This is a genomic window from Catonella massiliensis (assembly GCF_016651435.1).
GTDB classification, from domain to species: Bacteria; Bacillota; Clostridia; order Lachnospirales; family Lachnospiraceae; genus Catonella; species Catonella massiliensis.
Genome location: NZ_JAEPRJ010000001.1, coordinates 403,700 through 461,370, shown reverse-complemented (window position 1 = coordinate 461,370; position 57,671 = coordinate 403,700). Strand labels below are relative to the sequence as shown.

Genomic DNA, 57,671 nt, shown 5'->3' with positions numbered 1-57,671 from the left:
TACATCAAGAGGAGTATAGCCATCTGCTACATTAATAAGGATGCAGGAGGTAAGCTTGTCAGGATCCCCGTTATTATTGGTAACCATCCCGGTTTCCTCTGCTGATTTAAGCAGTGCCTTCACTGAATCTATGCTAAGATATACTGCGGTATCAAGATAAGTACCTGTTTTTTTAAGCTTGCCCTTTACAGTACAAACCTTTCCATAGAAGGTAAGGGTATCTCCTGCAAATGCGTTGAGATCGTTACCTACAAGCATTTCAAATTTACCAAGCTTGCCGTCATAAGACTCTTTAACCCAAGGCTTGATGGTAAAGTCAGTCACCGGATCAAATCCTATAATCTGAAGCTTTGCCGAGCAGCATCCGGCCTTCGCAGACGCAAGGAAATACTGCTCTGATATCTCCTTTATGCCATCCATATCCTTAATCTTATCTAGGATACTTCTATCCATATAGAAATATCCGGGATTGCCCTGTAGTATCATATTGGAGAAGTTTGTCTTGGTTGTAGCTGCATACGGAACCACCATAACATCTGCTCCAAGCCTTGACCTAAGTGACATAAGCCCTTCCTTAAGTCCTGTGATTGCAAGCGAACCTCCTGTAACCGAAAAACATAACAAGGCAGAAAGCAAGACTAATATAATCGTCCTGCCCGGTCTTCTTGCTATGTTTTTATATGAAATACTATTAAACACTGACATTTTTACCTCTTATTTTTCACTCTTAGCTTCCTTTTTGCTAATCAATATGTTTACTAACTCTACTGCAAGTAAAGCTACGCAAACTCCGATAACTGCAGGACGCATTGTTGTTCTACACATCATATTAGGCATAATGCAGATTCTTATTATGACCTGAGGAAAAAGCATCGCCATAACCGTAACAGGTATCATAGCCGCGGATACAGCTGCCCTTTCTCCTGCATTTTTAACTAAGAATAACAACAGTGACATTACTGCAAGCGTAATTCCTGTAGCAAACACTGCCTCTCCTGCCCAGTGGCAAGGCATAATCATTGCTCCTTTTTCCGTGCTTATCGGACAGGAATGAAATACATATTTCACTCCAAATGCAAGCACAAGGCTAAGTGCAAGCAATACTACAGACAACAGCATGGAAATTTTGTTTTTCCCGCTCATAAAAACCCCTTCCGTTACATGATAATGATTTGTACTATCGGTTGTATATTGTAACCTAAGGGGATTAATTCGTCAAGTAAAATTGAGAATTATAATCAATTATCATAACTAAATTTATTTGTGGCCCTTGTAAATATACCAGTAATTTGCTCATTTGTTTGAATAATAGTTATCTAAGCCAGTCTGTGACGCTGTTCCATGCCTCTTTTCTTTCAAGCCCAAGCTTCCAGAATGCAATTCCTGCTACCTTATCCTTTTCAACCAGTTTCAGTTTTGCCTCAAGCGACTTCTCTTCTTCAAGCCAGATTCTCATCCTGTCCTTCCCATCCTTCCACTCGGCATAGTACTGTCCTTTTTCCTTGTCCCATTCTTTCTTAGCCTTGTTGCTGTTTACCAGGTTTAGTCCGCCATCCATAGACAAAGCCCTACTGGTGAGTTTTCCTGTATGTGCCTCTCTCCAAAGCCTCGTGTAAAATGGGAGACCTACTATTAGCTTCTTCATAGGTGCACTCCTTACGGTATTTTCTATGCTGTTTTTCACCCAGCTAAGGCTAGATACAGAGCCCGCCTTGGGAGAGCCCGAATAATGCTCATCATACGCCATTACACATAGATAGTCCGAGACAATTCCCTGCTCTTTGATGTTATAAAAAGCATTGAATTCAAGCGGAATATAGTTGTCTACAGAAAGCACCTTTTTCCTGCTTCTCATCTCTATGGATAGCTCTCTTAGGAACTCTATATATCCTGCTGCATACGAGGACTTGATATGCTCAAAGTCAATGTTTATGCCATCCATGTTATATTCTTCAATAAAATATATGATATTTTTAATCAAATTCCCTCTTGTGGTAGTACTCATAAACAGCCTATTGTAGTCAACATCCTTGTTAAAGTCACTGATTAAAGGCCATACATCCACATTTATAGCCTTAAGCTTTGTCACATAGTCCTTAGATGCAAGGCTTGTAACCTCGCCTTCAGAGTCTGCCACCCCAAACCAGGTAGGAGATATTACATTGAGGCCCTCCGCCTTGGCAAGAGCAGTCCCTAAACTCGAGTTTGCTGCAGTGTTTGTAACCTGATGCCAGCCAAGAACTATAGGTTCATCTCTTGTTATGCTCGTATAGCCTGTGTCTTCTTTTTCTCTGTCAAAGCTGTACTTTTTGTGTTCGATATTATCTGTATCAAGATCAGAGGTCTTAATATATCCTGTCACGCCATCCTCGGTAAACACTCTGGTATAGTCATTCCCTGTGCCTTCAAGAAGATATACCTTTTCTCCCTCTTTTAATTCCTTTAGGATAGGCTCTTTTTTGTCCCCTGCTTCTCTAAGTGCGGTGTCACTTTTTACACCTACGTACTCATATTCAGCGTTATTTTCATCAAAGATGACTACTCTTCCCGGATTTTCATAGACCTCCGCCTTCATCTCGTGCCACTTTTCTATAAAATTCAGAGCAACATAGAGATTACCACCGTCTTCTATAAAGCTTGGCACTTCTTCTGTCTCATCTTTACCGTTTACCTGATATTCTTTTTCTCCTGCCGTGTAGACGTATTTTTCAGTAGCAGTCGTATATACTGCCACGTCATCTAAGGCATCATAAAATATCCTTGGCATCATCTTTTCTGCCGCAGAATAAGGCAGATAGGTCTTTCCACCCTTTATGACGGCATTTTCATCTGACTTAATGAGGTCAACTACAAGCCTTGCCTCGCCCTCAGGGAGCTTATAGTAATCTGTTAGTGATACTTCTGTATTGTTTGAGCCGCTAAAATCAAGCTTTTTCCCTAATACAAGGATAACAGCAGATATAATTGCTATTACAACTACCGGAATAATAATCATAATAGGATTTAATTTTTTAATCATTGGTACCTCCAAAAAATAAGTTTCCTAATTATGATACCACTACTATAGAGATTTGTCATTTATTTTTGTACACACAATAAAAACACCGGACTCTCCAGGTAAGAAAGTCCGGAGTCATTCAATAAGCAAACCTTGTGATGTAACTACTCCTTTTTATTCCAGTAAGCAGCAGCTTCTTTCCATTCTTCGTCTTTACCGGCAAGCGTCCTTTCCCGCCTCTCTCTTTCACTTTCAAGTGATTTGTCAATGTGCATATCATACGTGTAGCCTGATAGATTGTTTGTTATCTTCTTTGGGCTTAGCAGCTTTGCGGCTCTTTTATTTACAGGATAATTAACCTTGTGTCTGTCAGACTGCTTTCCTATAGTGAGGTATAGCTTCGCTCCCTCAAATAATTTGATATCGGAAAGTGCACTTTCAAGGATTATTATTTCTTCTTCGCAAAGTGCCAGATAAACCAAAGACTTTTCCTTAGACTTGTTAAAGTCCATTATCTTTTTTTCAGATACTACAGTATAATTGCGTCCGTCAGCCAAAGACAGTCTGACATCCGCATAATCTCCTACCTTTAGGAGTTCAGGCAACAGGATATCTGAGTATTCACATATAAACTCATTTTCTCCCAACTCCGTTTTCCTGCCTACAGGCAAAGCAAGCTCATTTCCTGTCTCAGACATTTCGTTATGAGCAGCTTCTTTTAGTTCCATTTCACTCTCTGAAACCACGGTCTCGTCCACCGTTTCTTTCTCAGGTAAAATATTAACCTCTGCCTGTTCTACATTAATGTTCTTATCTGATGGCCTGTTTAACAGCATAAATGCCGATATTGCAGTTACTATGGCCACAAGCAATATAAATATAAATACCACCAGCTTCTTTCTTCTGCCAACTCTTTCAAAATCATCATCAGATAATAGTTTTGCTTCTTCCTTACTAATAAACATAAATCCTCCTCTTATTATATCCTCTCTCTTCCTATTCCCTTGCATCCGGGCTTTATCTTAAGCCCGTTAAGAAACTTCTTTGTCTCTTTAAGACTTGCCTCATCCGATAAATTATCAATTATAAGCCAATCCTTTTCTCCAATATCCTCTCTATGTGAGGTTAAGAACGCCACCGACTTGCTTCCCTTAATAAGGTTGTTTTGTATGACGATTATTTTTTCATCACAGCTGTAGAACAATAGAGAAAACTCATCTACTCTTCCAAAGTCAATGACAATGTTGTCAAAGCCTTTTTTTAGAATATAAGCCACATCTTCCTCCGCCACTGAGTTAAAAATCCTGATGTTTTTTAAGTCTGTCAGGCAGTTAAGATTAGTCTCATCACCGTCTTCATCCCTAATTAAAGACAGGAATGCAACCTTTCTTCCCTTTGCAGCCAACTCCTTTGCCGTAAGCAGGGCAATATGAGTGGTGCCAACTCCACTCTCTGCTCCACAAACAGCTATCATCTTCGAGGCAGTATCCCTAATTATGCCCCTTTGCTGATTCTTTTGCGAGGCAAGTGGTGCTTCTTTACAGATTTTTTTTACAAGCTTTTCAACATCCTTTATATCAGGGCGTTCATCAGGGCTTTCTTTTAGACAAAGGCTTGATAACCTAAGTAATTTGTCTCTGATACTCTTTTTAAACAGACTGTTTTTCTGTCTGTTCTTTTCTGCCAAGTATCTTACTAAAGACCCAAAACCATAGATGTCCGTTGCCCTTCCTAAGACGCCCCCTTTTATGAGCTCGGGAGCTGCAAAGCCACTTGTTGCAAGAGGCGTAAAACCATCATTTCCTTCTGTATAAATTACTGAACCGAAATCTACTACCTTAAGTCCGTTTTTTGTAAGAATTATATTGCCGGGTTTCCAATCGATGTAAAGCACAGATTCTTCCAAAGAGTTAATAAATTGCAGAAAGTCTAAAAGTCCTTTTACTATATATGAAAGTTCCTTCTCATCAAGACAGTTTTGCAAGAATTCTTCTGATGCAAGACCAACTCCTTCAACGTACTCTTCAACCAGATACAGGTTTTCGCCATCTTCCTCAACATCATATAGCTTAGGCATAAAGTCAGAACTATACCTAGACAGAAACTTAGCCTCCGTCTTTAGCTGATTAAAAAATGGATTGGTTTTTGATATTTTTTTGATTACACGATATTCTTTAAGCTTCACATGTGAAGCAAGGAACACGTGCGGATTAGGATTTAGGGAATCCAGAATAGAGAGAATATGGTATTTACCTAACCATAGGTTAATCCATATCAGCTCCTTTCACTTTAGGAAATTTCCAAAACTAACATTAATGTACCCCTATTGTACCTGTTTTCTCCGAAGATTTCAACGGCATTTTCACCAAAATTTCGAAGGTTTTTTCGGCATAATTACCAAAGCTTTGAGTGGTGGCTGAAAGTCAGGGGAAAAAAAGTAAGCCACCACTAAAGATTGACAATATTTCTCTTTTATCCTATACTAATCTTTTAGAAAGTCCTAACAATCAATAGACAGAAAGGTCAGTTTATGAAAATAGAAAAACTTAATGAAAATCAGCTTAAGATAACCTTGGCGCCTGAGGACCTTAGTATAAGGGGACTTGCTCTAAATGAGCTCTCTTACGGTTCTCCAAAGACCAAGGAATTATATAATGAACTTGTTGATCAGGCTCTTACTGAGTTTGGCTTTGAAAGTGAAGATGGTGCGCTGGTTATAGAAGCTATCCCTACTTCCAAAGGAAATCTCGTCATCTTCATCACTAAGAATCAGACTGCGGATGACCTCGATACCAGGTTCTCAAGATTCTCTCCTGATATTCTGGATGAGGTAGAGGAAAATGAGTTTGTACCCCTTACCGATATGCTAAAGTTTTCGGGGCTTAATGATAAGAAGACTAAAGCTTCTGATAGGGGCCTCGGTGAGAAGGTCCCAAAAAAAGACGGAAATGCCAAAATCTTTGTATTCAATACACTTGATGCTGTTACTGAGCTCTGTGTCCACATAAAGGATATATTTATTGGTAAAAGCTCTCTGTTTAAGAGCAATCAAAGCAAGCTGTATTTTCTCATCCTTGAGAAGAATCTTTCAGACAAGGAAACCTTTGGGAAGATATGCAATATTGCGTCTGAGTTCTCTACTCAGGGCAGAAGCAATTATGCAACTACCTCTGTAATAAATGAGCATTGTGAGAAGATAATCGGCTCAGATGCCGTTACCATACTTGCGGCTATTAATTAGATTAGAAGCCATAGGCTGTATCAGGGTCTAGACCGTAGTACTGTCCAAAACTCTTTATTAAATATCGTTGATTAGCAAAAAAAGAACTGTAGCGGATATCGTTACAGTTCTTTTTAGATAAATCACATTAAGCTACAAACTCATTAAGAAGCTCACAAAGCTCATCAGCATCGATTCCGTGAACCTCTGCAGCTTCCTCTAGTGTCTCTCCCAGAGATGATGGGCATCCTACACAGTGCATACCTGCGTTTAGAAGTACCGGAATAAGGTTCTCATCTACCTTAAGAATATCAGCTATTATCATATCCTTTGTTATTTTCTGTTCTGCCATAGTTTTACCTCTTTCAAACCTGATTTTACTGTAAAATGTGTCTACACAGTACCAAACACACTTACCATTATAAGCTACGAAACCTCCTTAGTCAAGAAGTGGTTATGGTGTTTCTGCCGTACCATCCGAGTTCTCTGTTGCACCTTCTGTCTGTCCGTTGTCGGTATTATTATCTTCAGCACTGCCCGTGTTGTCGGAGTCCTCATTTGAAGGATTATCTTCGTTTACCGTTCCTTCTTCAGGATTTTCCCCTTCATCTATAGTAGTTTCATCCTGTTTCTTGGTATCTGTATTAGTATTTTTCTTCTCTTCTTCGGCCTTTTTCTCTTCCTCAAGCTTCTTTTCTTCCTCTTCCTTAGCCTTTTCTTCCTCTTCCTGCTCTTCTTTAGTCTCTTCTTCTGTCTCCTTGTTATCTTCTTTTGTAGGAGCTACAGTTATCTTATAGTCGTCAAGCTTTGCCAAAGGAAGTCCATTATTAATGCTATCCATATAGGTTTTCCATATGCCAAGAGGTGTAGCAGTATAGCTTAGTCCCGCAAGGCTTCTTGGTATGTCATAGCCCACCCATACACTGGTGGTGTAGTACTTGGTAAAGCCAACGAACCACAAGTCCTTACTATCGTTAGTCGTTCCTGTCTTACCTGCACAAGGCATGGTGGCAAGCTTTCCACCTACACCTGTTCCCTTGGTCATAACTGCTTCCATACAGGTTATCATCATCTTGCAGGCATTTTCATCATAAATGTACTTGCTTGTTCCCTTTTGATAGAAACCGTCAGCAACTATATCATTGCCTGAAGAATCAGTCATTTTCATTATGCAGGTTGGCTCCCTGAACTCTCCTCCATTTTCAATGGCTGCGTAGGCAGATGCCATTTCTACGGCATTCACACCCTTGGTGAAGCCTCCAAGTGCAGCTGATGGATAGTAATCAGTGTCGGATATGGCAGAAAATCCCATATCAAGGAGCTTCCCTATACCTATAGCAGGGGAAATCTCTGTAAAGAGCTTCCAGGCAACTGTGTTCTTAGACTTGGCAAGCGCATCGAGGATAGTCATATTGCCACTAAAAACTCCGTCTGCATTTACAGGGCCTCCCTCTATCTTCTCATCCTTTACCATGCTTTCCGGTGTATAGCCTTGTTCAAATGCAGGGGTATATACAATGAGAGGCTTGATTGTACTTCCCGGCTGTCTAAAGCTCTGATATGCCCTGTTTAGAGTACTTCCCTTTAGTTTCTGGCTTCTTCCGCCAACTATAGCAACTACTCTTCCACTGCTGTTATCTATGGTTACTGCTGCTCCCTGTAAGCTGTAGATGCCTGACTTACTCTTTTCACTTGAGACGCTAAGTCCATTATCAACTGTATCCTGAAGGAGCTTTTGCTTCTCAGGGTCAATGGAGGTATATATCCTGTAGCCTCCAGAATACAGCCTTGTCTGGCAGCTTGAATATACTTCACTGTAGTTCTCATTATAAGCTTTTCTATCTTCATCTGAATTAAATGAGTATCTGAAATTAAAGCCTTCAGACTTCATTAGTGCCTTAACCGCTCTGTCAAGCGCAAAGGTAAGGGCGTAGCTGCTCTTTTCTACTTTAGGCGCCTTTAACTTAATTTCCTCAGACTTAGCCTTAGAAGCCTCTGCCTCGCTAATCTTGCCATCAAGTACCATTTGGTCAAGAATGCGGTCCCTTCTTGCAAGCGTTCCCTCGATATTTTCATAAGGGTTATACCTTGTCGGACTGTTAGGAATGCTTAAGAGGAAGGTAATCTGCGAAAGAGACAGAGAATTCACTCCCTTTCCAAAGTAGCCAAGAGCCGCAGACTGTATTCCATAGTATCCGTTTGCAAAGTATATGTTGTTTAGGTAGAACTCCATTATTTCTTTCTTTGTATACTTCTTTTCAAGCTCTATAGCAATGAAGACCTCCCTTGCCTTTCTCTGCCAGCTCTCTTCAAAGGATAGGAAAATATTTCTTGCAAGCTGCTGGGTAATGGTGCTTCCGCCCTGGGTGATTACACCCTTATTCTTGATATAAGCAAGGCCTGCCCTGATTATGGCTTTCAGGTCATAGCCTTTATGCTTAAAAAAGTTCTTATCCTCGATGCTGGTTATGGCATCCACAGCCACCTGCGGGATGTCACTGTACTTTATGTAATATACGTCTTTTTCGCCCTTTAGCTTGGACATTATATTGCCGTTTGCATCATAGACTATACTGGTTTCATTTTGCCTAAAGGTCTCCATAGTACTCTTTGACACTATCTTCTTAGCATCACTCTCCATAGCAATGAGCTTCTTCCCATATTTCATATATATAAGAACTCCGCCTATTACAACTATGGCAAGCAAGAGGGCTATGATAATCTTAATCACTATTCCTATAGCTCTTTCAACAGGGTTTTTCTGTCTTTTTTGTTTTTTTACTTTTTTAGCCAAATCTCAGTCCTCCTTATCAGTTCATTGTAGCACAAGCTATTTAAAAATAAAATTATTAATCCTTAAGATTTACTAATCTATGATTATACCACATATTTTTGTCAAAATTTTGCCCTTGAAAATATTTTTACCTGTACTATACTAAGAAGCCGAGTGTTATAACCTTCCCACTCATATAAAAACTAAAGGAGAATAAAATAATGGAAGAATTAAAAGCAATGCGCGTTCAGGGTATGTCACGTACCCTCGTTATCACCCAGGCGGCTATAATAGCTGCTCTCTACACTGTACTTACCATATTTGCTGCAAGTCTTAACCTTGCTAGTGGAGCAATTCAGGTAAGATTCTCAGAAGTACTCACCATCCTCCCTTTCTTTAGCTTTGCAGGCGTGCCGGGTGTGACCATTGGCTGTCTTGTGTCAAACATCGTCATAGGTAGCGATATCTTTGACATCATCTTCGGAACCCTTGCTACCTTCATAGGAGCAGTCGGAACCTGGTACATAGGAATTCTCTTTAAGAAGACCGGGAAAAACTTCCTCAAATTCCTTTCCCCGCTTCCTCCAATCATAGCAAATACGATAATAGTGCCTTTCGTACTTGCCTATGCTTATCATGTACCGGATGGCATACCTTTCCTTATGCTTACTGTAGGCGCAGGCGAGGTGATTTCCTGTGGAATACTTGGTTTGATTGTGCTTACAGCCCTTTTCCCTATAAGAGATAAGGTTTTTAGAGTATAGAACATGTTGTACTGATTTCATTCGTGTGATTTCTAAAAACTGACTGAATATATAGTTAAAGAAATTTAGATAACTGTTTGATGCTTACTTGTAAAGACTTTATTGTTTTATCCTAAATACAAGGCTGCCACATTAAGATAAGTTTACATAATATGTAGTAAATTTTATCTCTAGTGTGACAGCCTTTTTTTACAAGTTTTTTATTTCATTTTCTCTGCAAACACAGCAGCGCCAATGGCACCTGCGTACATTGCAGCCTCGTGAGTTTCTACCTTTCTACCAAGCTTATTTGATAGAGATTCTAAGATATAAGGACAGCCACAAAGCCCTCCTGTCAGAAAGACCTTGAAGTCCTCAGGTACATTTCTGCACTGTGACACCACCTTTTCAGTGATAGATTCGACTATGCCGAAGGCTATGTCCTCCTTAGGAGTACCTGCACCGGCAAGCCCAATGACCTCAGACTCAGCAAATACCGTGCACATGGAGCTTATCTTAACTCCCTTTCCCTTTCTTGCAAGCTCGCAAAGGGAGGCAGGGTCATATCCCATTGCATTTGCCATTACCTCTAAGAATCTTCCCGTACCGGCAGAACATTTGTCATTCATAATGAAGTCCTTCACCTGACCGTCCTCAAGCACGATAATCTTCGTATCCTGCCCTCCTATGTCAATGATAGCAACTTCCCTTTCGTTAAAGAGATATTCTGCGCCTTTAGCGTGACAGGTAATCTCCGTAATATTCTTATTTGCATAATCAACACTTACCCGTCCGTAGCCTGTGGATACACAGCGGAAATCATCAAAAGAAAAACCATTTTTGATAAGGTCTTCCTTTACATTCAGAGAAGCCTCCTTGCTGCTCCAGCCTGTAGGAAGCCTGTGCTTATAGAGTATCTTCCCGTCCTGCATAGCCACGTATTTTGTGCTCGTAGAGCCTAAATCAAGGCCAAAACTTATCCTTGCCATAACATCTCCTTAACTTCTAACAAAATTTATTTCTTCCTGCATTTATCTGACATTCTGTTTCAACTATGTTGGTATAGGCCGCCTTATTCTCCCTGATGCAGGCTCTCACTCCTTCTATGTCTTCTTCATTTACAAGAAGGCTCATCCCACAGGGAACTGAGCCCTGTATTGTCCTTGGAGTCGGGGATATCCTCGCTTTATGACCGTTTGCCTTTAGTATATCCTGCAATAAGAGCCCCTCTGTATAATTGGCGAATAAGATATAATAATTTTTCATTTTAACCCAACATTTCTATAAATGCACCGATACGAGTCTTAAGCTGCTCTGCATCTGCGTCTGTATAATCAGTTTCAATACCTAGCACAGGAATTCCCTTTTCCTTAAGTGTACGCTCAAGAAGGAAGCCCTCTGTATCGTAAAGGTTACAGAACTTCAGGCTTACATCTATAACTCCGTCAACCTTGTATTCATCAACCATACGGAGGATGTCATCAAACCTCGCTGTATTAGGTGTGAAGCAGGCACAGTTAGTCTTCATATAGCGTCTTGCAAGTGCCATGTACTGAGCCTCAAGCGTAGGGAGGTCTTCTTCTACGATATTTTCAAAATATCTGGTTCCTGTACACATTTCTTCGCAAACCACGATAGCACCGCTGGTCTCAATGATGTGGTGGAGCTTCCAGTTAGGGATGGCAAGAGGCGTACCTGTAACCAGGATTCTCTTGGTTCCCTCCGGACAGACTGACACTCCGTCTTCTATCCTTTTTTCAAGCTCATCTGCCAGCTTGTTGCACATCTCAGCACAGCGCACAGGGTCGTCAAAGAAAGCTATCTGCATCATAAGAAGGGCATCTTTACCACTAATAGGTGACTTAAGAGCCTTTCTGCAGTTAAATACCCTGCCAAGAGCCCTTCTCTTGTTATTTACTATTTTAATTGCTTCGTTCAGATTTTCCACATTTATTTCATTGCCTGTGAAATCCTCAACTACTTTCTTAAATTCCTCTATCTCTCCTGCCCATTTCACTATGTCCTTTTCACGCTTCATCTGAGGCACGTCCATTATGTGCATAGGTACATCTTCGCCAAGTATCTCCCAAGCCTTCTTCTTGCCGTCACAGGTAGTCTCACCTACGTACATGTCAGCAATCCTAAAGAACGGACAGGTCTTGTCAAGTCTTGCTCCTACAGAAGCCTTGATAAGAGGACAGGTACTCTTTGGCAATACCTTCTCTCCACCCGGTACCCAGAATTGTGAGCCGCCACAAAGTCCTGTGACTATGCCCTTGGCAGCAATAACCACCTCATCTGGTACATAGACACAGAAGGTACCAAATACCTTCTGACCGTTTTTCTGAGCCTCGATAAGCTCAGCCGGTCTGATGCCGTGAATCCCTGATACAACAAAGTCCCAAAATCCCATACCCTCAGGCCTGTTTTCCTGTGAGAGATAAACATCACCAAAGGCTACCGGCAGCACCTGACAGAGCTGGTCGTGAAGCTCCATATTCATCCCCAGTTCTTCCCACATTTTCTCATAATCCGCCATAAATAAACCCTCCTATAAATATGTTGTTGCCCAAGTCTCCTGCTTAGGCATATTTTACATTGCTGAATTAAATTTAGTTGACTATCTAAAGTAAGTTATAGCCTAAGATGTTTGACTATCACTGCTTGACCTCAAAAAAGGCAGTATAATTCTTCACCTTTTATTCTAATTCTTTTAATTACAGTCTTTTACAAATATGCCTATAAATCAGGAATCTCTTTAAGTCTATAAATATATATTATAGGTTGATTTTAACAATATTCAACCCAAATAGAGAAGATTTTTTATGGAATTATTCTATATTTTGTAATATTTATTTGATTTTTCTATGATTAGTTTTGTCTAACTTATATAAATAAAAACACCTGACTCATCTACCTCTATAGTTTAGAGATGATGAGCCAGGTATTATTATAAAAGCACTATATTTATCAGACATTCGCTAATAATCTGCATTTTAGCCTTATTATACTGCATTAATTAATGATATAGCCTTACTTTAATTGACAGCTTTTATCTCTGATAGAAAAGTTATTCATTATCTATTTATTCTCTAATTATAATTCGCAGTTGCCTACCGTTCTTGGGAAAGGAATTACGTCGCGGATGTTGCCCATTCCAGTGAGGTACATTACACATCTTTCAAAGCCAAGACCAAAGCCTGCGTGTCTTGCTGAGCCATATTTTCTAAGATCAAGATAGAAATCATAGTCTGCTTCGTTAAGACCCAGCTCCTTCATACGCTTTGTAAGCAGTTCCAGATTCTCTTCTCTCTGGCTGCCTCCTATAATCTCGCCAATGCCGGGAACCAGGCAGTCCATGGCTGCAACTGTCTTGCCGTCATCATTTAGCTTCATGTAGAAAGCTTTTATTTCCTTTGGATAGTCTGTTACAAATACAGGACGTTTGAAGATTTTCTCTGTAAGGTAACGCTCGTGCTCTGTCTGTAAGTCACAGCCCCAGCTTACTTTGTAGTCGAACTCATCGTTGTGCTCCTTAAGAAGCTCGATAGCCTCTGTATAAGTTACACGGCCAAAGTCAGAGCCCGCTACACCTTTAAGTCTCTCGATAAGATCTTTGTCGATGAACTGGTTGAAGAAAGCCATCTCTTCAGGGGCATTAAGAAGTACATAGTTGATGATGTACTTAAGCATTGATTCCGCCAAAGCCATGTCGTCATCAAGATCTGCAAAAGCTATCTCAGGCTCTATCATCCAGAATTCCGCTGCGTGTCTTGTGGTATTGGAGTTCTCTGCTCTAAAGGTAGGCCCGAAGGTATAGATATTCTTAAATGCCATAGCAAAGGTCTCGCCGTTTAACTGTCCGCTAACTGTAAGGTTGGTAGCCTTGCCAAAGAAATCCTTACTATTATCCACCTTTCCATCCTCACCAAGAGGGAGGTTGTCAAGGTCAAGGGTAGTCACCCTGAACATCTCTCCTGCACCCTCTGCATCTGAACCTGTGATGATTGGTGTATGTACATATACAAAGTCTCTCTCCTGGAAAAACTTGTGTATAGCGTATGCTATGAGTGAGCGCACTCTAAATACAGCCTGGAAGGTATTGGTTCTTGGACGAAGATGTGAGATAGTCCTAAGATATTCCATGCTGTGGCGTTTTTTCTGAAGAGGATAATCACTGGTAGACTTACCCTCAACAATTACCTCGCTTGCCTGTATCTCAAATGGCTGTTTTGCATCAGGAGTAAGCACCAGCTCACCCTTTACAATGACTGCAGAGCCAACATTTAACTTGCTTACTTCTGCAAAATTCTCCATATTATCGTGATAAACAATCTGTAATGTCTCAAAATATGTACCATCGCTAAGCACTATAAAGCCAAAGCTTTTAGAATCTCTGACACTTCTAATCCATCCACCTACAGTAACTTCTTTTCCCGCAAATTTCTCCTTTTCTTTGAAAAGTTCTCTGACTGTAATAAGTTCCATAATGTCCTCCCAAATTTTTAACTTCTCTCGTGTCTGTACAGTATATCACATTTTCAGATTAGCGACTAGCCTGTATTTTTTTATTTTTTATATCTCACTCACATCCGTCTTACTAAGGATGATTTAATTGGTCAGTACAACCGGAAGGGCAGACTTGTCATACTTAATATCATTATGATAGGCTTAGGAAAAGAGATATAAAAAAGCGCATTAACTGCATCGCTTCCCGGACCCCCTCCTTTAGCCTCTGACTCTATCAAAACTAATAGCCTTTTTGAAATTTTTCTCGATATAATCCCAGTCTCTGTCCTTTTTAGCAAGTATCCACATAAGCTTGGTTAAGGCCGCCTCCAAGGTCATATCTGCGGCTTCAAGGTATTTGTATTTTTTAAGTTTAACTCCTACCTCGTAGATGTCGGTATCGCTGCCTTCATTTTGTACCTGAGTTGTTATAACAAGCACCTTGTCTTTGGCTTCGTATTTTTCAAGGTTGTCGAATATTGCTTTTTGTATGCTGTCAGGAACTCCGCCTGTACCAAAGCTCTCGAGGATAATGCCGTCATAGTTTTCAAATATGGTAGATATGAGACTGTCGGAAATGCCCGGTATCAGCTTGACCACATATACTTTTTCATTTAGTTCGTGATAAAAGATAGGCTTCATTTTTGTTTTATCCTGAACAATGTATCTGATAATCTTGCCATCATATAGTTCAGCTATAAATGGATAGTTGATACTTGAAAATGCTTCAAAGCTAAAGGTTCTGGTCTTCTTGGCACGGGTTCCCATGATGACCTTGCCGCTAAATACTATCTGAACACCACATGAGAGTTCGTCAGCAGCATAGAGTATGCTGTCACGAAGATTAGACTTTGCATCTGTTATCTCCGTTCCTATTGGCTTTTGAGCTCCTGTTAACACTATTGGCTTGGGGGAGTTTTGAATAAGGTATGAAAGTGCTGAGGCGGTATAGGCCATGGTGTCTGTACCGTGGCAGATAACGAAGCCATCATAGTTGTTGTATTCGCTTTCAATTGCATTTGCTATCAGTTTCCAATGCTCAGGTCTGGTATTGGTGCTATCAATGCTGTAAAGTTCTCTTGTTTCTATATTAATATTTTCTTCCAGCTTTGGCAGGTAAGAGAGCAGTTCCTTAGAGTTAAGTGTGGGAATGAGCCCATAGGGCGTAATTACAGAGGCAATAGTTCCTCCTGTAGTTAGCATTAGTATGTTTTTCATAGGTATTGCCTTTCTAATGGTTATTGTTCACTGTCTTTTGGATACTGACTATTTTATCATATTCTGCCTGATTATGATACATTTTTTACAGTCTTATTTATCGCGTTCAAGGATAATGGTTTTGGTTTGCAGTCTTAGCCACACCTAGAATAATAAATTTCAGACTCGCTCCGGCATCCGCTTCGCTTCGCCTAACACGCTCGCTTAGAATTTATTATTCTATGCTGTGTGAATTCTAAAGTTAGGTCTCACACAAGGCCTCTTTTAGATTTGAGATTACCCTTGATTTCCTTTCATTTAGTGCTTATATTCAGTTGCCTGGCTGACTAGGAGCTCCCTTCTTTTTGCTTTACAAGTGTTTTTCGCTTGATTTTTTTGGTTATTTTGTACACTTTTTCTTTGAAACTTTGTGCACTTTGCCGTTGTTTTTTATTTGGATTTCATATATAATACTTCTTGTCGGGGTGAGTTACAATAGTCACTAAGTAGTATTTCTCGAGTCGCTAAGCAGCATTTCTTAGTCACCAAGCAGTATTTCTTAGCTATTATGATTTGCGTGATATATGTATTCAATATGTGATATGGGTTTTATATTTGATTATATGTGATATGGAGTTCGATGTCTGTCTTTACTGATTGCTATCTTTTCACACTAATAATCATTGCAAAGAGTGTTCTGTTCTCCATAAATAACCGCTGCAAATAGTATTCAGTTCTCCGATATCTAACATTAAGCAGTTCTGATTATTGTAACCACCTTTGACTTTAGCGTATCCTGAGTATCTAAGTCTTACTTAGCAGGAAAATCTATTTAATATTTTAACTTCATCTGCTATAATGTCTTTAAGGGCATTATAGCAAACCAATGAAAGAAAGGACTATATGCCTACAAAAAAAGAACGTGATGAGTATTTAAGAGGATTGAACCCAATTGATGATCTTATGTTTCGCAAGATGGCTGAACATAAGGAATTCTGCGAAGAAATCCTAAGAGTTATCTTGGATGATTACAAACTTGTTGTTACTGATAACATGCAGCAGTTTGACATTAAGAATCTGCAGGGGCGCTCTGTTGTATTAGATGCTAAATGTATAACCGGAGACGGACGGTATATCAATATCGAAGTCCAAAAAGCGAATGATGACAATCATCTAAAAAGAGTGCGTTACAATGCTTCGGTGTTGACTGCCAATGTAACAGAGACCGGAAAGAAGTTTGAATTTGTGCCAGATATCTGTATTATATTTATTTCAGCCTTTGATTTATTTAAGGGTAATCTTCCGCTATACCATGTAAAGAAGGTTGTTGTGGAAACTGAGCAGATAATAGATGATGGTCTTACTGAAATATATGTAAATGCAGCTGTAGATGACGGCTCAAAGCTTGCAAAGCTAATGAAAGTGTTTACTAATAATGATGTTTATAATGAAGCCGATTTCCCGGTTACCAGCGAAATCAAGGCTAGGTTCAAAAAGGATGAAGGAGGTACCGTAAAGATGGATGCGACTTTACAGAAATGGATGCAAGAAAGTGAAGAGATAGGCGAGAAACGCGGTGAGAAACGCGGTAGAGAGGAAGGTATTATGCTCGGTAAAGAGGAAGGTATTGTGCTCGGTAAAGAGGAAGGTGCTAAAACTATTGCAAAGACAATGATTGAAGAAGGACTTCCTACTGAGCTTATAATGAGGTATACAGGGCTTTCTGAGGAGGCTGTTGCTGCTTTGCATGGCTAATGTTCACACCATATCAGTTTCTGGTAAAAACCTTATATATGATATTATTTGTTGATTATAAAGGTTTGTTGTAATTGCGTTTTGCTTTTATATCCCATAATGCAGGTTTTCTTTCTATGCTTGATACTGTTATAGACGAGGTATCGCTTAGATTTTCTGTTTTATGGGATTTTTTTGATTTCTTGGATACGCTTGCTTATTGTTTTTGGATGCCATCCTAGCCGCACTTTGAATAATGATTTTTAAGTTTGTATACCTAGTCACGCCTAGAATAATAAATTTCAGACTCGCTCCGGCATTCGCTTCGCTTCGCCTAACGCGCTCGCTTAGAATTTATTATTCTATGCTGTGTGAATTCTAAAGTTAGGTCTCACACAAGGCCTCTTTTAGATTTGAGATTACCCTTGATTTCCTTTCATTTGGTGCTTATATTCAGTTGCCTTGATGACTAGGAGCTCCCTTCTTTTACCCTTACATGTGTTCTTCGCTTGTTTTTTTGGTTATTTTGTACACTTTTTCTTTGAAACTTTATGCACTTTGCCGTTGTTTTTTATTTGGATTTCATATATAATACTTATTGTCGGGGTGAGTTACAATAGTCACTAAGTAGTATTTCTCGAGTCGCTAAGCAGCATTTCTTAGTCACCAAGCAGTATTTCTTAGCTATTATGATTTTCGTGATATATGTATTCAATATGTGATTATATGTGATATGGGTTTTATATCTGACTATATGTGATATGGAGCACGATGTCTGTCTTTACTGATTGTTATCTTTTCATACTAATAATCACTGCAAAGAGTGTTCTGTTCTCCCTAAATAACCGCTGCAAATAGTATTCAGTTCTCCGATATCTAACATTAAGCAGTTCTGATTATTGTAACCACCTTTGACTTTAGCGTATCCTGGGTATCTAAGTCTTACTTAGCAGGAAAATCTATTTAATATTTTAACTTCTTCTGCTATAATGTCTTTAAGGGCATTATAGCAAACCCAATGAAAGAAAGGACTATATGCCTACAAAAAAAGAACGTGATGAGTATTTAAGAGGATTGAACCCAATTGATGACCTTATGTTTCGCAAGATGGCTGAACATAAGGAATTCTGCGAAGAAATCCTAAGAGTTATCTTGGATGATTACAAACTTGTTGTTACTGATAACATGCAGCAGTTTGACATTAAGAATCTGCAGGGGCGCTCTGTTGTACTAGACGCTAAATGCATAACCGGAGACGGACGGTATATTAATATCGAAGTTCAAAAAGCAAATGATGACAATCATCTTAAAAGAGTTCGTTACAATGCTTCGGTGTTGACTGCCAATGTAACAGAGACCGGAAAGCAGTTTGAATTTGTACCTGATATCTGTATTATATTTATTTCAGCCTTTGATTTGTTTAAGGGTAATCTTCCGCTCTACCATGTGGTAAAGACGGTTAAAGAAACTGGGCAGGTAATTGAAGATGGTCTTACTGAGATATATGTAAATGCAGCTGTAGATGACGGCTCAAAGCTTGCAAAGCTAATGAAAGTGTTTACTAAGAATGATATTTATGATGAAGCCGATTTCCCGGTTACCAGCGAAATCAAGGCTAGGTTTAAAAAGGATGAAGGAGGTACCGTAAAGATGGATGCAACTTTACAGAAATGGATGCAAGAAAGTGAAGAGATAGGCGAGAAACGTGGTGAGAGACGCGGCAGAAAGGAGGGCGTAAAGGAAGGTAAAATTAAAGGTGCTAACGAGGAAAAGCTTAGAATCGCCAAAGATATGATAGCCAGTGGTCTTGAATTTGGATTTATTGCAAGATTGACAGGGCTTTCTGAGGAGGCTGTTGCTGCTTTGCAGGGCTAATGTGACACACCCTATCAGCTTCTGGTAATACCTTATATGCGATATTAGGAGTCGCTTATAAGGGGTTGTTACAATTGTGTGTTGTTATTAATCCCATAATACTTATTTTCTTTTTATTCTTCGGCATGGTTCTGTCGAAGTATGGATTAGATTATTTGTTTTATGGGATTTTTTCTATTGTCTGGATACTCTTGCTTATTTTTAAGAATGTCATCTTAGGTTCGTTTTGGGTAATGGGGTTAGGTTGCCACCCTAGTCACGCTTAGAATAATAAATTTCAGACTCGCTCCGGCATCCGCTTCGCTTCGCCTAACGCGCTCGCTTAGAATTTATTATTCTATGCTGTGTGAATTCTAAAGTTAGGTCTCACACAAGGCTTCATTTAGATTTGAGATTACCCTTGATTTCCTTTCATTTGGTGCTTATATTCAGTTGCCTTGATGACTAGGATCTCCCTTCTTTTACCCTTACATGTGTTTTTCGCTTGATTTTTTTGGTTATTTTGTACACTTTTTCTTTGAAACTTTGTGCATTTTGCCGTTGTTTTTTATTTGGATTTCATATATAATACTTCTTGTCGGGATGAGTTACAATAGTCACTAAGTAGTATTTCTCGAGTCGCTAAGCAGCATTTCTTAGTCACCAAGCAGTATTTCTTAGCTATTATGATTTGCGTGATATATGTATTCAATATGTGATATGGGTTTTATATCTGATTATATGTGATATGGAGTTCGATGTCTGTCTTTACTGATTGCTATCTTTTCACACTAATAATCATTGCAAAGAGTGTTCTGTTCTCCCTAAATAACCGCTGCAAATAGTATTCAGTTCTCCGATATCTAACATTGAGCAGTTCTGATTATTGTAACCATCTTTGACTTTAGCGTATCCTGAGTATCTAAGTTTACTTAGCAGGAAAATCTATTTAATATTTTAACTTCATCTGCTATAATGTCCTTAAGGGCATTGTAGCAAACCCAATGAAAGAAAGGACTATATGCCTGCAAAAAAGAATTTTGAAAAGTATGCAAAGCTGCTGAATCCCATTGATGATTTGATGTTTTGCAAGATGGCAGAACATAAGGAGTTCTGCGAAGAGATTTTAAGAGTTATTCTTGAAGATGATGGGCTTACCGTCATAGAGGCGATACCTCAGTGGCAGGGAAAGAATCTAACTGGGCGTTCTGTTGTGCTAGACGCTAAGTGTGTAACAGGTGATGGAAGGCAGATTAATATTGAGGTGCAAAAGGCAGATGATGATAATCATCTAAAGAGAGCTCGTTATAATGCTGCTGTATTGACTACGAATATATCTGAAACAGGTAAAAAGTTTGAGTTCATACCAGATGTGTGTATTGTGTTTATATCGAAGTTTGATATATTTGATGGAGGACTTCCTCTCTACCACATAGACAAGGTGGTTAGGGAAACCGGGCAGGTTATAGAGGATGGTCTTACTGAGATATTTGTAAATACTGTTAATTATGATGGCTCTAAGCCAGCAAGGCTAATGAAGTTATTTACCGAGAATGATGCTTATAGTAATGATGAGTTTCCTATAACTAGTGAACTTAAATCCATATTGAAGTCAAGTGAAGGAGGTAGTAGGGCTATGAATGAAATCCTTGAGAAGCTAATTAGTGATGAAAAGAGGGAAAGTGAGAAACGCGGCGAGAAACGCGGTAGAGAGGAAGGTATTATGCTCGGTAAAGAGGAAGGTGCTAAAATTATTGCAAAGACAATGATTGAAGAAGGACTTCCTACTGAACTTATAATGAGGTATACCGGGCTTTCTGAGGATGTAATTATAGCCTTACAGGAATAAGACCGGGAAGACTTGGTTGGCTTATGTTGTGGTAAACTATTGGTTTTCTTTATTTTCAGTTTTTAAAGAGTGCTGTTACTGCTTTTGTATTTGCTTTTGTATTTGCTTTTGTATTTGCTTTTGTATTTGCTTTTGTATTTGCTTTTGTATTTGCTTTTGTATTTGCTTTTATATCCCATAATGCAGATTTTCTTTTTATTCTTCGGCATGGTTCTGTCGAAGTATGGATTAGATTATTTGTTTTATGGGATTTTTTGATTTCTTGGATACGCTTGCTTATTGTTTTTGGATGCCATCCTAGCCGCACTTTGAATAATGATTTTAAATTTGCCATCCTAGTCACGCTTAGAATAATAAATTTCAGACTCTTCACGCTATCTGCTTCATTACCTCTGATACTTTCACTTTGTACAATAATTTTATGTTTGCTATCCTAGTCACGCCTAGAATAATAAATTTCAGACTCGCTACGGCATCCGCTTCGCTTCGCCTAACGCGCTCGCTTAGAATTTATTATTCTATGCTGTGTGAATTCTAAAGTTAGGTCTCACACAAGGCTTCTTTTAGATTTGAGATTACCCTTGATTTCCTTTCATTTAGTGCTTATATTCAGTTGCCTGGCTGACTAGGAGCTCCCTTCTTTTACCCTTACAAGTGTTCTTCGCTTGATTTTTTTTGGTTATTTTGTACACTTTTTCTTTAAATCTTTGTGCACTTTGCCGTTGTTTTTTGTTTGGATTTCATATATAATACTTATTGTCGGGGTGAGTTACAATAGTCACTAAGTAGTATTTCTCGAGTCGCTGAGCAGCATTTCTTAGTCACCAAGCAGTATTTCTTAGCTATTATGATTTACGTGAAACATGTATTGTATATCTGATTATATGTGATATGGGTTTTATATCTGATTATATGTGATATGGTGTTCGATGTCTGTCTTTACTGATTGTTATCTTTTCATACTAATAATCACTGCAAAGAGTGTTCTGTTCTCCCTAAATAACCGCTGCAAATAGTATTCAGTTCTCCGATATCTAACATTAAGCAGTTCTGATTATTGTAACCACCTTTGACTTTAGCGTATCCTGAGTATCTAAGTCTTACTTAGCAGGAAAATCTATTTAATATTTTAACTTCATCTGCTATAATGTCCTTAAGGGCATTGTAGCAAACCCAATGAAAGAAAGGACTATATGCCTGCAAAAAAGAATTTTGAAAAGTATGCAAAGCTGCTGAATCCCATTGATGATTTGATGTTTTGCAAGATGGCAGAACATAAGGAGTTCTGCGAAGAGATTTTAAGAGTTATTCTTGAAGATGATGGGCTTACCGTCATAGAGGCGATACCTCAGTGGCAGGGAAAGAATCTAACCGGGCGTTCTGTTGTGCTAGACGCTAAATGTGTAACAGGTGATGGAAGGCAGATTAATATTGAGGTTCAAAAGGCAGATGATGATAATCATCTAAAGAGAGCTCGCTACAATGCTGCTGTATTGACTACGAATATATCTGAAACAGGTAAAAAGTTTGAGTTCATACCTGATGTCTGCATTGTGTTTATATCGAAGTTTGATATATTTGATGGAGGACTTCCTCTCTACCACATAGACAAGGTGGTTAGGGAAACCGGTCAGGTTATAGAGGATGGTCTTACTGAGATATTTGTAAATACTATTAATTATGATGGCTCTAAGCCAGCAAGGCTAATGAAGTTATTTACCGAGAATGATGCTTATAGTAATGATGAGTTTCCTATAACTAGTGAACTTAAATCCATATTGAAGTCAAGTGAAGGAGGTAGTAGGGCTATGAATGAAATCCTTGAGAAGCTAATTAGTGATGAAAAGAGGGAAAGTGAGAAACGCGGCGAGAAACGCGGTAGAGAGGAAGGTATTATGCTCGGTAAAAAGGAAGGTGCTAAAATTATTGCAAAGACAATGATTGAAGAAGGACTTCCTACTGAACTTATAATGAGGTATACCGGGCTTTCTGAGGAGGCTGTTGCTGCTTTGCAGGGCTAATGTTCACACCATATCAGTTTCTGGTAATATCTTATATGCGATATTAGTGGTCGCTTATAAGGGGTTGTTACAATTGTGTGTTGTTATTAATTCCATAATGCAGATTTTCTTTTTATTCTTCGGCATGGTTCTGTCGAAGTATGGATTAGATTGTTTGTTTTATGGGATTTTTTCTATTGACTGGATACTCTTGCTTATTTTTAGAAATGTCATCTTAGGTTCGTTTTGCGTAATGGGGTTAGGTTGTCGCCTTAGTCACGTATAGAATAATAAATTTCAGGCTCGCCCCGTTATCTGCTTAATTGCCTCTTATACTTTCACTTTGAATGATGATTTTCAAGTTTCTCATCCCAGTCACGCCTAGAATAATAAATTTCAGACTCGCTCCGGCATCCGCTTCGCTTCGCCTAACGCGCTCGCTTAGAATTTATTATTCTATGCTGATTAATTCCTAATAATGAGTATCGCATAATACTGCATTTAGATTCGAAATTATTCCCGAAACAGTAAGTTTTACACTTCATTTTCGATGCCTGGCTGACTAGGAGCTCCCTTCTTTTACCCTTACATGTGTTCTTTGCTTGATTTTTTGGTTATTTTGTACACTTTTTCTTTGAAACTTTGTGCACTTTGCCGTTGTTTTTTATTTGGATTTCATATATAATACTTCTTGTCGGGGTGAGTTACAATAGTCACTAAGTAGTATTTCTCGAGTCGCTAAGCAGCATTTCTTAGTCACCAAGCAGTATTTCTTAGCTATTATGATTTGCGTGATATATGTATTCAATATGTGATATGGATTTTATATCTGATTATATGTGGTATGGAGTTCGATGTCTGTCTTTACTGATTGCTATATTTTCACACTGATAATCACTGCAAAGAGTGTTCTGTTCTCCCTAAATAACCGCTGCGAATAGTGTTCTGTTCTCCGATATCTAACATTAAGCAGTTCTGATTATTGTAACCACCTTTGACTTTAGCGTATCCTGGGTATCTAAGTCTTACTTAGCAGGAAAATCTATTTAATATTTTAACTTCATCTGCTATAATGTCTTTAAGGGCATTATAGCAAACCCAATGAAAGAAAGGACTATATGCCGACTGATAAGAAATTTGAAAAGTACGCAAAGCTACTGAATCCCATTGATGATTTGATGTTTTGCAAGATGGCCGAACACAAGGAGTTCTGCGAAGAGATTTTAAAAGTTATTCTTGAAGATGAGGGGCTTACTGTCATAGAGGCGATATCTCAGTGGCAGGGGAAGAACCTAAGTGGCCGTTCTGTGGTGCTAGACGCTAAGTGTGTAACAGGTGATGGACGGCAGATTAATATCGAGGTTCAGAAGGCCGATGACGATAATCATCTAAAGAGAGCTCGTTACAATGCTGCTATATTGACAACAAACGTATCTGAAACAGGTAAAAGATTTGATTTCATACCTGATGTGTGTATTGTGTTTATATCGAAGTTTGATATATTTGATGGAGGACTTCCTCTCTACCATATAGACAAGGTGGTTAGGGAGACCGGGCAGGTGATAGAGGATGGTCTTACTGAGATATTTGTAAATACCGTAAATTATGATGGTTCTAAGCCTGCAAGGCTAATGAAGCTATTTACTGAGAATGATGCTTACAACAGTGATGATTTCCCAGTAACTAGTGAACTGAAGTCAATATTAAAGTCTAGCGAAGGAGGTAATAGAACTATGAACGAAATCATTGAGAAGCTTATTAGCGATGAAAAGAGAGAAAGTGAATTACTAGGTGAGAAGCGTGGTAGAGAACAAGGTATAGAAGTAGGTAGGGAAGAAGGCAGGGAAGAAGGTGCAAAAAATATTGCCAAAACGATGATTAAAGAGGGGCTTTCTGCTGAGCTTGTGATGAAATATACTGGGCTATCTGAAGATGTAGTTTTGGCTTTACAGGGCTAATCTTTGATTCATACAGTATGTCTGCATTGTATTTATATCGAAGTTTGATATATTTGATGAAGGACTTCCTCTCTACCATATTAGGTATATAGGGCTTTCTGAAGATGTTGTTGTCGCTTTACAGGACTAAGGCTGGGGTTGCTTATGTTATGGTAGGCTATTAGTTTACTTTTTATCAGTTTTAAAAGAGTGTTATTACAGTTTTTGTGTTCACTTTTATATCCCATAATGCAGGTTTTCTTTTTATGCTTGATACTGTCATAGACACGGTATGGCTTAGATTATTTGTTTTATGGGATTTTTTGATTTCTTGGATACGCTTGCTTATTGTTTTTGGATGCCATCCTAGCCGCACTTTGAATGATGATTTTTAATTTGCTACCCTAGTCACACTTAGAGTAGTAAATTTCAAACTTGTTACACATCTTCATTACCTATGATACTTTCACTTTGAATAATGTTTTTCAAGTTTCTCATCCTAGTCACGCCTAGAATAATAAATTTCAGACTCGCTCCGGCATCCGCTTCGCTTCGCCTAACGCGCTCGCTTAGAATTTATTATTCTATGCTGATTAATTCCTAATAATGAGTATCGCATAATACTGCATTTAGATTCGAAATTATTCCCGAAACAGTAAGTTTTACACTTCATTTTCGATGCCTGCTGACTAGGAGCTCCCTTCTTTTTGCTTTACAAGTGTTTTTCGCTTGATTTTTTGGTTATTTTGTACACTTTTTCTTTAAATCTTTGTGCACTTTGCCGTTGTTTTTTGTTTGGATTTCATATATAATACTTATTGTCGGGGTGAGTTACAATAGTCACTAAGTAGTATTTCTCGAGTCGCTAAGCAGCATTTCTTAGTTACCAAGCTGTATTTCTTAGCTATTATGATTTGCGTGATATATGTATTCAATATGTGATTATATGTGATATGGAGTTCGATGTCTGTCTTTACTGATTGCTATCTTTTCACACTGATAATCATTGCAAAAAGTGTTCAGTTCTTCCTAATAATCACTACAATGAGTACTAAGTTCTCTTTAATAATCACTGCAAAGAGTGTTCTGTTCTCCCTAAATAACCGCTGCGAATAGTGTTCTGTTCTCCGATATCTAACATTAAGCAGTTCTGATTATTGTAACTACCTTTGACTTTAGCGTATCCTGGGTATCTAAGTCTTACTTAGCAGGAAAATCTATTTAATATTTTAACTTCATCTGCTATAATGTCTTTAAGGGCATTATAGCAAACCCAATGAAAGAAAGGACTATATGCCAACAAAGAAAGAACGTGATGAGTATTTAAGGGGCTTAAACCCAATTGATGACCTTATGTTTCGTAAGATGGCTGAACATAAGGAGTTCTGCGAAGAAATCCTGAGAGTTATCTTGGATGATTACAAACTTGTTGTTACTGATAACATGCAGCAGTTTGACATTAAGAATCTGCAGGGGCGCTCTGTAGTATTGGATGCCAAATGTATCACCGGAGATGGACGTTATATCAATATCGAAGTCCAAAAAGCGAATGATGACAACCATCTAAAGAGAGTGCGTTACAATGCTTCGGTGTTGACTGCCAATGTAACAGAGACCGGAAAACAGTTTGAATTTGTACCTGATATCTGTATTATATTTATATCAGCCTTTGATTTATTTAAGGGTAATCTTCCGCTCTACCATGTAAAGAAGGTTGTTGTGGAAACTGATCAGATAATAGATGACGGTCTTACTGAAATATACGTAAATGCAGCTGTGGATGACGGCTCAAAGCTTGCAAAGCTAATGAAAGTGTTTACTAATAATGATGTTTATGATGAAGCCGATTTCCCGGTTACCAGTGAAATCAAGGCTAGGTTTAAAAAGGATGAAGGAGGTACCGTAAAGATGGATGCAACTTTACAGAAATGGATGCAAGAAAGTGAAGAGATAGGGGAGAAACGTGGTGAGAAACGTGGTGAGAAACGTGGCAGAGAGGAAGGTGCTAAAATGATTGCAAAGACAATGATTGAAGAAGGCCTTCCTACCGAACTTATAATGAGGTATACCGGGCTTTCTGAGGATGTAATTATAGCCTTACAGGAATAAGACCGGGAAGACTTGGTTGGCTTATGTTGTGGTAAGCTATTGGTTTTCTTTATTTTCAGTTTTTAAAGAGTGCTGTTACTGCTTTTGTATTTGCTTTTATATCCCATAATACAGGTTTTCTTTCTATGCTTGATACTGTCATAGACACGGTATGGCTTAGATTATTTGTTTTATGGGATTTTTTGATTTCTTGGATACGCTTGCTTATTGTTTTTAGATGCCATCCTAGCCGCACTTTGAATGATGATTTTTAATTTGCCATCCTAGTCACACTTAGAGTAGTAAATTTCAAACTTGTTACACATCTTCATTACCTATGATACTTTCACTTTGTACAATGATTTTCATGTTTGCCAACCTAGTCACGCCTAGAATAATAAATTTCAGACTCGCTCCGGCATCCGCTTCGCTTCGCCTAACGCGCTCGCTTAGAATTTATTATTCTATGCTGTGGGGTTTTGGTATCTTCCTCAAATTCACTTTCTTTTAGCTTCTGGCATTTCTTTGCACCTTCGCCTTTGCCTAATCTTTCCTAGCTCCAAGTGGATTGTATGCTGCAACTGTAAGAAATATGCTCTGCTAGGTGCGCAAAACTCTCTGCTATGGCTTTGTTTTATAATTATAGTTCTAGTCACACTTAGAGTAGTAAATTTCAAACTCGTTACACATCTTCATTACCTATGATACTTTCACTTTTAATAATGATTTTCAAGTTTGCAATCCTATTTTTACCTCTAATACTTTCACTTTGTACAATGATTTTCAAGTTTCCACCCTAGTCACGCCTAGAATAATAAATTTCAGACTCGCTCCGGCATCCGCTTCGCTTCGCCTAACACGCTCGCTTAGAATTTATTATTCTATGCTGTGTGGTTCTGGTATTTGCCTCATATCCGGTTTCTTCCAGCTTCTGGTTTGTCTTTGCACCTTCGCCTTTGCCTAATCTTTCATGGTGCCAAGTAGATTAGGGACTGAAGCTGTTAGAAATGTGCTCTGCCAGGTATACAGAAAATACTATGTTGTGGCTATTTTTCATAATTACAATTTTCTACTATACACAAAAAAGCACCACCGTACCTATGTTGCCATAAATACGGTGGTGCCTATTATTGCTTATTTGAAACTACTAATGTAATCTCTTTACCCTGCAATCTTATGATAAGATAACATCATTATTTAATAACGAAATCATCCTCAAATACATAGCTTGTGCCAGGGAAAGCAACTTTGATTCTAATCTTATCGCCAACAGCGAGCTTTGCAGCTTCTGCTGTATCAATTTTAGCACCGCTTGAACCATTGCTTGTGATTGCTACACCATCTTTAACATTGCTGAATGTTAAGAATGCGGTTGTAGGAGTAGGAGTAACAGTAACACCATACTGGTCTTCCAAATCAAGGGCAGCTAATACTGCAGTTGCATCTATTGCAGCACCATGATTAAGTTCACCATTTGTTCCTTCTTTAATTTCTGCTGATGAAAGAACAGGTGCATCTTTGCTGAACTCATATTCCTGAGTTAAGATTTTACCTGAACCATCTAAGAGCATAATGCTAGCATTTGCCTTACCCTTTGTAGTTCCAACAGGAAGTGTAGCTGGAACTGTGTTATCAATTACCTGATAGTCAGTGTTTGCCTCAAGCTTTACAGCCTTACCATCAATTGTAGCTGTAACCTTAATCTTTGCAGTACTTCCAGCTTTAGCAAGAGGAATCTCAACCTTTATATTTTTAAGGTCTTTTACAGGTGCTGCATTTATTCTGAATGAATACTTGCTTCCTGAAACTTCTACAACTTCTGTTGCACTCTTCTTCTTAAGAAGTGAAAGCTCAACACCAAATGAAGCTGAGATAGCAGGATTTGTTACAGTAGCAGTTACAAGATTAGGGTCTCCAGTTAAAGCTACATTACTACCACTTATAGCACCAAATGATGCTACATAAGTGCCATTTGCATTTGTACCATAATCACTAAATCCATTGTTCTTCTTACCTTCTTCAAGCTTAACTAAGATGTCATAATCAGTACCAAGTGCCTTCTTAACATCGAGATCATCACCATACTGATCCTTTAATGCAATGTCACCAGCCTTGATTGTAAGTGTATTACCAGCACCATCTTTACCAGTAAGTGCTGTAGCAACATCCTTCTTAAGTCCGGCAATCTTTGTAGGAACTCTTGCAGGATTTACTGTAAGTACAGCGTTTCCTACATTGTTAGTCTGAGTTACATAAGATACATACTCTGTAACTGCTCTATCGATGTTTGCATCTGCAACTGGATGGTAAATAAGAACTACCTTGCCATCCTTCTTCTCGAATCTAAGACCCTTCTTACCATTAACTTCTTTACCACCATTAAGTGTTACTCTGCTAAGAATATCAAAGTCTGTAACAGGCTTTCCATCTGCATCTGTAGCTGAGTATGAAAGCTCTGCATCTTCACCAGCTACGATAGTCTTAGGACCATTTCCGATAGAAAGTGTCTTAACCTCTGTAGAAGCTACTACGTTAACCTTAACAGGAGTTGACTGCTTACCACTCTCAAGTGAGAATGCCTGAACAGTAGCCTCACCAGCCATAAGCTTGCCCTGTGTAAATCTATCAAGACCAAATGTCATGTACTCAACGCCGTCAACCTTAATCTGATCAACCTTACCAGTCTTAACCTGAAGACCTGTAGAACCAGCGATGGTTACCTGAAGCTTATCAGCATTGTTCTTTGTACGTCCGTACTGATCTTTTCCTTCGAAAAGAAGTACATAGTCGTTAAGGTCAGCTCTCTCGCTAAGAGTTTTAACGAACTTCTTCTCCTTCTTGTCATATACTCCCTTGAATGAAGCCTCTGAAAGTACAGACTCTCTGCTTACTGTAAGAACAGCATTAGCTGTCTTTCCTGAGTTCTGGTCTACAAGTGTAAGACCAAATGTGCTGCCAAGGATGAATGCGCTGTTATTTGTGAACTCAACTTCACCCTTCTTTGTTACAGGCTTACCGTTTGCATAGATGTTAGCGCCAAGTGGCTGCTCTGTTACATTCTCACCGAAGTTGTCAAGTACCTTGTAGTATGCATAAGCTACCTTATTGTCAGGATCGTTGATACCCTTTAAGATGAGCTTGTCAGCTGGCTCGATAACGATCTTCTCTACTACCTGCTTAACTGCTGTAAACTCAACTGGATCTTCCTTATCGAAAGTAACTGTGTATAATCCAGCAGGAATCTGTCCAACTACTGACTCAAGAGTAGCTACTGTACCAGCCTCGTTAACTTCTACGTTGTCCTTTAAGTTAAGAACGATACCGTTGGTGTTCTTTACTACGTAAGCAGCTGCCTTTGTAGAAAGGTTAGTACCAACTACAGAAATCTTGTTAGCTCTTACCTGCTTAGCATCGAACTTGCCGTTAACCTTAACGTCAAACTTCTCTGTAAGCTTATATTTTACTTTTTTAGCATTTTCAAGTTTATAAACCTGAGCTGAATAAACAGTGATTGATACAGGAGTAGCTGACTTAGCAACACCCTCTACTACAATCTTGTTATTGCCTTCTACATAAGCCTTTGCTACCTTCTCATCTGAAGACTCAACAAAAAGCTTGTAAGTTGTTGCCTTGCCGCCAGCTGCCTTAATCTTCTTTGAGATCTCGTAGTTTACGCCGACTGTTGACTTCTCGCCTTCCTTAACAACTACTGCTGAAGGAGTAAGAGTCATCTTAGATGCTCTTGTTCTAGCGTCGATTGTCATCTTAACGGTAACAGACTTAGTCTTCTTTGTAGCCTTTGTCTTGAAAGAAATGGTAACCCTACCATTCTTACGAGCCTTTACCTTACCGTTCTTGTCAACAGATGCGATCTTAGAGTCGCTTGACTTCCAAGTACCCTTAGAATCCTTAACAACTTTTCCCTTAACTACAGCATCGAAATCTACAACCTGTCCGCCGATGTAGATATTCTTTCTCTTAACAGCACTCTTGCTGTTCTTCTCTACAATCTTATTAGTTGTAGCTGCCTCTGCTCCCTGTGGTGCGTAAAGGGATGTTACCACCATAGCGGTAGCCATTACGAATGAGAGTTTCTTACTGAAATTCTTCATCTTTTTTCTTCCTCCTTAAATTCGGGTTTCCTTATGTCCTGCTTCAAAAGCCTTACTTTCAGTCGCATAGCCGGTACTAAGCGGTGCTTCTTACTGCAAGATTCTTGATTCAGGATATAATCTTTCCAATAACACAACGATTATAACAATAATTTCGCTAAAGGTCAAGCATTCTTATCTTAAGTTTTTATTAAATTATAATCTTATGTTAAAAAGATTACTGACTAAATATTGTTTACAACTCGGATTATAGACCCTGTTTGTGGCAAGTCTATGTCATTTTTATATTTTTTTTGGCTTATTTTAATATTTTTTCTTTTACCAGGGCTTTCATTTCATCTTTGGCGCAGATGTCTTTGTGGATGACTTTCGCATTCTCTATATCACGTGCTGTCTCAGGGAGTTTCTTTCCTGATATTCTTTCAAGTTCTCTTATTTTGTCCCATTCTGATGTAAAGTTCTCTACTTTGTCATTTTCCATGGCTTTTAGTACGCTTCCTGCGAATTTGAACGGGCTTGCTGTGGAGGCTATGAGAAGCTTATTATGTGAAGTATTCTTATTTCTATATTCATTTGCCACAAATGCCGCAACTGCTGTATGGGTATCTATGACATAGCCTGTCTTGTCAAATACTTCTTTAATTGTATGAAGTGTATCTTCTTCTGTGGCAAATCCTGCTTCAAAGTCAGTAAGCTTATCTGCCATGGCTTTGTCTATGGTGTATCTGCCTTCATTTACCAGTTCACTCATAAACTTAGCGTTTTTAGCCGCATCACAGTCGCAGAGTTTGTATATCAGTCTCTCTAGGTTGCTTGATATGAGTATGTCCATACTTGGTGATATGGTGAGGGTGAACTCCCTGTCTCTATCGTAGGTGCCTGTCTTAAAGAAGTCAAAGAGTACCTTGTTGGTGTTAGAGGCGCAGATGAGCTTGCCAAGCGGAAGTCCAAGCTCTTTAGCAAAGCTTGCCGCAAGGATGTTGCCGAAGTTGCCTGTAGGCACGCAGACATCAAGAATTTCACCCGGACTAAGCTTCCCCTCATTAAGCAGCTTCACATAGGCATATACATAGTAGACTATCTGAGGTACAAGTCTTCCTATATTTATGGAGTTGGCTGATGAGAATACATAGCCCTTTTCTTTTAGCTCTGCAGCGAGAGCTTTGTCGGAGAAGATGGCCTTTACTCCGTTTTGCGCATCATCGAAGTTGCCCTCTATGGCTACTACCGAGGTATTCTTTCCTTTTTCGGTAACCATCTGCTGTCTCTGAAAGGGGCTGACACCGTCTTTTGGGTAAAATACTATGATGCCTGTGCCCTCCACATCTGCAAAGCCTGCAAGGGCAGCCTTTCCTGTGTCTCCTGAGGTGGCTGTGAGGATGATGATTTTCTCCTTTAGCTCGTTTTTCTCTGCTGAGGTAACCATAAGATATGGAAGTATGGAGAGTGCCATATCCTTAAAGGCTAAGGTAGGTCCATGGAACAGCTCCAGATATATAAGTCCGTCTGCTTCTTTCATAGGAACTATTTCTTCTGTATCGAATTTGCTGTCATAGGCTGAGTCTATGCAAGCTTTTAGTTCTTCCTCGGTGAAGTCAGTAAGGAAGAGCTTCATCACTTCGTAGGCTATTTCTCTATAGTTAAGTCCTTTAAGTTCCGTAAGGCTCTTATCAAGCTTTGGGAAGGTCTCAGGTACATATAGACCGCCATCAGGTGCTATTCCACGTAGGATAGCCTGTGAGGCTGTGACCTTTTCTTTATCTCCTCTGGTGCTAACGTATTTGATATCCATGTTCTACCTCCTTATTTTGTCTTGTATGATAGCATTTATGAGGGGAATTGGCAAGATAGATATGGAATAATCCTGATATTATTTTGTTATAATGAGATAGGAATATATATGACAAAATCGAACGTATGTGTTATAATATAATCGTTGCCTCTCCCACTAGGCATAGAAGGGAGGTGAACTCGTGGATAATTTAATATCTTTTATAATCTCTGTCATGGCAGGTATAGTTGCAAACTATATCTGCAAATGGCTGGACAGAGAGCATAACAAAGGCAGCCAGCCTAAAAAGGACTAAGCCACCTTTATAAAAAATGGAATAGAAAAACTCGAAGCTGCAGACTTCGAGTTTTTCGTTTTTTTGAACTCATGGAACACTTAATAATCTTTTATGTTCACAATTATAACCTATTAAGGCTAAGAAGTCAAATCATTATCTCATGTGACAAAATCGAACATATGTGTTATAATATAATCGTTGCCTCTCCCACTAGGCATAGAAGGGAGGTGAATTTCATTGGAAATCGTTACATCATTTTTAATCTCTGTCATAGCGAGTATAGTAGCTAACTATATAAGCAAATGGCTGGACAGAGAACAGGAAAAAGGCGACCAGCCTAAAAAGGACTAAGCCACCTTGACGGAATAGAACACCCTAGAGTTGCAGCTCTAGGGTGTTCGCTTTTTGAATTTCATTGGGTTCGTTACAACTCTAATGCACATATATTATAACTCATAACCGTCCTTAAAGTCAAGTATTGCTAATATCAAGGATCAGAACACCCTAGAGTTGCAGCTCTAGGGTGTTCGCATCTTATTGGATACATATTTTCTTTTTGCCTATGTGTATTATATCTCACAGCAATGTAAAAAGTCAAGTGTTGTTATTATAACGGAATAGAACACCCTACTTATAATTTACAATCTGACCAAAGTCAGCCTTAAGGCTTGCACCACCTACGAGTGCTCCATCAATGTTTGGCTTGGTGAAGAGCTCTGCTGCATTGCCTGCATTTACAGAACCGCCGTACTGGATACGTACCTTCTCAGCTGTAGCATCATCATACATCTCTCTTATGCAGTCACGAACAGCCTTACAGATTTCTTCAGCCTGGTCACTTGTAGCTGTCTTTCCTGTACCTATAGCCCAGATAGGCTCATAAGCTATTACAAGCTTAGCTACATCAGTGGCTGCCACATCCTTTAAGTCTGACTTAATCTGAAGTCTGATAAAGTCAACCGCTATGCCCATTTCTCTCTGTTCAAGGGTCTCACCGCAGCAAAGTATAGGGGTGATGCCTGCCTCAATAGCCTTCTTTACCTTTTTGTTAAGGAGGACATCATCTTCCTTAAAGTAGTCTCTTCTCTCGCTGTGACCGATGATTACATATTCTACGCCTGCATCCTTAAGCATGGCTGCTGATATCTCTCCTGTGTAAGCACCGCTCTCTTCGAAGTACATGTTCTCAGCACCAACCTTGACATTGGTGCCCTTCACTGCCTCTACTACAGGAACGATGTCGATAGCAGGTACGCAGTACACTACATCTACCTCGTCATTTTTAACTAAGTCTTTTAACTCATTAACTAATGCAACTGCCTCACTAGGAGTCTTGTTCATCTTCCAGTTGCCTGCTATTATTTTTCTTCTCATTGTGTTAACCTTTCAAAAATTTATTTATTTATCGTTAGCAGCCGCAACGCCCGGAAGCTCCTTGCCCTCAAGGAATTCAAGGGAAGCACCGCCACCTGTAGATATATGGCTCATCTTGTCGCCAAATCCCATCTGGTTAACTGCTGCCGCAGAATCTCCGCCACCGATGATGGTAGTAGCATCTGTCTCTGCAAGTGCCTTTGCTACTGCAAGTGTACCTGCTGCAAGTGTAGGATTCTCAAATACTCCCATAGGTCCGTTCCATACTACCGTCTTGGCGGTCTTTACTTCATTTGCAAAAAGTTCAGCACTCTTAGGGCCGATGTCGCAGCCTTCTCTATCTGCCGGAAGGTGGTCTGAATCATACACTTCTACCTCTACAGGTGCATCTATAGGGTTAGGAAAGTCCTTTATGGTAACTGAGTCAACAGGGAGAAGGAGCTTCTTGCCGAGCTTTTCTGCCTTTGCAAGCATTTCCTTACAATAGTCTATCTTATCATTGTCAACCAGTGAAAGTCCAATCTCCTTGCCCTGAGCCTTGAGGAAGGTGTAAGCCATACCACCGCCGATGATGAGGGTGTCACACTTCTCAAGAAGGTTGTTGATTACGTTGAGCTTATCTGCTACCTTGGCACCGCCAAGTATGGCTACAAATGGGCGCTTTGGATTCTCTACTGCATTGCCGAGGAATTCGATTTCCTTGTTCATAAGATAGCCAACAACGCAGGTATCGATGTACTTGGTTACTCCTACGTTTGAGCAGTGCGCTCTGTGGGCTGTACCAAATGCATCATTTACAAATACATCTGCAAGGGAAGCAAGTTCCTTGGAGAATTCTTCGCCGTTCTTGGTCTCTTCTGCTCTGTATCTGGTGTTCTGAAGGAGAACAACATCCCCATCCTTCATAGCTTCTACTGCCGCCTTAGCGTTAGGACCAACTACTTCGTTGTCAGCAGCGAACTTGACAGGCTGTCCTAAAAGCTCTGAGAGCCTAACTGCTACAGGAGCAAGTGAAAGCTCAGGCTTTGGCTCTCCCTTTGGTTTGCCAAGGTGTGAGCAGAGTATAACCTTGCCTCCGTCAGCTATGAGCTTCTTGATAGTAGGAAGTGCTGCTACAAGACGGTTCTCGTCTGTTATCTTTCCATCTTTAAGTGGTACGTTGAAGTCACAACGAACCAATACTCTTTTGCCCTTTACATTGATATCGTCAACGCTTTTCTTATTTAATCCCGCCATTGTTTTTCTCCTTATGTAGTTATTATAAAAAAAGCCACCGAGAGCCATTGCCCCCGGCGGCTTAACCGCGTGTTTTATTTCACAAATTTCTCGAAGTACTTAATTGTTCTAACCATCTGTGATGTGTATGAATTCTCGTTATCATACCAGGAAACTACCTGTACAAGATAAAGTCCGTCACCAGCCTTTGATACCATAGTCTGAGTAGCGTCAAAGAGTGAGCCGTAGGTCATACCTACGATATCAGAAGAAACTATCTCGTCCTCGTTGTATCCGAAGGTCTCAGGGTCTGATGCCTTTTTCATAGCTGCATTGATGTCTTCCTTTGTAAGTTCCTTGTCGCTCTTTACTACTGCATAAAGAAGAGTTGTTGAACCTGTAGGAACAGGTACTCTCTGCGCAGAACCGATGAGCTTGCCGTTAAGCTCAGGGATAACAAGACCGATAGCCTTAGCTGCACCTGTGCTGTTAGGAACGATGTTAACTGCTGCTGCTCTTGCTCTTCTTAAGTCTCCCTTTGGATGAGGTCCGTCAAGTGTCATCTGGTCACCTGTGTAAGCGTGGATAGTTGACATGATACCGCTCTGGATAGGAAGGAAGTCGTTAAGTGCCTTTGCCATAGGTGCAAGGCAGTTTGTTGTACAAGAAGCTGCTGAAATGATGTCATCATCAGCCTTAAGGCTCTCGTGATTAACATTATATACGATAGTAGGAAGATCGTTGCCTGCAGGAGCTGAAATAACTACTTTCTTAGCACCGGCATTGATGTGTGCCTGTGACTTCTCTTTGCTTGTGTAGAAACCTGTACACTCGAGTACAACATCTACTCCGAGCTCTTTCCAAGGAAGGTTGTTTGCGTCCTTCTCTTTGTATATCTTGATTGTCTTGCCATCTACAGTGATGCTGTCTTCTCCTGCTGTAACCTTATCAGCAAGTGCATACTTACCCTGTGATGAATCGTATTTGAGAAGGTGAGCGAGCATCTTAGGATCTGTAAGATCGTTGATAGCTACGATTTCAGAACCTTCATGTCCGAACATCTGTCTAAATGCAAGACGACCGATACGACCAAAACCATTGATTGCAACTTTAACTGCCATTTTTAAATCCTCCTAATTTATATGTTTATGTTTGTACACTAAACTACTCTCTTATTCTAACTTGAACAGAAAAAAATATCAAGTGTCATTTCGCTATATTTTGGCACTTTTTTGTCAAAGTTTTGTGAAATTTTATAGTAAACAACAAAATATGCGCCTGACAGGATTCGAACCTGCGGCACCCGGCTTCGGAAGCCGGTGCTCTATCCGGCTGAGCTACAAGCGCATACTTAGTTTTATAACACAGTTATTATTCTTTGTAAAGTCATTATGCTATTTACTTTTTTTCTTTTATAAGGTATAATAGCAAGGCAATTTGCTACTGTAGCTCAGTTGGTGGAGCAGCTGATTCGTAATCAGCAGGCCGTCGGTTCGAGTCCGATCAGTAGCCTTTTTTAACAGCCTATAACAATGCCGCCTTCTGACGCATAGAGTGTGGCTATGCCGCCTGTTTCTACTATATCTATTCTGTCAAACTTATGTTTCTCGGTTATCATATCCCTTATCTTCTCTGCTCTTTCCAGGCAACTACAATGGGATATCACAAGAGCCCTGCTTCCTGACTTGTCTGCCTGCTTTACAGTTAGTTCGGCTATCACGCTGCAGGCCTTGTTTATGCCTCTTGCCTGGTCTGCTTTTATGATATTTCCCTCTTTGTCTGCCATCATGACGGGCTTTATATTGAGTGCCTCTGCGATAAATGCCTTTATTCCGGTGAGCCTTCCGTTTTTCCTAAGATTTTCAAGGCTTTCAAGCACAAAGAGAGTATCTTTTGCTGCATTAAATACTTCTATTTCCTTTACTATCTCATCGAAGCCTCGTCCTGCTTCTTTAAGTTCAATTAGTTTATTGGCAAGGAGAGTCTGGGATGCAGACGCGCCTTTTGAGTCTATTAGATATACCTTGCTTTTCCCATTTTCTTCCCTGTACATATCTGTAGCTATCTTTGCTGAGTTGTACGAAGCCGAGAGCTTGGAGGAAAGGGTAATTATGTACACCTCATCCGCCTTGTTAAAATGCTTCAGGTACTCTTCAGGGGAAGGGCAGGCTGACTTTGGAGTGTCAGGGTAGTTTTTCATCTTCTGAAGGAAGTCCATCGCATCAAGGTTATCATCATCTATAAAGTTCTCATCTCCGAGAGTTAAGGTCAAGGGTACTTTGATTACTTCTTCTCTCGCCTTTAATTCAGGGGTTAAATCAGTTCCGCTATCACATAAAATTACGTATGACATTGCTATCTCCTAACATGTAGTTTTCATTACTACATATCATAGCATAGAAAGCCACATATTTAAAGCGGATTTTTGTTGTTCCTTAAAGATTTATGTAGCAGTTGACTGTCAAAGCTTTCTTAGATAGAATTAAATTGTTGTCACACCCCATACCGGCAACGGAAGGGAGGTGTTATCATGTATGTTATTCCTTTTATCATTTCTGTCATGGCAAATGTGACTAGCTATCTCATTTGCAAATGGCTAGACAGAATCAATGATGACAACTAGCCTAAATGCACAAAGCCCCCTGAGAGTTCGCACCTCTCAGGGGGTTATGTTATCATGACATTATTCCTTTATCGAAGTTAATTATACAACAAATCTGCAGTCGTTGCAAGTCTTTATTAACTCCATCAATTGACTATTATTTCTCTTTAAGTTAAAATTATAGTGTTGTCATACTCCAGACCGACAGCGGAAAGGAGGTGTGCATACGGCACTTGTTACTTTAGCTAAGTCAATTGTACAACAAATCTGCAGTCGTTGCAAGCCACAACTTTATACAAATTTGTTAAGTCTTTCATCATACTCGTAGTCTATCTTTCTAAGCGTATCAACTATATAGCCTCTCTCAACCCCTGCTGCCTTGCAGAATTCATCAAGGCTTGGGTAAAAATCTCTAAGCTTGGTGTTTACAAAGCTTAAGAGCATGGCTGCATCTTTGGGTAATTCCATAATCACTCTCCTAATTCTCTAGTTGTTTTACATATATCATCTTATCATTACGACCTGCCACTGTAAATCCACATTTTTCAAGTAAAGACCTGGCAGGCATATTTTCATAATCTGTAACCGCTATAAGTTTAGAGGCTGACAGCTTATTCTTCGCGTAGTTTACTACCATTTCTATAGCTTCCGTGGCAAAACCCTGCCCGAGCCTTTCTTTTCTGATGAAAAACCCCGTTTCATACCGGGCTTCCTCGGCATCGGTCAGGAAATCAAGGCTGATAAGACCTATCAGGCTGCCATCTGCTCTATCAAATATTCCCCAGATACCATAGTCATAGAAGCTGTATATATTATCGATGTAAGCAAGAAGTTTCTCTTTTTGCTCTTCTTCAGGCACTCTGCCATCTTCTACGAACTTTAGTATATGCTCTTCTCTGCTTATTTTAACGACTTCATCGATATCTTGTGCACAAAGCTCTCTGATGACAGTTCTCTTAGTTTCTGCAATTAGACAAGGGATTTTATTTTTATGCTTAAAGAGCCTTATGAGGAAGTCTGTATCAATATCTTCAAAGCTATCCACTATCAGGTCAATGCCATAGGGCAAACCGCTTCCAAGGTTTTTGTCATAAACTATAGTTGTTAGGCCTGAGGCAAGGAGGCTCTCATTAAAGTTGGCTGCAGAGGTTATAATTAAGCCGTCTTGGGGTTTATATTGGGCATTTTTCATTGTAAAATGTATACTGCCAATCTCGGAAGCCATATTTGGCTTATCTACAGAGTCTGTAGATATTTTTTCAAGCTCAGGTGGACTATCCAAATAGCTTTTTTTAATCTCATTATAAGGGTTTATTGGACTTTTTAAAGGATAATTCACATCTAAGGTTTCATCTTTGACAGATTTAACACCCATTTTCCTGAAATCATCCAGTATTTTCCTCACAAAGTCCTTCTCCTTTTCAGGCAAGCCTCTGGTACAGGCGAGTACAAACTTCGGTTTATCTTCCATTTTAGTATCCTGCTAGCATTTTTCTGATAAAATACAACACCGTCAAATGAACCGGATAGAAAAAATAAAATACATACTTAGGTATTTTGTAATCTCCTCTTTTACCGTTATACATCCAGATAAGAATAACTGCCGGAAATCCCATCAGCTCATTAATGCGCCCAATATTGTAATCATAATACGAAAGCCAGAAAAGAACCGTTAAGCCTGCAAATATAAATTTAGCTTTATTTGAATCAAATCTTCCATCAAATCTTTTAAGCAAAACTGGTATTTTTTCAAAATAATAAATCATTACAATTAAATCCAGCCCTGCTACACCATAATCTGATTTTAAATAATTTATCCCTATTGTCATTATAATTATTATAAAAAACTGCAAAATAATGTTTGCTACTTTGAGTGCATATCCAAGATAAGCTCTCTGTTTTTCACTTATGCTCTTCATAAACTTATTCACATTGTCAAGCAAAATAATTGTAAATAAGCCTGTTGCAAGTGTAAAAAATACATTTTGATTATCGTATTCCAGTTTAAAACCTGATTCTGAAAATATAGCATCAAATGGCAATTCAGATATAATCGCAAGTAATAATAAGCTCCCTAGATATCTACTCTTATCACGAGTATAATAATACCCCTCCACTATCATAAAGCAAAATAGAGGAAATGCGGTTCTGCCTATCATTCTGCCAATCTTATACAAATCATACCATTCATTAGGAATAAAGGGATCAAGGACAATCGATGTATGATCAATAAGCATGCATATAATCGCAATTACCTTTAACACAAACGAATTAGCCTGCATTTTACTTACCTCCTGCATTTTACTTACCTCCTGCATTTTACTTACCTCCTGCATTTATCTTCTCATTAAGTTCCGTAAGATAAAGCCACCTTTCTTCTTTATACTCAAGTTCTTCTTCCAGCTTCTCTTTTTCCGCCATCAGCTCACCCAGTTTTCCATACCTTGAAGCATTTTCTGCTATTTCCGCATCAATCTTTTCTATTGCCTCGTTTAACTTTCCAATATCTTCATCTATGGTGTCAAATTCCTTCTGTTCGGCGTAGGTAAACTTAAGCTTGGTACCTTTGTTTGCCTTCCAATCCTTTTTTGCATCGCTTTCTTTTTTCTCTGCCTTTACCTCTTCAATCTGTGGCTCTGCTTTTTCCAGATAGTCACTATATCCTCCCTCATATATCTTAATATGGCCATTTTCAAAGGAAAATATCCTGTTTGCTACCCTGTCAAGGAAGTATCTGTCGTGTGAAACCGTTATAACCACTCCATCAAAGCCGTCCAGATAGTCCTCTAAGATAGAGAGAGTGGTTATATCAAGGTCATTGGTAGGCTCGTCTAGGATAAGTATATTTGGTGCAGAAATAAGGGTATGCAAGAGGGCGAGCCTTCTTCTTTCACCACCTGAGAGCTTCTCGATTTTTGTATACTGCATTGCACCTTCAAAGAGGAATCGTTCAAGCATCTTGCTAGCCGATATGGTGCCATCCTTTGTCTGCACATACTCTGCTATGTCTTTTGCTGACTCTATTACAGTCTGGCTTGGATCAAGCTCTCCCGAATCCTGAGAAAAGTATCCTATCTTAGCTGTCTGACCGATGATAATGTTCCCACTGTCAGGTGCTACTTCTCCTAAAATAGTCTTAAGAAGGGTTGACTTGCCTGAGCCATTTTTCCCAATAATTCCTATTCTGTCAATCCTTCTAAAGAGATATGTGAAATCAGCAAACAATGTCTTGTCTCCGTAAGCCTTTGAGATATTTTCAATCTCAATTATCTGCTTACCGAGGCGGCTTGATACCGAATCAACCACAATTTCTTTATCCACTACAATCTTATCCCTGTTTTTAAGTTCCTCAAAACGCTCTATATGGGCCTTCTGCTTGGTTGAACGAGCTCTTGCACCCCTCATCATCCAAGCGAGGTCTTTCTTAAAAAGTGCGGCATTCTTCCTTTCGGTGGCTATCTCCATTTCCTCACGCTCCGCCTTAAGCTCGAGGTACTTCATATAACCTCCTACGTATGAGTAAAGCTTCCCATGAGTTAGCTCAACTATCCTGTTTGTCACCTGGTCAAGGAAGTATCTGTCGTGGGTTATGATGAGGAGAGCCTGTTTCATCTTCTTAAGATAGTCTTCAAGCCACTCAGACATGGCTGTATCCAGGTGGTTGGTAGGCTCATCAAGAATGAGGATGTCTGCATCATCAAGGAGGGTACGCACAAGGGCAGCCCTCTTTTTCTGACCGCCTGAAAGTGTGCCTACCTTGGCCTCTACATCCTCTATTTCAAATTTGGCAAGCAGGCTCCTTGCCTCTCCCTCTGTGTCCCAGAATTCATTTTTAGCCTTTTTCCCCTTTATTACCTCCGAAATAACGCTCTCACCCTCGTCAAACTCAGGATTCTGCGGGAGATAGGCTATGCGGACGGCATTGCCCTTGGTGAGCTTGCCGCTATCTGCCTCTTCTTCTCCTGCAAGTATCTTAAGAAGGGTAGACTTTCCTGTTCCATTTATGCCTATTAGCCCTATTTTGTCGCCTTCGTTTATGCCCAAAGAAATATTATCAAAGAGAATCTTATCAGTGTTAAAGCTTTTCGATAAATTTTCTGCTGTAAGTAGATTCATATTATCTCCTAAATCTGTATCTAATTATTACGCATCTCCTATGATTTACACTATCCGCCAGACAATCCATAGCAGTCCCATATATTCAAAGTGCGTGAATTTCTGTCCTATAATATCATACATCAAACTTTGTTGTAAATATAGTATTCATATGTTTGCCTTTTAGCCAACTACATCTCCTAAGTGGCCAGATTCAGCCTTATCAAAGCTCAAATACCTATATATTACCGTTTTATCAAAGTCTAAATTCTGTTTTATTACCGTTCTGGCAAAGTCCAAATTACATTTTATTACCGTTCTGGCAAAGTCTAAATATCGTTTTATTACCGTTTTATCAAAGTCTAAATTCTAAGCAGACACAAAAAAGCCATACAGGACTGTATTTCAAGCACCTGTATGGCTATATTCTAAGCCTTAAATCTGTCAAGCAACGGTCTGGAGAATTTTCTGTTAAAGAAGTCTATAAGCGGTCCCATAAAGAAGGCAGTAACCAAGGTTCCAAGCCCCGGAAGCAAGCCACACAAGGCTCCTATGATAACACAAATTAAGTCACAGCCTATACGCATAAACTTAAATGGTTTTCCTGTTCTCTTTGATATGATAATAGGAATGGCATCATAGACCGAAACTCCAAGGTCCGAGGTCATATAAAGTGACGATGCAAAGCAAAGCACGACCACACCTACAATCAGCATAACTGCTCTTACCGCAAGGCTTGGATCCGGGATGGCCTCCGCTATGTATTTATTGGCAAAATCCACTATGTGACCCGAGAAGAACAAGTTCAATATGGTTGCAATTCCAATATAGTGCTTATCTAAAAGCAGGACTACAACAAGCATTATTAAGCTTACAACCATGTAGTATATTCCATAAGCAACCCCTGAAAAGAGCCTCGCGTGAGACCCTTGCGCAAAGCTTTGGAAAGGGTCTATACCAAATAGGGAATTCTTAAAAAATCCAACAGCTATAGCGCATATTATGACACCAAAGACAGTCATTATAAGCCTTGGCAGAAATTTTTCAGGAAGTTTTATGTTCATTATGCCTCCACCTGCTTCTTAGCCTCAGCTGCAACCTCTGTAATGCCGCTTACAAGCCCTGCAAGGCCCTGTATCTCAGAAGGGATGATAATCTTGGTTGCCTTACCGTCTGCTGCCCTGCCGAAAGCCTCAAGTCCTTTGAGCTTGATTACCTCTCCTGAAGGAGCTGATTCATTTAGGAGCTTGATACCGTCAGCATTAGCCCTCTGCACCGCAAGTATAGCCTGTGCCTGACCTTCAGCCTCACGGATAGTAGCTTCCTTTTTAGCTTCTGCACGGAGAATCTGAGCTGCCTTTTCAGCTTCTGCTTCAAGGATGGTAGATTCTTTCTTACCTTCCGCAACAAGGATGGCTGCCTTCTTTTCACCTTCTGCACTGGTAACCGCAGCACGTCTCTCACGCTCTGCCTTAGCCTGCTTCTCCATCGCACCCTGAATATCAGGAGGACACATTATGTTCTTAAGCTCTACTCTGTTTACCTTGATTCCCCAAGGATCTGTAGCTACATCAAGTGTAGAACGCATCTGTGTATTGATAGTCTCACGGGATGTAAGTGTCTCATCCAGTTCAAGATCACCGATGATGTTACGAAGTGTAGTAGCTGTAAGGTTTTCAAGAGCTGAGATAGGATTCTCAACACCGTATGCATAAAGCTTAGGATCTGTTATCTGGTAGAAGATAACTGTATCTATTCTGATTGAAACGTTATCCTTTGTGATAACCGGCTGTGGAGGGAAGTCCGCAACCTGTTCCTTAAGCGTTACCCTCTTTGCTACTCTGTCGATGAAAGGTAACTTCACATGGATACCAACGTGCCAGGTATCCTGATATCCGCCAAGTCTTTCAATGACTAAGGCTGTTGCCTGTGGTACTATCTTGATGCAGGAAGCAAAGATCAAGATGATTACAATAGCAAGGAACGCCATTGCCAAAAATGATCCGCTTATAAGTCCTCCGGTAGCCACCATTGGTTTAGCTAAATACAATAATCCTCCCATAATATACCTCTTTTCTTTTTATTATCTGTAAAGGGTCAATCCCTAATACATTCAGTATCAATCAAAGTTTTCCTGTAAGCCTTCTGCAGGAGACAACCTCTTTGTTTCCTCTGTAATTAACGGTTCAACTATTAGTTTAACGCCCTGTACCTCCATTACCTTGACTATTGTGTCCTCTTCAATGACACCTCCTGTTAAGGTTGATCTGGCAGACCAGTCAATGCCATTTAGCAAGACTCTTCCTGTCTCATTAAGATTGTCAATTTTTTCAACCACCTTAGCTTCTCTGCCTATAAGGTCGTCAACATTGGTCTTTGTCCTTCTTGAATTGACGTATTTAACAGCAAGAGGTCTGTATACAATAAGGACAACCAGGGAAACAACTAAGAACAAGACAATCTGAATCCAAGCACTGGCTCCAAAGAGACTCGCAAAAAATGATACCAGTGCACCGATTGCAAACCATATAGTTGTGAGTCCCATAGTAAGGAATTCCATCACAACCAGTATTATAAATGCCATAAGCCAAAATTGAAAATCCATAATCTGCCTCCTTGTTAATATTATGGTGGTTTAACGGCTATAAATCCATAGATAACCTCTTTTATAATACTATTATAGCTTATTTTTAAAATTAGTGTTTACTTTTTTCAAAACAATTTCTTAAGGAATAATAAATATAGCGTCAAAGAAGTGCATGCAGGGCACGCACTTCTTACATAGTATTTTTATATATCGATGTGGGGGGAAGATAATAATAAGACCGATAATATATCTGATTTACAGACATGCCTTATATATCTCTATTATATCCTCTTTGGTTAAAGGTACATAGGCATTCTTAAGGTCTGCTTCTGCCTCAAGGTGGTCTGCCATTTTGCCAAAGTATTCCTCCGTAATATTAAGCTCAGTAAGGTTTGATGCAATGCCTGACTCCTTAAAGAAGGACTCAAGTGCATATATTCCCTTAAGAGCAAGCACCTCTTCACTTCCTCCTGAAAGCCCCCAGACATTCTTTGCAAAGCGCACAAACCTGCCTGTGGTTGATGCATCTTTTTTAAGTATATGCCTCATCCATCTAGGTGTAAGGATAGCTAGTCCTACACCGTGGGTGATATCATAAAATGCTGAAAGCTCATGCTCTAAGCCATGACATGGCCAGCCTGTGCCTTGCTTTCCGTACTCAGGTATGCCGGAGCAGGCTACTGATGAAGCCATCATAAGATTACCCCTTGCAGTGTAGTTATCAGGCTCTCTAAGAGCTAGAGGGAGATTCTTAATGACAGTCTTTAGCACAGTCTCAGCAATTCCATCTGATATATCGCAGTCATCAGTTCTTGAGAAATACCCCTCCATGATGTGACTCATGATATCTGCTGAACCCGCTGCTGTCTGGTACTTTGATACGCTAAATGTATAGGTAGGGTCACAGATGGATACTGCGGGATAGGTGAACATTGCGCCTATCTTTTCATCTGTTGCCATATTGCTTATAACGCCTGCTCCGTCAAACTCTGAGCCTGTTGCGCTAAGGGTAAGGATATCCACCAGAGGAAGGGCTTTTTTTAGCTTCCACTCAGACTTAACCATCTTCCACAGGTCGTCACCTTCAAAGTACACTCCACAGGCTATGGCCTTAGAGCAGTCTAGCGTACTTCCTCCACCTACAGAAAGTACAACATCTATGTTGTTTTCCTTGCAGAGTTTGACTCCCTTAATAACTGATTCTATTCTTGGATTAGGCTCTATGCCATCACATTCAACTACTGTAAATCCGCCTTCTGAGAGTATCTTCATCACTTCATCATAGAGCCCCATCTTCTTGATGGAGCCGCCTCCATAGGTAAGAAGTACTCTTTTACCAAATCTGTTAAGAGCATCCCCAAGCTTTGATATCTGTCCTTTGCCAAAATAGAGCTCGGTAGGTATTGAGTGTACGAAGTTTTCCATAATTGCCTCCTTTAGCTGTGGCTTATTGGTGAGGAGATAATGCTTTCTCCTGTAATCAAGCCGCTGATAGAATTTTTATTTGCTGATGTGGGTGTCAGGGTATTTGACGCCCATTGATACTTGTACCTGCTTGTTTCATTATACTATATTTTGGTTTGAATGTAACTGGTAATTTGTCTTTATAATCTGTAATTTTCTATACAACATTCACGTTGTTTTAGATTTGGTTAGAACTTTTACTTATATCACACCCATATATATAAATTTAAAATATTATATTTATATCGACAATAGTCATTTTAAAGACTATAATAAGATTAGGAACAAATAATTAGTTTTGACATGAGTACCGGCTTGATATGGGGGAGGTTTGAGATGAAAATGAATTCTGATAAAAACATGCTTTCTCTGGCTGATGTATGTAGAGAATTATCCATTTCAGAGGCAACTGCAAAGAACTGGGTAAAGCTTGGCAAGCTCATCCCTGCAGAATCAGGTACGACGTATTTCTCTATAGAATATGTTCAAAGTCTTAAATTTGATATCGCAAATGGGGATAATTCTGCTCTTAAAAGCAGAAGAAACAAGTCCTTTGTATCCGGAATCAGCCTATATGACTCGTATATACCGGGGGATTCCAAGAATTTGCTGCCTGTTCAAAGCATCTTAAATGTAGTCAATGATAATAAGATTGAGGTTACCAACGATATATTGTTGTCCCTCCTTGCAGACTGTGCCCTAAAGCTTATGGTCTCGAGGTTTAGTATAAAAGCAGATTCTAATATTCTTAGAGCATTCCTAAAAAAGAAGCTCTCTATTTCACCTTATGCCTTCTTGGTAGACGACCTTATAGGCGGTGTTGAGGGCGTAGATGACATAGCAGATGAGTACCCCGAGCTCTTTGGAACTGACTACGTGTATGAGGATGCTGTTGATGTAATAGGTCTTTTGTACATTTCACTTAAAAGCTCCAGGGACAGGAAGTTTCAGGGCTGCTATTACACCCCTTCAAAGGTAGCAAAAAGGCTTTGTGACAACCTTAAGCTAACTGGCAAAATGGAGCAAAAAAAGATAATGGATCCTTGTTGTGGAACAGGTAACTTTATATTACAGATTCCTGGCTGCTTTGACTACAATAATGTCTACGCCAACGATATAGACAGCGTGAGCGTAAAACTTGCCCGCATAAACTATGCCCTAAGGTACAAGATAAGTGATGCTAAGCTTATTTACAGCCACATTACCGAGGCTGATTATCTGTACTTCCCAAGAAATAAAAAGTTTGACTACATCATAGGCAATCCGCCTTGGGGTTATCGTTATTCACACGAGGAGAAGTTAAAGCTTCGTGACAAGTTTGAATGTGCGACTACTCTATCTATAGAGTCCTACGACATATTTATTGAACAGGCACTAAGGAATCTTAAGACAAACGGCATCCTTTCATTCATCCTTCCACAGGCGATACTAAATGTTAAATCGCATACTCCTATCAGGAAATTAATACTGGAAAGATGCTCGTTTGATTATATTGAATTCTTAAGCAAAACTTTTGACAATGTACACTGTCCGAGCGTGATATTGCAGATGAAATATACTGATTCTCCGTTTTCAGCAATAGGAATGAGGGTTAAGGAAGAAAAAAGAGAGTATACCATCGATATCGATAGGGAATTTAATGCTGACTACTGCACTTTCAATACAACTGACGAGGAATATCTTATAATAGGAAAGATAAAAGATACTCCCGGACATACCACACTAGCCGGGCAGTCCACCTTTGCACTCGGTATAATTACCGGAGATAACAAGAGATTTATAACTGATGAGAAGACAGATAAAAATGAGCAGATACTTAGCGGAAGCAATGTATTTAAGTTCAAGTCCAAAAACTCAGGCAGATATATAGAGTTTAAGCCTGAACTTTATCAACAGGTGGCGCCAACAGAGCACTATAGAGTCAGGGAAAAGCTTATATACAGATTCATCTGCAACCAGATAGTTATGGCTTATGATAATAAAAACACTCTCACACTAAATAGCTGTAATGTGCTTATACCACAGATTCCGGGGCTTTTTATTAAGTACGTGATGGGTATATTAAACTCGAGGATAGCTCAGTTTTACTTTAGGAAGATGTTTGACTCGGTGAAGGTTCTCAGGTCACATATTGAGAGGATTCCTATCCCTGTAGTGGGTGTTTCCGAGCAGGAAAAGATAATTGAAGTTGTAGACAAGATACTTGGACTGGGTGTCAAAGCCGATGCCTTTAGGACGATTAAGCTTTATAATGAATTAGACCATAGGGTAGCAAAGCTTTATGACTTAGATGAAAGGGAATACAGCATAATACTTAAAAGTATGGAAAAAGACAACCTATTTTTACCATAGATACCTACAAATCCTCCTATACCAAGAGCTGTGTGCGAACGCACACAGCTCTTTTATTAAATGATGAGATTGGGGGCATACATTTATTTGGTAAATGCCAATTTTAGTGTAAGAATCCTTCCTTTTTAAGGACAGGCCTAAGTGCAAGATAAAGAACAGTTGCAAATACAACCGAAGCTACAGCATTTACAGAGGTTGTAAGAGCTGAAATCTTGGCAAATGCTTCGGATATTTCCTGTGGAAGCCCAAGTACATACTGTTTGTAGAAATATCCTACAAGAGGATCTGCTATTATGTTGAAAAGCAAACCGCAGGATGCTGAACAAACTGTAGCAAGTACGAGCTTCTTCTTCTCGACTATTTCATTAATCTTAAATCCCTTATGTGCCACCAGCCCTACAATAAGACCGATGAGAAGCTTAAGTATAAAGGTCTTTGGTGCGCTTGTAGCGTAACCACTCGTAAGGTCCGCTATGGTAAGTCCTACAGCTCCTGCTGAGCCTCCCATGGCTCCTCCTATGAAAAGTGCGCCAAGTGCCACAAAGGTATTACCAAGGTGAAATGCAGTCTTCTCTGTACCTACAGGTATATCAAATCTAAATACCTGAAAACCTATATAGGATAAGGCCGCAAAAAGTGCAGCCAAGGCAAGCTTCTTTACCCTGTTATCCGTACCTGTTTTAACCATTTCTTTGCTTACATTATTCATATCAAAACTCCTTTCTTCCCTAAAGCGTAAGTCTCTTTAGTGGTTATATGATAAAGGATTTTTGGCATGTAATAAATATCCAGTTTTTAACTTTTTTATAGTGCCAGTTGTGTGTTTTTCTCATAGAGCTTAAGAACCTCTTCTCTTGATAACTCAAGAAGTTCCGCTCTTGATTCCTTAGATAGCTCGTGAATATAAATTGGTTCTCCGTATTCTATAGTCATCCGGTTACTCTTTATCCAAGGCAGATGGTTCTCAAATACCTTGTCAGAATTGGTTATGGCAACAGGAACTATAGGGCATCCCGCCTTTTCAGCCATCTTAAGGCTGCCCGGCTTAAACGGAAGAAGGCCCTCTGCGCTGTTTCTTGTTCCCTCAGGAGAGATGAACATCGAGGTACCCCTTTGGATATTCTCAATACCTTTAAGTATTGCCTTTATACCCTCTCTCGGATTCTCTCTGTCCAGGAACACACATTTGATATTTCTCATCCATACCCTAAGACCCGGAACCTTGGCAATTTCCTTCTTTGAAACAAAGCTTGCCAGCACAGGCACTGTATAGTAGGCGAGGATTATATCAAAGAAACCTCTGTGGTTAAAGATAAAGAGAACCGACTCATCTTTGGGTATCCTCTCAAGTCCTATGACATTCTTCTTAATTCCCGAGATGAAGAGTATCTTTCCAAAGGCCGATTTTACTATGCTTTGGCTTATCTTTTGCTTTAATTTCTCATTGAATTTGCCTACAAGCCAAAGAAACGGCAGGGCAAATAAGCTAAACACCCCAAATATAACTAAGTACAAAACTACTATTATCGTCCTCATCCTGTCTCCTATTTAAGCTCCGTTGCATGCTTATTGGTCTGAAGAGCATTGTTGTAATCATCTAAAAGCTTTTTCTTTGCATCCCATAGTCTCTGTGTCAAATCTACGTGTACCTCGTGTGGATTGACAAGACGTCTGGTTTCATCCCAAAGTGTGTTTAATTCCTTCTCACAATATTCTCTAATCTCCATTACGCTAGGAGAGGTATATACGCACTGTCCCTTGATAAACACCGGCTTAAGAAGCTCTCTTACCTTGAATTCACCCGGCATCAAACGGGTCTTTTTCCAGGTTTCTATAGGGTCAAACATCATATATTCTTCATCTTCTGATATGTACTCATCTGAAAATGCTATAAGATCTCCCTTAATCTTGCCTTCAAGGTCATATATTCTAAATATGGTCTTGTCACCGGGATTGGTTATCTTCCAGGTATTCTCTGAAAGCTTAATCTTAGGCTCAAAGGTACCATCTTCCTTCTGCATAGCCGCAAGCTTATACACTCCACCAAAGGCAGGACAATCCGCACTTGTTATCAGCTTGGTTCCAACTCCCCAAGAGTCTATGCTTGCCTTTTGCAGCTTAAGTGAAGATATAAGGTTCTCATCAAGATCAGAGGATGCAACTATGCTTGCATCATTAAATCCTGCCTCATCAAGCATCTTTCTTGCCTTCTTTGATATATAGGCAAGGTCTCCACTGTCAAGCCTGATACCGTATTTTCCAAACTTTATTCCTGCTTCCTTCATTTCGGTAAATACCTTAATTGCATTAGGCACTCCCGAGCGAAGAGTATCATAGGTATCCGCTAAAAGGATTGCATTGCCCGGATAAAGCATGGCATATTCCTTGAATGCAGTGTATTCGTCAGGGAAGCTCATTATCCAGCTGTGCGCATGGGTTCCAAGGACAGGAACTCCAAACTTCTTGGCGCAGATTACATTACTTGTGCCTGCACAGCCTCCTATAACAGCAGCCCTTGCTCCAAGTGTACCCGCATCAGGCCCCTGAGCACGTCTTAAGCCAAACTCCATAACAAAGTCCCCCTCGGCAGCGTAGCATACTCTTGCTGCCTTGGTAGCTATAAGACTCTGATGGTTGATAAGGTTAAGTATGACTGTCTCTACAAGCTGAGCCTGCATGATAGGTGCAACCACCTTAACAAGTGGCTCCATAGGGAATACTACAGTTCCTTCAGGTACTGCATATATGTCTCCCGTAAAATGAAAGCCTGAAAGATAATCAAGAAAATCCTCGTCAAACATTCCAAGCGAACGGAGATATTCCACATCTTCATAGTTGAAATTAAGGTTTTTGATAACATCTATAACCTGTTCAAGACCTGCTGCTATAGCAAAGCCATTGTCCGAAGGATTTTGCCTGTAAAACATATCAAAAACCACCACAGGGTCTTTCTTATTCTTAAAATATCCCTGCATCATAGTAAGTTCATAAAAATCTGTAAGTAAAGTAAGATTACCAACCATATTAACCTCTTTCACCTCTGTTATTATTGTTTACTAAGACTTCCCACACCAATACGGTGTGTTGAACCTTGAAAATTCAATATTTCAGCCAATAAAGAATGGCATAAACCTACCCAGTTTGGTATAATGGAATTGACAAGAAACCATTGTACAAAGGAGATTTATGCCATGTCCAGTATAACACAAAATCATTTCGATGAGAATAACTTAATTGACTGTGTTCGAAGATTTTTTTCCAGACATCATGTTGGCAGGCTTATTGCCAGATGTAATGGGATGAAAGAAAAAGGTGTTTCACCTGTTTCTTTGCTTCGTTACAAACTCAGCAACATTTTCGTTGGAAGAAGTATGTATATGCAACAACGTACCGGTTCTTTTAAGGAAGATTTTTCAAAGAACACTTTTTATCGTTTCCTTAATTCGGTAAAAACAAACTGGCTTCGTTTTACTTCTCTTCTTGCTGCTGACATCGTAAATAATGATCTCAAAAACCTAACAGATGATAAAAGGAAAAATGTTTTCATCATTGATGACAGTCTTTTCAATCGCACCAGCTGCAAGAAAACTGAGCTGGGGTCAAAGGTTTTCGATCACACGGATATGCATTTCAAAAAAGGATTTCGTATGCTTACCTTAAGCTGGAGCGATGGAAATACACTTATCCCGGTGAACAGCTGCTTGTTAGCATCTGCAAAAGATACAAATATCATCGGTCCTGTAAAACACTTTGATAACAGAACCCTTGCAGGTAAAAGGCGTAAACTTGCTCAGACAAAAGCTCCTGAAGCAATGATGACACTGTTGGATACTGCTCTCAGTGCAGGGCTGAAAGCTGATTATGTCCTTTTTGATTCCTGGTTTTCAAACCCCGCTCAAATCACAGCTATCCATTCAAAAGGTATGGACGTAATTGCTATGATTAAGAAAAGCAGTCGAATCAAGTATTCACACTGTGGTGAGCAACTGAATATCAAAGAGATCTATTCCCGGAACAAAAAGCGCCGTGGCAAATCAAAGTATCTGCTTTCTGTCTGTGTTATGGTAGGAAAGGAGAATCCAATTCCGGCAAAGATTGTTTGTGTAAGGAACAAAGCTAATCGCAAGGACTGGCTTGCTTTTATCTGCACAGATACTACCCTTTCCGAAGAAGAGATTATCCGTATTTATGGAAAACGCTGGCAAATTGAGGTTTTTTTCAAAACCTGCAAATCTATGCTGAATCTTATTGGAGAATGCCATAGCTTATCTTATGATGCACTAACAGCCCACGTAGCAATTGTGCTTACCAGATATATGTTAATTGCAATGGAGCAACGTCAAAATGAAGATCAGAGAACCCTTGGTGAGTTGTTCTTCTTCCTTGTCGATGAAATGGCAGACATTACTTTCAGCAGATCACTTGGCATCCTGATGGATGCCTTGATGGCAAGCCTTCAGGTAATCTTAAAGCTCAGTGATGAGCAGTTGACTGCTTTTACTGCTGATTTTGAAGCAAGACTACCTGAATATCTGCGTAGTGCGCTCCATCCGGAGGCTGTAGTGGCATAAATCGTTATTTTAGTAGCTGAAGTATTGAATTTTCAAGGTACGGATCCCATTTTAGGTATGGGAAGTCTTAGTTGTTTATTTGTTCAACTTCTTAGCTATATCTTCTTCAGTCTCGGGCATCTTGTCTTCTGCACTGCCTTCAGAAGTTTTGTCCTCTTTATTCTTATTCATCATTTTTGAAAACTTCTCTGAAAGGTCTGGTATCATATCTAAAAGCCTGGTTATTGTATCCTGGTTCTTGATATTAACAAGCCTTACATTGCCATTTTTGATAACAAGGACTGAGCTAGGTGTAATCTTGCCGGACATAGCGCCTACCCCGTTGTCCTTTTTCTTCGACTCACTGGCAAAGGCTCCCGCTCCTGCACCAAAAGACACATCCACAAGCGGAAGAATGGTCGTTCCGTCTTCAAATTTAATTGCATCTCCTACCACTGTCTTGCTGGTTATAAAACCATCCATTCCCTTAAACAATGCAGCCATTGTTTCATCAAAATTATTACTGGCCATCACTTCCTCCTTTAAGCCTTAGCAAAACTCTTTTTACATCTGTTGAAATTCCTTAATAATGCCTTAACCTTCTTACTAAATAAAAGCTTTAATCCTATCAAAAGCATAGCAAACATCCTTATTTTCCCTGAAAATGAAGCATCCACTTCTATCACTTCTTCGTCCCATTCAGGTAAAATGTCAAACTTTCCCGCATACAGAGGATATACAAAGCAAAGGTAAGTAAGATACTGCCCTTCGGTGTATACATCTCCTGTGCCAAATCTAAGCCAGCCCTTTATCTTTTTCGGCAATATCATTTTAACAAGTATTTTAGACTGAGTTAGAAGATAAAAGATTCCATCTGCCGTGCCCTCTGCATTTATAAACTTAAGCACTGCTTCCTTTTTATTGTTAAGGCTAAGAAAGTCTTCCTTAAATGCAGTCCACTTAGCATCAATCTTTTCTTTTATTTCCTCTATTTTAGCAAAGATATTATATTTTTTCTTGGTTTTTTTGCTTTTTTGCTTTTTTTCTTTCTTTCTTTTTGCCTTTTTGCCCACCTTATTTTCTTCGTTTACTTGCCCGCACACCTCTTGTTTACGGTCTATCTGTGTGCCATCTACTATATTACTATCTTCCTGCTTAATAGATTCCGGTTGATTGTTTACCTGTTTACTATCTGCCTCTACCTTAGCTGCTTTCCGCTCTGTTATCCCGGTAGATGTTCTAGCTTCTGTTGTTTTTAGGCTTGTATCCTCTGCCTTGACATCTGCGGCTTTGTTTTCTTTACGCCTCTCTTTGCCATCCTCTTTGTCTTCATCAGCTTTTTTACTTGATATCAGTGTAAAAAAGGCAGCCTTCGCTTCATAGCTAAGCTCCTCTTTATAAATGGCTCTTGCCCTTAACAATCTAAATAAGAAACTAACCTCTCCATCTGCCTCAAGCTGCTTACCTACGTATTTTACTCTTATTTTATACACAAAAGGAACAAATAAAAACAGCAGTATTATAATGAGAAGCAAGCCTAGTATACTCAGTAATATAATGCCTATCACTTTTAGTATGGCAAGTAAAACACCGATAATCCCCATTGTACTCACCTCTTTCGCTTTTCTTTCTTAAGCCAAAGCCTTGCGACAAGCATAATTGCTTCTTTCTTTGAGCCTGTAAGCCCAATCAGCTTATAACAGCCTTTTTGGTATGGACTCTTCCTGAACTCATTGAGAGCAATAATCTCGTATAAGTTAGCAGGGTTCTGTGGTTCAAAGACTCCGAATGCACCAATAGGCGAAAACTTCCCCTTCCTAAGGGAACCTATAACCTGTTCCCTTATCAAGTCAGACTTCATCAGTCCTTCCACAATGAAAGTTTCGCCTATTATTATCATTATATCACCATTTATTCACACATGATTTCAGTAACTGCATTTATAGTTCCAACAAGTTCTTCCCTGCTGTTGCAAGAAACGAGGGATGACCTTATATAATCCATAACCTCAGTTCTATTTTCAAAGTAAACAGGAACACTGCCTATGACCTGTGCCATAATTCCACGTCTTACGCTTCTGTCAACTTCTTCAAATATTCTCTCAAACTCTGCCTTTAGCTTCTCTTTAAGTGCCTCCAAATCGGCAATCTCAACAACTCCAGTCTCCTCAAGATCTGTGAGGTCTGCAAAAAGGCTTCCCTGCTTTAAGATGCTGCATTTATGAAGGTCTTCGTACTTGTTAACTAAGCCAAACTCTGAGGTCTCCTTAGCGAATCTGTTTAGTACATCAAAAAGTGTGCCTTCAAAGCTGTGAAGCTCATCATATATACTTTCAAGTTTACCCTCAAGCTGTGAGAAAATCTCTGCCATCTTCACATCAAATTCATCAAGGCTCATATCTTCACTTGCAAAGCTTTCATTGGTAAACTTTATCATTTCAATTTCAAGTCCTGCGGCTTCCATATCGATATTATCCCAGTTAAGCAGCACTGCATAGAGGTCATTTACAACCTCCATAACCAGGATACCGTCATCTGTAAGGTCTGAACACCTTGCTATAACCGCATTTAACTTAGCACTCTCAGAGAGAAGCTTCTTTACTGTGGCCTTATCAAATTCGTAATTCTTATAATACTCAAACTCATCCGCAATATCAGGGTAGAGCTTCTGCATCTTGTCAAGGTCGTAAATCATACCTGCCTGCCTAACCATATAGGCAAACGCCTTTAGAGCCTTCTTCTGACCACCTGTGTAGCGGTCTACTGAGTTCTCGATGATATCGAAGAACTTGCCCTTAGTGTATCTGATGGGAAGTTCAGATATCACTCTCTGAATCTTGGAATTGATAGCGATATTGTCATCATCTTCAAAGATATAAGCAAGGATTTTTCTTGCTTCGTCATCTGTGTCAAATTCTTTTCCGTCGTATTCTTTGTTTGGAAGCTTTCTTGAAAGCACGTAGTTAAAGTTCTCAAAGGCACTTAAGAAGGCAGTTGCTGCATCTACCCCTTCTTTAACCTCTTCCCTAATTTTTTCGGCTTCCTCTATGCTCTCCTTAGAAAAATCTCCATCCACTATAACAGACTTAATGAGAGCATTTATTTTCTTCTTTGCTCCATCAAAGCTCCTATCGGTTTCCTTTTCCTTTGTATTTACAAAATAGTTTGCATAGTTCATTGAGAGATTAAGAATTGCTGCCTTCCCATAAACTGCGGATAGCTCGCCTGCAAATGCAGGGAGGCTTCTTTCAAGGTTCCTGCCCTTCTTAATATCCAACATAGCGCTTGTTTTCTTACTCATTATAATGTCCTCACTTATATTTTATTAAAGAAAATTCTATTGCTTTTTTATATGCTGATGTGTAAATAAATGCTCGTTGCAGTATTCATAGTTTCCATCACATTTTGAACAGAATCTGAACTCCAGGTTTGGATCGTCAAGCTCCGTCCTACCGCAAATTGCACATTTATGTCTAGCAATCCCCGTTTCTGTGCGGAAGCTTCTCTCGCCGGCCTTATTTCTTGATTCGAACTTCATTCTCCGCATCCTGTTATTAAGCTTCTGCCTGTAATTCTTGGTTGAAAAGTAAAACCATATAAAGTTAAGCATAGCAACAACTATTGCAATCGCAAACATGAAGTTGCCTGCAGCAGCGTTCTGCACTATCTGAAGCACTACAAAGGCACCGTAGAAGATACCGAGGTACTTCATCTTGATAGGAAGAACAAACATGAGGAGTACCTGATAATCAGGATACATCGCACAATACGCAAGAAGAAGGGATTCGTTGATGTAATTAAGTCCGAAGTACATTCCCGATAGTCCGTCTCCTGTCACTGCGTATGTGATAATTGCAGCGATTATATTAAAAATAATTCCCGAAAGATAGTAAACATTGAATCTAAAAGTGCCCCAGGCATATTCCAGGTTCGTTCCCAGTATCCAGTAAAAATAAAGTGTAATACAAAAAAAGATGACTGAAGTTCCACCACTTACGCTTGCCATAGGCTCCAAAATAAAGGTAATAAGCCTCCATACCTGCCCCTGCATAATCTTTTCAATATTTAATGAGAGATAGGAAATATAAAATAGAGGATTGACCACCGATATCAGGGCACCTACTATGTATACTCCTATTATATATAGCATGAGATTCTTAATAGCAAATCTCCCAAACTTCATTTCCATTTTATCCAGAAAATTATTCATCATATTCTCCTATTTTTTTGTATGCCAAAGAATAATAAGCTAAGCAGCACTCAAGTCTATCCCATATTATATATCTTTGACACTTATATCCTTATAGGATATACCATACTATTATAAATTTTATTAAAACCCTTGTCAAC

The 57,671-nt window shown here is 39.5% G+C and carries 45 protein-coding genes and 2 tRNA genes (1 of these 47 cut by a window edge); 11 read left to right on the top strand and 36 right to left on the bottom strand.

Going from position 1 to position 57,671, the window contains the following annotated elements; genetic code table 11:
• From JJN12_RS01955 to JJN12_RS01935, 5 genes are all read right to left on the bottom strand, one after another.
• Window positions 1–705, bottom strand: partial view of an ABC transporter permease gene (locus tag JJN12_RS01955; protein WP_208428115.1) — the 5' portion only. It extends 501 nt beyond the left edge of the window; only the first 705 of its 1,206 coding nucleotides appear in the window; the start codon lies at window positions 703–705; its stop codon lies beyond the left edge, outside the window.
• Between the two features lie 9 nt (window positions 706–714).
• Complete coding sequence (locus tag JJN12_RS01950) at window positions 715–1,143, bottom strand: DUF4418 family protein (protein ID WP_208428114.1); 429 nt, start codon at window positions 1,141–1,143, stop codon at window positions 715–717.
• 169 nt (window positions 1,144–1,312) lie between these two features.
• On the bottom strand, window positions 1,313–3,019 hold the full coding sequence (locus JJN12_RS01945; protein WP_208428113.1) for a glycosyl hydrolase family 18 protein: 1,707 nt from the start codon (window positions 3,017–3,019) through the stop codon (window positions 1,313–1,315).
• 143 nt (window positions 3,020–3,162) lie between these two features.
• Complete coding sequence (locus JJN12_RS01940) at window positions 3,163–3,963, bottom strand: hypothetical protein (protein ID WP_208428112.1); 801 nt, start codon at window positions 3,961–3,963, stop codon at window positions 3,163–3,165.
• 14 nt (window positions 3,964–3,977) lie between these two features.
• Window positions 3,978–5,201 (bottom strand): protein kinase domain-containing protein, encoded by a 1,224-nt coding sequence (locus JJN12_RS01935; RefSeq protein WP_328706782.1) that lies wholly within the window; start codon window positions 5,199–5,201, stop codon window positions 3,978–3,980.
• A gap of 327 nt (window positions 5,202–5,528) precedes the next feature.
• Here JJN12_RS01935 and JJN12_RS01930 point away from each other — a divergent pair, with 327 nt between their 5' ends.
• Window positions 5,529–6,239 carry an adaptor protein MecA gene (locus JJN12_RS01930; protein ID WP_208428110.1) on the top strand — a complete coding sequence of 237 codons (711 nt, stop codon included), beginning with the start codon at window positions 5,529–5,531 and terminating at the stop codon, window positions 6,237–6,239.
• Window positions 6,240–6,366: 127 nt separating this feature from the next.
• Here JJN12_RS01930 and JJN12_RS01925 read toward each other — a convergent pair whose 3' ends face one another.
• Together JJN12_RS01925 and JJN12_RS01920 are read right to left on the bottom strand one after the other, a co-directional pair.
• Window positions 6,367–6,570 carry a DUF1858 domain-containing protein gene (locus JJN12_RS01925; RefSeq protein ID WP_208428109.1) on the bottom strand — a complete coding sequence of 68 codons (204 nt, stop codon included), beginning with the start codon at window positions 6,568–6,570 and terminating at the stop codon, window positions 6,367–6,369.
• A 102-nt stretch (window positions 6,571–6,672) separates the two neighbouring features.
• Window positions 6,673–9,012 carry a transglycosylase domain-containing protein gene (locus JJN12_RS01920; protein ID WP_208428108.1) on the bottom strand — a complete coding sequence of 780 codons (2,340 nt, stop codon included), beginning with the start codon at window positions 9,010–9,012 and terminating at the stop codon, window positions 6,673–6,675.
• 200 nt (window positions 9,013–9,212) lie between these two features.
• On the opposite strand from JJN12_RS01920, the gene JJN12_RS01915 reads away from it, so the two are divergent.
• The gene (locus JJN12_RS01915; RefSeq protein WP_236013652.1) at window positions 9,213–9,755 is read left to right on the top strand and encodes a QueT transporter family protein; all 543 of its coding nucleotides are present in this window, start codon (window positions 9,213–9,215) and stop codon (window positions 9,753–9,755) included.
• A 200-nt stretch (window positions 9,756–9,955) separates the two neighbouring features.
• Here JJN12_RS01915 and JJN12_RS01910 read toward each other — a convergent pair whose 3' ends face one another.
• The 5 genes from JJN12_RS01910 to JJN12_RS01890 form a co-directional block, all read right to left on the bottom strand.
• Window positions 9,956–10,723, bottom strand: a complete 768-nt coding sequence (locus tag JJN12_RS01910) for an acyl-CoA dehydratase activase (RefSeq protein WP_208428107.1) — start codon at window positions 10,721–10,723, stop codon at window positions 9,956–9,958.
• Between the two features lie 16 nt (window positions 10,724–10,739).
• Entirely contained in the window at window positions 10,740–11,000 is a 261-nt protein-coding gene (locus tag JJN12_RS01905) for a DUF3343 domain-containing protein (protein WP_208428106.1), read from the bottom strand.
• Window position 11,001: 1 nt separating this feature from the next.
• The gene (locus JJN12_RS01900) at window positions 11,002–12,273 is read right to left on the bottom strand and encodes a double-cubane-cluster-containing anaerobic reductase (protein WP_208428105.1); all 1,272 of its coding nucleotides are present in this window, start codon (window positions 12,271–12,273) and stop codon (window positions 11,002–11,004) included.
• 557 nt (window positions 12,274–12,830) lie between these two features.
• On the bottom strand, window positions 12,831–14,222 hold the full coding sequence (gene asnS / locus JJN12_RS01895; protein ID WP_208428104.1) for an asparagine--tRNA ligase: 1,392 nt from the start codon (window positions 14,220–14,222) through the stop codon (window positions 12,831–12,833).
• A 240-nt stretch (window positions 14,223–14,462) separates the two neighbouring features.
• On the bottom strand, window positions 14,463–15,461 hold the full coding sequence (locus JJN12_RS01890; RefSeq protein WP_208428103.1) for an asparaginase: 999 nt from the start codon (window positions 15,459–15,461) through the stop codon (window positions 14,463–14,465).
• Window positions 15,462–16,343: 882 nt separating this feature from the next.
• Between JJN12_RS01890 and JJN12_RS01885 the strand changes: the two genes are divergently transcribed.
• The 3 genes from JJN12_RS01885 (at window position 16,344) to JJN12_RS01875 (ending at window position 20,877) form a co-directional block, all read left to right on the top strand.
• A complete protein-coding gene (locus tag JJN12_RS01885) occupies window positions 16,344–17,195 on the top strand; it encodes an Rpn family recombination-promoting nuclease/putative transposase (RefSeq protein WP_208428102.1) in 852 nt (283 codons plus the stop codon).
• Between the two features lie 1,014 nt (window positions 17,196–18,209).
• Window positions 18,210–19,049 (top strand): Rpn family recombination-promoting nuclease/putative transposase, encoded by an 840-nt coding sequence (locus tag JJN12_RS01880; protein ID WP_208428101.1) that lies wholly within the window; start codon window positions 18,210–18,212, stop codon window positions 19,047–19,049.
• 1,000 nt (window positions 19,050–20,049) lie between these two features.
• Window positions 20,050–20,877, top strand: a complete 828-nt coding sequence (locus tag JJN12_RS01875) for an Rpn family recombination-promoting nuclease/putative transposase (protein WP_208428100.1) — start codon at window positions 20,050–20,052, stop codon at window positions 20,875–20,877.
• Between the two features lie 55 nt (window positions 20,878–20,932).
• On the opposite strand, the gene JJN12_RS01870 is transcribed toward JJN12_RS01875, so the two are convergent.
• A complete protein-coding gene (locus JJN12_RS01870) occupies window positions 20,933–21,211 on the bottom strand; it encodes a hypothetical protein (protein ID WP_208428099.1) in 279 nt (92 codons plus the stop codon).
• An 859-nt stretch (window positions 21,212–22,070) separates the two neighbouring features.
• Here JJN12_RS01870 and JJN12_RS01865 point away from each other — a divergent pair.
• From JJN12_RS01865 to JJN12_RS01855, 3 genes are all read left to right on the top strand, one after another.
• Entirely contained in the window at window positions 22,071–22,898 is an 828-nt protein-coding gene (locus JJN12_RS01865; RefSeq protein ID WP_208428098.1) for an Rpn family recombination-promoting nuclease/putative transposase, read from the top strand.
• 1,097 nt (window positions 22,899–23,995) lie between these two features.
• A complete protein-coding gene (locus JJN12_RS01860) occupies window positions 23,996–24,835 on the top strand; it encodes an Rpn family recombination-promoting nuclease/putative transposase (protein WP_208428097.1) in 840 nt (279 codons plus the stop codon).
• A gap of 1,272 nt (window positions 24,836–26,107) precedes the next feature.
• Window positions 26,108–26,923 (top strand): Rpn family recombination-promoting nuclease/putative transposase, encoded by an 816-nt coding sequence (locus tag JJN12_RS01855; RefSeq protein ID WP_208428096.1) that lies wholly within the window; start codon window positions 26,108–26,110, stop codon window positions 26,921–26,923.
• A 1,172-nt stretch (window positions 26,924–28,095) separates the two neighbouring features.
• Here the strand turns inward: JJN12_RS01855 and JJN12_RS01850 are convergent.
• From JJN12_RS01850 to JJN12_RS01825, 6 genes are all read right to left on the bottom strand, one after another.
• Complete coding sequence (locus tag JJN12_RS01850) at window positions 28,096–31,014, bottom strand: Ig-like domain-containing protein (RefSeq protein WP_208428095.1); 2,919 nt, start codon at window positions 31,012–31,014, stop codon at window positions 28,096–28,098.
• Window positions 31,015–31,312: 298 nt separating this feature from the next.
• Window positions 31,313–32,806: a threonine synthase gene (thrC, locus tag JJN12_RS01845; RefSeq protein WP_208428094.1), complete on the bottom strand. Its 1,494-nt coding sequence runs from the start codon at window positions 32,804–32,806 to the stop codon at window positions 31,313–31,315.
• Between the two features lie 904 nt (window positions 32,807–33,710).
• Window positions 33,711–34,457, bottom strand: a complete 747-nt coding sequence (tpiA, locus tag JJN12_RS01840; RefSeq protein ID WP_208428093.1) for a triose-phosphate isomerase — start codon at window positions 34,455–34,457, stop codon at window positions 33,711–33,713.
• A gap of 24 nt (window positions 34,458–34,481) precedes the next feature.
• Window positions 34,482–35,693, bottom strand: coding sequence for a phosphoglycerate kinase (locus JJN12_RS01835; protein WP_208428092.1), 1,212 nt, complete (start codon window positions 35,691–35,693; stop codon window positions 34,482–34,484).
• A gap of 74 nt (window positions 35,694–35,767) precedes the next feature.
• Window positions 35,768–36,793 carry a type I glyceraldehyde-3-phosphate dehydrogenase gene (gene gap / locus JJN12_RS01830; protein ID WP_208428091.1) on the bottom strand — a complete coding sequence of 342 codons (1,026 nt, stop codon included), beginning with the start codon at window positions 36,791–36,793 and terminating at the stop codon, window positions 35,768–35,770.
• Window positions 36,794–36,945: 152 nt separating this feature from the next.
• Window positions 36,946–37,019, bottom strand: a tRNA-Arg gene (locus JJN12_RS01825).
• A 92-nt stretch (window positions 37,020–37,111) separates the two neighbouring features.
• Between JJN12_RS01825 and JJN12_RS01820 the strand changes: the two genes are divergently transcribed.
• Window positions 37,112–37,184 (top strand) — tRNA-Thr (locus tag JJN12_RS01820).
• 4 nt (window positions 37,185–37,188) lie between these two features.
• Here the strand turns inward: JJN12_RS01820 and JJN12_RS01815 are convergent.
• The 9 genes from JJN12_RS01815 to JJN12_RS01775 form a co-directional block, all read right to left on the bottom strand.
• Window positions 37,189–38,025 (bottom strand): DegV family protein, encoded by an 837-nt coding sequence (locus JJN12_RS01815; protein WP_208428090.1) that lies wholly within the window; start codon window positions 38,023–38,025, stop codon window positions 37,189–37,191.
• A 540-nt stretch (window positions 38,026–38,565) separates the two neighbouring features.
• On the bottom strand, window positions 38,566–38,742 hold the full coding sequence (locus tag JJN12_RS01810) for a DUF4250 domain-containing protein (RefSeq protein WP_208428089.1): 177 nt from the start codon (window positions 38,740–38,742) through the stop codon (window positions 38,566–38,568).
• A 10-nt stretch (window positions 38,743–38,752) separates the two neighbouring features.
• Window positions 38,753–39,745: a GNAT family N-acetyltransferase gene (locus JJN12_RS01805; protein WP_208428088.1), complete on the bottom strand. Its 993-nt coding sequence runs from the start codon at window positions 39,743–39,745 to the stop codon at window positions 38,753–38,755.
• 1 nt (window position 39,746) lies between these two features.
• Window positions 39,747–40,538, bottom strand: coding sequence for a TraX family protein (locus tag JJN12_RS01800; protein WP_208428087.1), 792 nt, complete (start codon window positions 40,536–40,538; stop codon window positions 39,747–39,749).
• Between the two features lie 55 nt (window positions 40,539–40,593).
• Entirely contained in the window at window positions 40,594–42,390 is a 1,797-nt protein-coding gene (locus JJN12_RS01795; protein WP_208428086.1) for an ABC-F family ATP-binding cassette domain-containing protein, read from the bottom strand.
• A 407-nt stretch (window positions 42,391–42,797) separates the two neighbouring features.
• On the bottom strand, window positions 42,798–43,433 hold the full coding sequence (locus JJN12_RS01790) for a YczE/YyaS/YitT family protein (RefSeq protein WP_208428085.1): 636 nt from the start codon (window positions 43,431–43,433) through the stop codon (window positions 42,798–42,800).
• Window positions 43,433–44,359: an SPFH domain-containing protein gene (locus JJN12_RS01785; protein ID WP_236013823.1), complete on the bottom strand. Its 927-nt coding sequence runs from the start codon at window positions 44,357–44,359 to the stop codon at window positions 43,433–43,435. The genes JJN12_RS01790 and JJN12_RS01785 overlap by 1 nt, the downstream gene beginning before the upstream one ends.
• Window positions 44,360–44,488: 129 nt before the next feature.
• Window positions 44,489–44,974 (bottom strand): NfeD family protein, encoded by a 486-nt coding sequence (locus JJN12_RS01780; RefSeq protein ID WP_208428084.1) that lies wholly within the window; start codon window positions 44,972–44,974, stop codon window positions 44,489–44,491.
• A gap of 237 nt (window positions 44,975–45,211) precedes the next feature.
• Window positions 45,212–46,381: an iron-containing alcohol dehydrogenase gene (locus JJN12_RS01775; RefSeq protein WP_208428083.1), complete on the bottom strand. Its 1,170-nt coding sequence runs from the start codon at window positions 46,379–46,381 to the stop codon at window positions 45,212–45,214.
• A 375-nt stretch (window positions 46,382–46,756) separates the two neighbouring features.
• Between JJN12_RS01775 and JJN12_RS01770 the strand changes: the two genes are divergently transcribed.
• Window positions 46,757–48,772, top strand: a complete 2,016-nt coding sequence (locus JJN12_RS01770) for a TaqI-like C-terminal specificity domain-containing protein (protein ID WP_208428082.1) — start codon at window positions 46,757–46,759, stop codon at window positions 48,770–48,772.
• Between the two features lie 103 nt (window positions 48,773–48,875).
• On the opposite strand, the gene JJN12_RS01765 is transcribed toward JJN12_RS01770, so the two are convergent.
• The 3 genes from JJN12_RS01765 to JJN12_RS01755 all read right to left on the bottom strand — a co-directional run bounded on the left by JJN12_RS01765 (window position 48,876) and on the right by JJN12_RS01755 (window position 51,795).
• Window positions 48,876–49,481, bottom strand: a complete 606-nt coding sequence (locus tag JJN12_RS01765) for an ECF transporter S component (protein WP_236013645.1) — start codon at window positions 49,479–49,481, stop codon at window positions 48,876–48,878.
• Window positions 49,482–49,576: 95 nt separating this feature from the next.
• A complete protein-coding gene (locus tag JJN12_RS01760) occupies window positions 49,577–50,308 on the bottom strand; it encodes a lysophospholipid acyltransferase family protein (RefSeq protein WP_208428081.1) in 732 nt (243 codons plus the stop codon).
• An 8-nt stretch (window positions 50,309–50,316) separates the two neighbouring features.
• Window positions 50,317–51,795, bottom strand: coding sequence for a nicotinate phosphoribosyltransferase (locus JJN12_RS01755; protein ID WP_208428080.1), 1,479 nt, complete (start codon window positions 51,793–51,795; stop codon window positions 50,317–50,319).
• 168 nt (window positions 51,796–51,963) lie between these two features.
• On the opposite strand from JJN12_RS01755, the gene JJN12_RS01750 reads away from it, so the two are divergent.
• The gene (locus JJN12_RS01750; RefSeq protein ID WP_208428079.1) at window positions 51,964–53,343 is read left to right on the top strand and encodes an IS4 family transposase; all 1,380 of its coding nucleotides are present in this window, start codon (window positions 51,964–51,966) and stop codon (window positions 53,341–53,343) included.
• A 75-nt stretch (window positions 53,344–53,418) separates the two neighbouring features.
• Here JJN12_RS01750 and JJN12_RS01745 read toward each other — a convergent pair whose 3' ends face one another.
• The 5 genes from JJN12_RS01745 to JJN12_RS01725 are packed head-to-tail and all read right to left on the bottom strand — an operon-like array spanning window position 53,419 to window position 57,531.
• Complete coding sequence (locus JJN12_RS01745; RefSeq protein ID WP_208428078.1) at window positions 53,419–53,853, bottom strand: GerW family sporulation protein; 435 nt, start codon at window positions 53,851–53,853, stop codon at window positions 53,419–53,421.
• A gap of 11 nt (window positions 53,854–53,864) precedes the next feature.
• The gene (locus JJN12_RS01740; protein ID WP_208428077.1) at window positions 53,865–54,926 is read right to left on the bottom strand and encodes a hypothetical protein; all 1,062 of its coding nucleotides are present in this window, start codon (window positions 54,924–54,926) and stop codon (window positions 53,865–53,867) included.
• A 5-nt stretch (window positions 54,927–54,931) separates the two neighbouring features.
• On the bottom strand, window positions 54,932–55,222 hold the full coding sequence (locus JJN12_RS01735) for a hypothetical protein (protein WP_208428076.1): 291 nt from the start codon (window positions 55,220–55,222) through the stop codon (window positions 54,932–54,934).
• An 11-nt stretch (window positions 55,223–55,233) separates the two neighbouring features.
• Window positions 55,234–56,622, bottom strand: coding sequence for a hypothetical protein (locus JJN12_RS01730; protein WP_208428075.1), 1,389 nt, complete (start codon window positions 56,620–56,622; stop codon window positions 55,234–55,236).
• A gap of 36 nt (window positions 56,623–56,658) precedes the next feature.
• Entirely contained in the window at window positions 56,659–57,531 is an 873-nt protein-coding gene (locus JJN12_RS01725) for a hypothetical protein (protein ID WP_208428074.1), read from the bottom strand.
• Window positions 57,532–57,671: the final 140 nt, after the last annotated feature.

What these genes read in the sequence shown, in the direction of transcription:
- JJN12_RS01745 (WP_208428078.1), bottom strand. Translation starts at nt 53,853, where the DNA reads ATGGCCAGTAATAATTTTGATGAAACAATGGCTGCATTGTTTAAGGGA.
- JJN12_RS01795 (WP_208428086.1), bottom strand. Translation starts at nt 42,390, where the DNA reads ATGAATCTACTTACAGCAGAAAATTTATCGAAAAGCTTTAACACTGAT.
- JJN12_RS01875 (WP_208428100.1), top strand. Translation starts at nt 20,050, where the DNA reads ATGCCTGCAAAAAAGAATTTTGAAAAGTATGCAAAGCTGCTGAATCCC.
- tpiA (WP_208428093.1), bottom strand. Translation starts at nt 34,457, where the DNA reads ATGAGAAGAAAAATAATAGCAGGCAACTGGAAGATGAACAAGACTCCT.
- JJN12_RS01730 (WP_208428075.1), bottom strand. Translation starts at nt 56,622, where the DNA reads ATGAGTAAGAAAACAAGCGCTATGTTGGATATTAAGAAGGGCAGGAAC.
- JJN12_RS01750 (WP_208428079.1), top strand. Translation starts at nt 51,964, where the DNA reads ATGTCCAGTATAACACAAAATCATTTCGATGAGAATAACTTAATTGAC.
- JJN12_RS01915 (WP_236013652.1), top strand. Translation starts at nt 9,213, where the DNA reads ATGGAAGAATTAAAAGCAATGCGCGTTCAGGGTATGTCACGTACCCTC.
- thrC (WP_208428094.1), bottom strand. Translation starts at nt 32,806, where the DNA reads ATGGATATCAAATACGTTAGCACCAGAGGAGATAAAGAAAAGGTCACA.
- JJN12_RS01885 (WP_208428102.1), top strand. Translation starts at nt 16,344, where the DNA reads ATGCCTACAAAAAAAGAACGTGATGAGTATTTAAGAGGATTGAACCCA.
- JJN12_RS01780 (WP_208428084.1), bottom strand. Translation starts at nt 44,974, where the DNA reads ATGGATTTTCAATTTTGGCTTATGGCATTTATAATACTGGTTGTGATG.
- asnS (WP_208428104.1), bottom strand. Translation starts at nt 14,222, where the DNA reads ATGGAACTTATTACAGTCAGAGAACTTTTCAAAGAAAAGGAGAAATTT.
- JJN12_RS01770 (WP_208428082.1), top strand. Translation starts at nt 46,757, where the DNA reads ATGAAAATGAATTCTGATAAAAACATGCTTTCTCTGGCTGATGTATGT.
- JJN12_RS01835 (WP_208428092.1), bottom strand. Translation starts at nt 35,693, where the DNA reads ATGGCGGGATTAAATAAGAAAAGCGTTGACGATATCAATGTAAAGGGC.
- JJN12_RS01760 (WP_208428081.1), bottom strand. Translation starts at nt 50,308, where the DNA reads ATGAGGACGATAATAGTAGTTTTGTACTTAGTTATATTTGGGGTGTTT.
- JJN12_RS01890 (WP_208428103.1), bottom strand. Translation starts at nt 15,461, where the DNA reads ATGAAAAACATACTAATGCTAACTACAGGAGGAACTATTGCCTCTGTA.
- JJN12_RS01855 (WP_208428096.1), top strand. Translation starts at nt 26,108, where the DNA reads ATGCCAACAAAGAAAGAACGTGATGAGTATTTAAGGGGCTTAAACCCA.
- JJN12_RS01930 (WP_208428110.1), top strand. Translation starts at nt 5,529, where the DNA reads ATGAAAATAGAAAAACTTAATGAAAATCAGCTTAAGATAACCTTGGCG.
- JJN12_RS01850 (WP_208428095.1), bottom strand. Translation starts at nt 31,014, where the DNA reads ATGAAGAATTTCAGTAAGAAACTCTCATTCGTAATGGCTACCGCTATG.
- JJN12_RS01925 (WP_208428109.1), bottom strand. Translation starts at nt 6,570, where the DNA reads ATGGCAGAACAGAAAATAACAAAGGATATGATAATAGCTGATATTCTT.
- JJN12_RS01880 (WP_208428101.1), top strand. Translation starts at nt 18,210, where the DNA reads ATGCCTACAAAAAAAGAACGTGATGAGTATTTAAGAGGATTGAACCCA.
- JJN12_RS01860 (WP_208428097.1), top strand. Translation starts at nt 23,996, where the DNA reads ATGCCGACTGATAAGAAATTTGAAAAGTACGCAAAGCTACTGAATCCC.
- gap (WP_208428091.1), bottom strand. Translation starts at nt 36,793, where the DNA reads ATGGCAGTTAAAGTTGCAATCAATGGTTTTGGTCGTATCGGTCGTCTT.
- JJN12_RS01755 (WP_208428080.1), bottom strand. Translation starts at nt 51,795, where the DNA reads ATGGTTGGTAATCTTACTTTACTTACAGATTTTTATGAACTTACTATG.
- JJN12_RS01775 (WP_208428083.1), bottom strand. Translation starts at nt 46,381, where the DNA reads ATGGAAAACTTCGTACACTCAATACCTACCGAGCTCTATTTTGGCAAA.
- JJN12_RS01740 (WP_208428077.1), bottom strand. Translation starts at nt 54,926, where the DNA reads ATGGGGATTATCGGTGTTTTACTTGCCATACTAAAAGTGATAGGCATT.
- JJN12_RS01945 (WP_208428113.1), bottom strand. Translation starts at nt 3,019, where the DNA reads ATGATTAAAAAATTAAATCCTATTATGATTATTATTCCGGTAGTTGTA.
- JJN12_RS01785 (WP_236013823.1), bottom strand. Translation starts at nt 44,359, where the DNA reads ATGGCGTTCCTTGCTATTGTAATCATCTTGATCTTTGCTTCCTGCATC.
- JJN12_RS01865 (WP_208428098.1), top strand. Translation starts at nt 22,071, where the DNA reads ATGCCTGCAAAAAAGAATTTTGAAAAGTATGCAAAGCTGCTGAATCCC.
- JJN12_RS01910 (WP_208428107.1), bottom strand. Translation starts at nt 10,723, where the DNA reads ATGGCAAGGATAAGTTTTGGCCTTGATTTAGGCTCTACGAGCACAAAA.
- JJN12_RS01815 (WP_208428090.1), bottom strand. Translation starts at nt 38,025, where the DNA reads ATGTCATACGTAATTTTATGTGATAGCGGAACTGATTTAACCCCTGAA.
- JJN12_RS01950 (WP_208428114.1), bottom strand. Translation starts at nt 1,143, where the DNA reads ATGAGCGGGAAAAACAAAATTTCCATGCTGTTGTCTGTAGTATTGCTT.
- JJN12_RS01870 (WP_208428099.1), bottom strand. Translation starts at nt 21,211, where the DNA reads ATGGCAAATTTAAAATCATTATTCAAAGTGCGGCTAGGATGGCATCCA.
- JJN12_RS01765 (WP_236013645.1), bottom strand. Translation starts at nt 49,481, where the DNA reads ATGAATAATGTAAGCAAAGAAATGGTTAAAACAGGTACGGATAACAGG.
- JJN12_RS01725 (WP_208428074.1), bottom strand. Translation starts at nt 57,531, where the DNA reads ATGAATAATTTTCTGGATAAAATGGAAATGAAGTTTGGGAGATTTGCT.
- JJN12_RS01735 (WP_208428076.1), bottom strand. Translation starts at nt 55,222, where the DNA reads ATGATAATAATAGGCGAAACTTTCATTGTGGAAGGACTGATGAAGTCT.
- JJN12_RS01940 (WP_208428112.1), bottom strand. Translation starts at nt 3,963, where the DNA reads ATGTTTATTAGTAAGGAAGAAGCAAAACTATTATCTGATGATGATTTT.
- JJN12_RS01900 (WP_208428105.1), bottom strand. Translation starts at nt 12,273, where the DNA reads ATGGCGGATTATGAGAAAATGTGGGAAGAACTGGGGATGAATATGGAG.
- JJN12_RS01810 (WP_208428089.1), bottom strand. Translation starts at nt 38,742, where the DNA reads ATGGAATTACCCAAAGATGCAGCCATGCTCTTAAGCTTTGTAAACACC.
- JJN12_RS01905 (WP_208428106.1), bottom strand. Translation starts at nt 11,000, where the DNA reads ATGAAAAATTATTATATCTTATTCGCCAATTATACAGAGGGGCTCTTA.
- JJN12_RS01790 (WP_208428085.1), bottom strand. Translation starts at nt 43,433, where the DNA reads ATGAACATAAAACTTCCTGAAAAATTTCTGCCAAGGCTTATAATGACT.
- JJN12_RS01805 (WP_208428088.1), bottom strand. Translation starts at nt 39,745, where the DNA reads ATGGAAGATAAACCGAAGTTTGTACTCGCCTGTACCAGAGGCTTGCCT.